Genomic DNA, 55781 nt, shown 5'->3' on the forward strand with positions numbered 1-55781 from the left:
CCGTCAGGGCGCGTTCGGACACGCCAAGACGCGCGCGCGCCGCGCAGATCGCCCGAAACACGTTCCATTTGTGCGCGACTTTTTCCGGCGGGCGCGCTTTTGACGCCGCTTGGCTGGCCACATGGGCGAGCGTCAGCGATCGCCGCCCGAATGCAGTCGTCGGGGGTTGGTGTGTTGTTTCCATTCTATTTGCCCTCGTTCAGGCAAAGAAAACCTGCTCGCCAAAACGGCGCCGACTCTTGACAGCGATGTGGGGAAGCCATAATTTCTGAGTTGCAGACAGAATTTGTGGGGCTTCCGGGACGGAGACGTTTCGGGAGCTTTTTCTTTGCGCGTTTCTCCAGTTGGTTACGGAATCAGTTTGTTGAGCAGTGCCTCCTTCGATGTGACGAAGGCACAGTCCGGCATCGATTGGCGCGAATATGAAATCCGTGCGAAATCGCAGGGTCGTTTAGGATCCTGGCCACGATGTCTCGGCGCCTATTAGCTGGCTCCCTCGCGCTAACAGTAGGAACGCCCTCTTCAATGCCCGTCACGATCATCTTCCCGGTATCGCGCCGGTAGATGGTGATTGGTTTGTCGACACGCTTTGGTGCGCGCTCCTCGGCGCACACGGCTTCTGCCAGCGCCTCAAATTCGTCCTCGCGGGCTATTAGTGGGGCGAGATCGAAGCCGGAGGCGACCTCGACCTTCCATGCCCCGTCCCTGCGCGCGAAACGTTTGTCGTTGGGGCTGTCCCGCCGCGCGATCAATCCGGCGTCGACCAGAACGGCGAGATGGTGCCTGAGTGTCGCCGGCACCATGCCATGAGCGCGCAAGCTGAGTTGCCCGTTCGATGGAAAGACGACCGGGTCCTCGCCGCTGAGCACCGTTCCGGGGTGATAGGTCAGCAGCGCGTCGAGCACGGCCAGAGCGCGCTCGGACACGCAGAAACGCACCCGCGCCGCGCAGATCGCCCGGAATACGGTCCACTTATGCGCGAACCTTTCTGGCGTCCGTGCTTTTGCCGCCACATGGGCAAGCGCCAAGTGCCGCCGCCCAAAGGGCGTCGTCGATTGATGTGGTTCCACTTTCTTTCACCTTACGATTAGGCAAAAGAAATCAGCTCGCCGAAGTTGCGCCAAAAATGCTTGACAGTGATTCGCAGAGATGGGATTCTCAGACTGCTTAGATCAGAGAAAGGCTTCCGCGCGGCAACGTTCGGGGGCTTTTTCTTTTGCTGGCTAGTCTCCTGTTTCCTTACCCACCCTCGTCGCTATGAACGCTCGATAAAGCGAGTCAAGATTCGACGAAATGAAGCGGCCAAACTCGCTCGCGTTTTTTGATTTGAGCAAGAGGCTATAAGTTTTCCCGGTGTTCTGGATGCTCGCGGCGATCAAATTGTCGTCGGCCGCCCAAGACGCAGGTTCCGCTTTGCTTGGTCGCGCCCTTCGATGCAATTTTCGCGACGCGACCAGTCGCGCCAACAGGTAATTGAAACGCTCGGAAGCTTCCTTCGCTATGAATTCCGCGGAGGCGACTTCCTGGCAAGCGAGTTCGGCGTTCGCCGGATGCGCCACCAGCTTTTTCAGTTCCTCCCATCGATCTCGCCCGATGGATTTAGCGGCGCCGAGCGCATCGATTACCGTCAATGGAATTGTTTCGGCTACCGAAAGCATTCGCGACAGCAAGGTATCGTCGATCATAAGCGCGGCTTTGATGGTGTCCTTGCTCTGACCCATGCCCAGCAGCTTCTTGGCGAAGATCGCCTTTTCAATGAACGATAGATTGGCGCGTGCGGCATTTTCCTGCCCTTGCGCAATGATGTGGGCGACATCCTCGATATTCTTGACTACGGCGCGAACTGGTACTCCGAGATCCTTCGCCACCCTCGCACGACGATGACCAAACACGATCATATAGCGCCCGTTGTGGTGCGGATGAGGACGGACCAAAATCGGGGTTGATTGCCCATTCTGCTTGATCGCATCACGCAACAAGAGATAGTCCTCGTCGGTGGTCTCGATGCGATCGGAGACAAAGGAGCCGTCGATTACATCCACATCGAGGTCGACGATGGTTTCTCCAGCAGCCATTTTTTTGGCGTTTTCCGCCATTTCGTCGATAGAGACCAACATCGAGCGCGACGCGCCGCGACGAGCGTAATCTGTCCGAGCTTCGTGATCGCCCTTGGATGGCTCCAGATCAGCAGTGACACTTGATAAAAGATTTTTCCGCGCCATCCTAGGCTCCCTTGATCCACGCCAACACACTGACGAATCTAGGCATTTTCGGCCCATGCACGGCTGTCAAACATCCAATCATTTTCGTCCCCATGCACGGTGAATCAAATCGACAATTTCCTCGTTGACCGCGTTGAGTGCATCGAGTGCGCGATCGTAAGTGCCTCGGGTGAATTGCGATCGCTCGATCTCATAAAGGGTTTGGTTCGTGATCCCCGCGTCGGAAATCGCAGTGGATTTCAACATTGGATTGGTCAGCATTTGCTTGGGGAAAAGCGCCTGCATAAATCCAACCATTTGGGCTTGCGGCCCGTCGGTCGGCTCGTAGCGCGTGACCATGTAGCGGAACCATTTCATACGAACCTCGGCACCCGCTTGGCTAATCGACCGCAAGATGCCGCCGAGCATGAGCAAAAACTGGCTCATGGACATCACATCGAGCATTTGCGGATGAATTGTGATGAGGGCCGAGGTTGAGGCCGTCAGCGCCGTCAGCGTGAGGTAACCAAGCTGGGGCGGACAGTCGATCACCACGACATCGTAACGATCATCGACTTCTCTCAACGCCGCGGTAATGCGAGTGAAGAACATCCGTCCGTCGGCCGAAGCCTTGTTGGTCGCGGCGATCGGCGTGTCATATTCGTATTCCTGAAGTTCCAGGTTCGCCGGGACTATATCCAGACCAGGAAAATTCGTCGGGCGGATCACTTCCGTGATCGGCTTCCTGTCCTTGTCATACCGCAGCGCCTCATAGAGCGACGGATTCTTATCGAGCTCAGGCTGAATGCCGTGAAGGGCGGAAAGAGAAGCTTGCGGATCGAGGTCGATCGCCAGCACGCGGTGACCGGTCAGCGCCAGATGCTGCGCTAGATGCGCGGCGGTAGTGGTTTTGCCGCTCCCCCCTTTGAAATTGACCACGGCGACGACCTGCAGCGATTCCCCGGTACGGCGATGTGGAACATAGTTCTTGAAATCCGCCCGACCGTGTCGATCGAGATATTGACGCAATTCCAGCATCTGCTCGGCTGTATAGGTGCGGCGGCCGGATATCGACGTCGTTGGCACCGGCCCCTTTCCCTCGAGATGAAGCTTTTTGATGTTGGATGGCGTGACGCCTAAAAAATACGCGACTTCAGCCAGCGAAAAAGAGCGCAGCCCTTTTGTCGCGTTCGGCGGATAATGCTCCAGCCGCAGCATATTCAGCTTATCTGAGATCAATTCCCCTTGGCGGAGAATTGCCTCGTGGAAGCTGTCTAAATCGTCAATTGCGGCGGGCATCATCATCTTTACGGGCTCGGAATAACGCTTTTTTGCGCACAAGTTCGTTACAAGCGGGAATTATGCCCGATTCGCCCAGTTCGGCAATGCTTTTTTAGTAAACGATTCGTTAATGATCGCTGCTGAAATGAAAATCACCTTTGACGGAATAAATCGTAGTATACCTGCGTTACCCGACAAGCTGAAAATCTTTCGGATCGACGACACGGAAATTGTCTGTTGTTCGCGACCAGAACTCGCTGAACCGCCTCGGCACTTCCACCTTCAGAAAGAGGAGGAAGGCGTCGGCGTATTCCCTGAACGTCTCGTAGCATTTGTTGCAGCTGACCCAGTGGGGCATCTCGCCCCACAACCGCTCAATTGGGTTGATCCGGGTGCAGTAGTCCGGAACAAAGTGCAAGACGATGCGCCGCCCCGGCCTAGCCAATCCCGCACCAGCTTTGCGTGATGATACGCGGCATTGTAGAGATAGAGGTGAATCCGATGATTGTGTGGATAGGCCCTCTCGATGGCTTCGAGCAAGCTGACGGTGCTCAAGGCATCGACCGACCAGCAACCCCTTGATCACCGTCACACCGGCTCCCAAATCGATCGCGCCGTGGACGTTCATCCTGTTCCGTCCGGAAGCGAAGGGTGATGTTCTCTTGCTTTGGCTCACCAGCGCCCGGCGGGGCGCGACTGGTGGATAGGGTGCACGGCGTCGGCATAGCGCGCCTCGTCCGCTTGGAGATGGTCGCAAAGGCTGTCGTGCGACTCGATGAACTTCTTGTGCTTCTCAACCGTGATCCTGAGTGGAATGGTCTTCGACTACGGCACTCGAATCCCAATCCGTTTATGAGCTTGATGATTGCGGAGCCGGTGTAGTCATGACCGAAGTTCGTGCGGATGAAATGCCGATTTCGCGCGTGGTGCCCGGCAGGGTTTTCGTCGCCCACGCACGAAGCTGCTCGATCTGCTTCGCGGTAAAATAGGATGAGCCGCCTTTGAATACGAAGCCATGAACGGAGTCGACTCCGCCGGTCTTGAACGAGCCATGCCATGAGCGGACTGTATCGTCGCCGAGGAAAAGAACGCTGGCGACTCCGTCGCAACTCATTCCGCGATCAAGCAGCAGCAGGGCGGTGGCATGCCGTGCTGCGGCGATGCTCCTCAAGCCCGTCCCGCGCAATGCGGGTAAGGGCTTTTTCCTTTTTTGTGTCGATGAGGAAACCCGCTCGGATCATGCCGAATCATTCAATGAATCTCCGCCCCCCGTCAAAAAGCGGTTCATCCAAGAATCTGAGCGTATCCTTTTGTTAGTGCGACATGTTTGCGCTGAATGCACGGCTGTCAAAATGTCGTTGAGGCATTCGATGTTGATCTCGGGGCGCGGAAATCGGACTCGCTCGGTGACCCCTTGAGCGGCCGCTCGCCAAGAATACGCGCGTCGCGAGCGGCGTTCTTATAGCTGGTAAGCACCCTGGTCAGTACCGGACCGCTGTTCCTGGATCGAGATCAATCTGGATGCGGCCCGGTTCTTTCCATGTCAGTTTGCATCCTCCGATGTTGCCGTCGGCCTTGCGCAGGGGAATTAACGTGCTCGCTGCGACCCACGCAGTACGGTTAGTGCCCCAGAGGATCTGAAGAAACACGTTTTCCCTTTTCGGCGGCCAAGCGATCGTGACGATTTCGCTTGTCGTGCCGAGTTGTTTTGATGCTGTAGTCGGCTGCGCAAAAACATGAGGAAATACCCTTCTCGTTGTGGGTCAATATCGGACCGCTGTCCCCGGCTCGAGATGAAACTGGATCCTGCCTGGCTCGCGCCAACTTAGCGTACAACCTCCAACGCTACCGTCGGCCTTTCGCAAGGGGACGACGGTCGTTTCAGCCACCCATCCGTCTTGGTTGGTGCCTCTCAGGATTTTCACGAAACCATTAACTGTGACGAGAGGCCACTTGACGTACACGATACCGATCGCCGTTCCCTTCTTCTTGGACGCAGTCGATGGTTGTGCGAATACATGCGGAAAGCCTCTTCCGTAAAACGCGTCCTCTTCGCTTATGTGGAGGCCCACCATGTCAATTTTATAGCATTGATACTTAGACAGGTCCGGCAGAGCGGTTTGGGCGTTTGCGCTGATCGATGTCGTCAAGACGGGAAGGAAGAGAGAGAAAAGCAATTTTTTCATTTGAAAATATCCTCATTTCTGAGCGAGCACGACCTGGCTGGCCGATGACCCGAGTTTAGATGTGATGGTTTGGCGCCATTGCCCAACCGTTGTGTTTAATGAGATGCCATTTGCGGCAAGCTGGGACGGAGTGAGGCTCAAAAGCGATGAAAGGTTTTCCGAATCGCTCGCTTGAGCTACAGCAAGTCCACCTTGCTGACCGAACTGATACAAGGTTCGCGTGTCTAAAGTTGTGGGGTTGCTGATGCCGTTTTTTTGCAGCAAAAGTGCGTCTTGCCGCAACTCATAAGCTGCGGCGTAGGCTTGTGTCGCGGGATCCATTTTGCCGTCAAGCCCAGCGGTGATGTTTGCCGCGATGGACGGATCGAGCGCGATCGCACCGGCGATATCTGCGGTATAGGTCGAGTCGATCATTTGCCAGACGCCGCTGGCCGAACTGCCGCTTCCTCCCGCAGAATTTTTGCACCCGCTCTCCATGATGCAAGTTGCCGCAAGCGCGGACGCGTTTACACCCATGGCGCTCGCGGCGCTGCTCGCCTGAGCACCCCAGGATTGCGCGTTCATAGTGTCCAGCGCGGCGCCGCCAGCATCGGCTCCGCCGCTTCCACCGCCGGTGTCACTTCCGCCACTACCTCCACCAAGCGTCGAACCTCCCGAGAAATTGAACGCTGGCAGTCCTGGTTCGGTATATGTGGGCTTTACTTGCGGTGGGAGCCCCTGCGGAAGGACGATAGATTGTGCCCAGGAAATGCTGACTACGAACATGCCTGAACAGATTGCTATGGCGGACGTCGTTGATCTCCGTCTCGCCCGAATGTCTTTGTGTTGAGTACCCATGACGCCTCCGTTCGATGATGGCGCTATGAGCGTGGGTGTGATTGGCGCGAACACGTAGAGGTTTGTTGAGTCAATAGCCGGGGAGGGCGACCCGTCGATGTTGTCGTAACGATAGGGGATTCCAATAGCGTGCCAAATGAGTTACAGTACGACTATATTTTCAGGTGGGACGTGTGTCGTCGTGATTTTGCGCGGAATGGTCGATGTCCATGACGGAAAGCGATACCTCAAACGAACAAGCCCGAAGTAATACATTCGCAATTAGTCATGCGGGACACCCTAGTCGGTCTGATAGTTGCATTCCGGTTCAGAGACAAATAGTTAAATATGGCATAGAAAGTTTCGAGTATGCACGAAGACGAGACCCCGGCATTTGGTCAATTTGTGTTCGGAGTTTCGCCGTTTATAAGCAGTTGTCTGTCGCAATCGAGTCGTGTGATGACGATGCAACACGAATAGAATCGTTAAAACAAAAGCGTCGGCGAGCGCTCAATTCGTTACAAAAGGCGAGAGCGAAGACCGTATATGGGCTCATACTGAAATATAATATTATCCTTTTGTTTCTTGTGGACAATGCTGAGATTGCCGCCTTAATAAGGTCATGCCTGATCGATTATGATAGGCTATTCGCATCAAATACACAAAGTGAGTTTAGTAACGCAGAACCACGACTTGCGCTGCTTGTTAATAAGGTTTCTGAGGCAGTTAAGCGATTTGAAGTTGAAGCGGAGCGTTATGATCAGTGTGACGAAGACGGTATGGAACCAGAGCGGAGGGTGCTGTTAACAACCATGCGAACGGCGGTTTCCGATGTCGATGGAGCGATATCGTTAGTCGCGGCGCAACCGTCAACAACTCTGCAAGGTCTCAGAGCGAAGCTTTTTTTGTTTGAGACGTTTGATGAAGCATCGTGTGATGGCGTCTCGCTTTTAGCATTGAAACGGTCGATGTGTGGCGATCTCGATAGACTTCTACGACAATTCCGTCGCAAGCCCACGCTATTAGCGTCGGCAAAGACGTGAAATTGTTTTGCCCGCTGCAGCTTGTCTAACTAACTCCTTGCTTCGGTTGAGGGGCAGAGGGCTGTAGTCTCCGCCGGCGTAAGCATGACGCCACCTTCGCGTCTCACGTAACCTGATCGTAATTCTGAATTCGCGCCACTCGAACTTACCGTGCTTCTCGTCATCAGACAGGAGGCATATCAGAATGAAGGTCCACATTCGCGTGGCCGCCTTGGCGAGCGGTCTTATGTTGTCGTGCTCCATTCATGCGCTCGCGGCCGAGCGTTGTGTGGCGGATTTTACAAAACCTATCGATTTTCCAAAGGCGGTGCTCGTTGCGGCGAACGACGACGGCGCTGTGAAGAAGGCGGTCTCGTGGGAGATCGTTGAGCCGAGCACGCCTGTTCTGCCGCCGCCTGCCGCGGGGGCTGGTCCGACTGGACCGATCACCATCGGCGCGGCAGCTTCACCCAACGCGCCCGCGCCGCCGCCGGCCGTGAATTCGCCCGTCATCGAGACGGCAAGTCCCTCCAGTGGCGACGTGCCCGAACAGGCCGGGACGCTTCCTCTGTTCAAAGACGTGAGCAAGTTTCCGGCGCTCAAGCACATTGCCGCGACCGGCGCGACTTTGCTCGATCTTGGCGAGGCGCACGGACTTCGTTCCGTCGCCGCCAAGGTTGGCGATCAGTTCATGATCCTCCAGGTCGCGCCGGATGGTGAGGCGGTCGTCGGCGGTCCCGTTCTCGAATTGTCGAAGGCCCGTCTGCTCGCGATCGGCGGCGCCAGGGTGACGAATATTGGCGAACTGCATGGTCTCACGGGCTTGTTCGTTCGCAATGGCGCCGAGTTTCAGACGCTCTATGTGACGCCTGACAACCAGGCGACGATCGCCGGCGTGATGTGGGACTCGGCTGGCAAGAACCTGACGCGCGATCAGGTGGCGAAAATTGACGGGGCCTTGCCGACGGTGGATGTCGGCGACGTCAAGAAAGTTCTCGCTGACAAGGGTGCGATTGCGGGCTTGGCGACCGTGCAGCAGGCGGCGTTCGGCGCCATCGGCCCGGATGGCGCGCCGGTCGTGTGGATGATCGTCGATCCGGCTTGTTCGTATTCGATTCGAGCGTTCGACGCCTTGAAGCCCTATGCGGAGGCGGGGCGCATACAGCTGAAAATCGTACCGATCTCGATCCTCGATCACGAGGACAACGGGATGAGCACGAAAGCGGCATTATCGCTGTTGAGCGTCCCGACGGAAAGCATGGCGTCGGCCTGGGCGCAGCGTGTTTTCACCGTTCCCGCGACCGGCGCAGCCGAAGCGAAACTGCAAAGCAACGGACAGATCGCCGAAGCGATCAAACTGACGGGCACACCCACCTTCTTCTTCCGAAAGCCCGATGGCCTGGAGGGGCGCCTCGACGGAATGCCCACCGATTTTAAAGCGTTCGTCACTGCGGTCGTGGGGAGGATCTGATGGGCTTGTTTCGTGGTCTCGGCCGCAGGCTGGGCGGCTTGATGAAAATCCCGTTCGTGTTCGTGCCCTGGCGAGAGATCAAGAAGGGCAAGAACGCGATTGAAGAGCAGGCGGCCGAGATCTGGTCGCAAGTGAAGCGCGCCAAAGAGATTGATCAGCAGGTTATTGTTGACGGGGATCGATTGATTGATCTCTCTTCCTTCGCCGAAGAGAAGGGGCTTTCGGATCGGCAGGCGAGGGCGCTTCTTGCGCGGCGACGGCGAGAAACGGCGAGAGCGGCCTACGCTTGTTTCGCGTTGGGCTGGGCTGCGTTCTTTTTCCTGGCCTATCGGATCGCTGGCGAATCGTGGACGTCTGGACCGTTTGTGACCACGATCGAATTCAGTCCCTTTTGCATCCTGTTTTTCCTGATGGCCTTCAAGTTTGCGCTCGACAATTTCAGGCTCCGTACTCTGAGCCATGTGACGGCGAGCGAGTTCTTGCATACGAATGAACCGTTCTGGCCGCACTGAGGTTGTGGTCAATTGTCGAGAGGGCGACGCCCGACGCCTCGGTGGTGTCGACCGCAGATATTCAAACGGCTCATATGATTTAAGGTATCCCTCCGGCGTAGGCCGCCTTCCATCGGGCTGGGACGCATCGTAATTTAGCAGTGCTGCAAGCAGTGGTGTTTGCAGCACTGCAAGAGACAGTGCGATGAGCCAAGTTCAGGTAATCAGCGGAGTTGAGCGTCGTCGCCGTTGGAGTGACGAGCAGAAGCAGGCGATTGTGGCGGCGGCGTTTGCGCCCGGCGCCGTGGTGACGGAGGTCGCCCGGCGAGCGGATGTCAACAGCGGGCAAATCTATCGGTGGCGGCGAGATCTTCGGATGGAGCCGTCAGGATTTGCCGAAGTTGTCGTCTCTTCGGCTGGGCCATCCGACATTTCCGCTTCGGTAATTGACGTCGCGTTGAGCGACGGCACGCGCGTCCAGATCGCAGCCATGACCCCGCCGGAGTTGGCGTCGGCGGTGGTCAAGGCGCTGGTGCACCGATGATCCCGGTTCCGAGCAATGTGCGGGTCTGGCTGGCGGTCGGGCGAACGGATATGCGGCGCGGCATGACCGGTCTGGCGCTTCAGGTTCAAGAGACGCTGCATCGCGATCCCCATGCCGGCGATTTGTTCGTTTTCCGTGGACGGCGCGGCGACATGGTAAAAATTATTTGGCATGACGGGCTCGGAATGTCGCTTTATGCAAAACGTCTTGAGCGTGGCCGATTCATCTGGCCGTCACCGGCGGACGGTATGGTGGCCATTTCCGCCGCTCAACTGGCCTATATGCTCGATGGAATCGACTGGCGGAATCCCCGTTTGACGTTCCGGCCGGAGCGCGCCGGATAAGGTGGCGGATAGCGCATTTTTCTTCGTATTTCCGCCATTTTTTAGGAGTCAAACGGGTCGTTTTATGATTCACTTCTGGGTATGGAATCACGGCCGCGCAACCTCCCCGATGACGTTGATGCGCTGAAAGCAGCGCTGCTGAAGGCTTGGGCTGAGAATGCCATCGCCCGCGCCGTCGAGTCCGACGACAAGGCTCTCATCGCGCATCAGAAGCTCGTCATCGCCAAGTTGCAGCGGCAGCTCTATGGGCCCAAGGCGGAGCGCAGCGCTCGTCTCGTCGACCAGTTGGAGCTCACCTTCGAAGAGCTGGCGGGAAGCGCCACGGAAGATGAGATCGCGGCGGAACGGGCCGCCGCCAAGACGACGGTCAAAGGTTTTACGCGCAAGCGTCCGGATGTCCGCGCGACCTTCCCCGAGCATCTTCCGCGGGAACGGGTGGTGATCGATCCGCCGACGATCTGCGACTGCTGCGGCGGGACGCGCCTTCGTAAAATCGGCGAGGATGTGACCCAGACGCTGGAGTCGATCCCGCGGCAGTGGAAGGTGGTCGAGACCGTCCGGGAGAAGTTTAGCTGCCGGGACTGTGAGAAGATCAGCCAGGCGCCGGCGCCCTACCATGTGATCCCGCGGGGCTGGGCCGGCCCAAGCCTGCTGGCGATGATCCTGTTCGAGAAGTTCGGCCAGCATCAGCCTTTGAACCGCCAGGTGGAGCGATATGCCCGGGAGGGTGTTCCGATCAGCCTATCAACGGCGGCGGACGCCGTCGGGGCCAGTTGCTCGGTGCTTGCGCCCTTGCTGGCCCGGCTGGAAGCCCATGTGATGGCGGCCGAACGCCTGCACGGAGATGACACGACCGTGCCGGTGTTGGCGCAGGGCAAATGCGATGTCGGGCGATGTTGGGTTTATGTGCGCGACGATCGCCCGTTCGGGGGCCAAGCTCCGCCGGCGGCGATGTTCTATTACTCGCGTGATCGCAAGGGCGAGCATCCGCAAGCGCACTTGGCCCGGTACACTGGCATCCTCCAGGCGGACGCCTTCGGTGGCTACACCAAACTCTATGAGCCCACCCGCCAGCCCGGCCCGATCGAGGAAGCGGCCTGCTGGGCGCATGCGCGCCGGCCCTTCTTTGCCATGGCCGATCTTGAGGAGAACGCCCGGCGCAAAGCGGCCGGTAAGAAGGAGATCCCCCTCTCTCCGATGGCCATAGAGATGGTGCATCAAATCGATGCTCTGTTCGAGATCGAACGTGCCATCAATGGCTGCAGCGCCGAGGAACGCAGGGCGTACCGCCAACAGCACAGCGCCCCCCTGGTCAAGGTCCTTGAGGTCTCCATGCGAGACGCCTGCACCAAGCTCTCGCGGAACCATGATCTGTTCAAAGCGATGAACTACATGCTCAAGCGCTGGTCCTCGTTCACCCGGTTCCTGGACGACGGACGGGTCTGCCTCTCCAACAATGCCGCCGAACGGGCGCTGAGAGGAATCGCGCTGGGCCGAAAGTCTTGGCTGTTCTGCGGTTCCGACCGCGGCGGGCAACGCGCGGCGGCCATGTACAGTCTCATCGTCACCGCCAAAATGAATGACGTCGATCCGCAAGCCTGGCTGGCTGACGTCCTGTCACGCATCGCGGCCCATCCGGCCCATCAGCTCGACGAACTGCTCCCATGGAACTGGGTGCCGCGAACCGGCGTCGCCCAAGCGGCCTGATTGAGCACCCAACGCAACAAGGTCCATAGCGTCATGACAATCGCCCGTGTCGCAATCGAGCTCGGCGTGGACGAAGACTGGTTATCGAACATTGCTGGCGAGATGGAGCCCGAAGACGGCTTGATCTGGGTCTATGGACCAGGGGATGACGGCGTCATGGCCTTCTCCGACGATGGCATCGAATGCCTTCAGGACCTCATCGAGATAAACAAGGCGCACCCGGAAACCAATCAGGAATAGGCCGCCTGCGGTCTACGCCGGAGGGATACGAACATCCGGCCCATCGGCTCGATGAACTGCTTCCGTGGAACTGGACGCCGCAAACCGGCGTCGCCGACGCGGCCTGATGAGCACTCAGCGCAACAAGGTCCACAGCGTCACAACAATCGCCCGCGTCGCAATCGACCTTGGCGTGGACGAAGACTGCCTTTGGGATATTGCCAATCAGATGGAGCCTGAAGACGGCTTGATCTGGGTCTATGGACTGGGTGACGACGGCGTCATGGCCTTCTCTGAGGATGCCGTCGAATGCCTTCGGCTGTCCATGAGGGGCTGACGACCGTCTCTGTGGATCCGAAGATCCGCCTATACGCTGTGGCCGTCCTCGACGGCCAGAACCATTAGAGCCTGTCGTCAGGCAGCGGCACGGGCTGCGTTATAACCTAAAAAGCCGTCAACGTGATTTAAGACACTCCGTGCAAATCCAAAGACATCCGAGCAATCCAAGTTCGGCTTCCATCCTGTTGTGAGGACGTATTTGTCTCATGCATAATAATGTCGAGAAGTTTCTCGCAATCGCGGACGACCGTTTTTGCATGGACATTGGTCACGCAAAGAAGAAGTCCCTTTTTGACAACGGCGCCTTGATACCATTGCGAGAGCACAGCGGGGGCGAGCCCATGGGACAGGGCTCTTTGTGCCATTGCCACATCGTCGCTCTCGTCGGGAAGATGGAGACGAATCGAGAGGGCTCCGTCGATCCCCAGCGAGAGGTTTGCCGGAAGATGACGGGCCAGAGTATCGGCGAGCAGGGCCTTGCGCGCGGCGTAAAGGCGTTTCATATGCCGCAAATGGCGCAGGTAATGTCCGCCGGCCATGAAATCCGCCACCGCGATTTGGACCGCCCCGTTGGGGGCGGGGGACAGGTGGTCGGCAATTTCGCCAACAGGGGCGGCCAAGGCTGGCGGGACGACGAGAAAGCCTAATCGCAGGGCGGGGCTGATGGTTTTGCTGAAGGTGCCGATATGAAGGACCCGACCGGATGTGTCCTGAGCGGCCAGGGCCGGCGCGGCGCGTCCGCGCAGTTGCAACTCGCCGACATAATCATCCTCGATAATCCAGGCCCCCCTCTCTTCGGCCCAGGTCAGGAGGTCCCGGCGCCGCTCCAGGGACATGGTCATGCCGAGAGGGGCTTGTTGCCCCGGTGTCACGACCGCCAGGGCGGCGTTTCCTGCCACCATCTTTGCTGCGGCAACGTTCAGGCCCGCCGCGTCGACGGGAATGGGGCGGACGGTCAGTCCTGCCAATTGGAGCGCCGTCAGGGTTTTGGGAAAGCCCGGATCCTCACACCACACCTCCGCGCCGGACAAAGACAGCGCCTGCAAGGCCATCCCCAAGGCGCCGGTAAAACCGCTTGTAACAAAAATCTGATCAACGGAGCAACGCACCCCGCGCGATATCGCTAAATAGGCTGCGATTTCATGGCGGAGACGGGCATTTCCGCAGGGGTCGGGGTAGTTCAGCGGCGACAGCGTTTCGGCTCTCGTGGCACGGATCCGGATGCGAGACCATTGTTTGAAGGGAAAGATATCCTGGGCCGGAACGCCCATTTGAAATATTGCCGGCGGCGCGTCGAAGGGATGGAATAGTCCGGGCGGCGTTTCGGTCATCTCGCTTTCGGAGGCAGGACGTGGGGAAGGACGTGGGGCCGGCGCGTCGGCAACCCAGGTGCCCGCTGCCCCCTTGGATACAATCAATTGGTCGTCGATCAACCGGTCATAGGCCCGTCGGACGGTTCCCCGGGCGACCCCCAATTGAGCCGACAGATCCTGGGTTGAGGGAAGGCGGGTCAATTTGGCCAGTGTTCCGGTGCGGATGGCGTCCCGGACAGCATCATGAATTTGGTCGGTCAGCGAGATCGCGGATCGTCGGTTGAGTGTCAGGGAAAACATGGGGCCCGTCTCCGTCATAGGCCAATGATTTTCACCATTCTTGGGTCTATCCATTGGCCAGATGCAAGACGATAGTGTGGCCCGGAGCAATTCTTCCCGCCGGTGCCGCCAGGCGCCTGTTTTGACAGCCTCAGAGCGAAACCCGGCCGGTTCCCCAATCAAAGGACACAGTCATGTCGACACATCCCCGTCTTGATATCAAGAAGGTCGCCCCGGACTCCTACAAGGCCGTTTTCGCGTTGGAACAGTATGTTCAGAAATGCGGTCTTGAGCCGCGTCTGATTCACCTGATCAAATTGCGGGCCTCTCAGATCAATGGCTGCGCCTTTTGCGTGGATATGCATGTCAAGGAATCCCGCCATGACGGTTTGAGCGAACAATGGATCGCACTGCTCAGCGTCTGGCGGGAATCCCCTCTCTATGATGCCCGCGAGCGGGCTCTTCTCGGCTGGGTCGAGGCAGTGACCAACATCGCCCAGACCGGTATTCCGGACAGCGATTTCGAGACTCTGAAGGCCCATTTCAGCGATGAGGAAATCGCAAAGATCACGGTCGCTATCGGCACCATCAACATCTGGAACCGTCTGGCCGTCGGTCTGCGTTTCCAGCACCCGATCGACGGGCCGAAAGCGGTATAGACGGGCTCAGGGCAAAGCCGTTCGTATGGCCGCCACCACGCATCGGCGTCACGGGGGCCTGCTTGGCTCAAATGGCGCCTTTGGCGGCGTTCAGCAGGCTCGTGGCGGCGGATGTTGCGGTGGTGAGCTTAGCAATCAGATCCGGGATCTGTGCCGATGCTTGCCGGGCATCGACGACAGATTGCTGCGCCGAGACCGCGGCCTGATAGGCGGTCTCGATGCTGTCGCCAGCATTGGTCAGAAGTGACGCCACCGCGCCGTAATAGGCAGCCCTCGCGGCGGCCACGTTTGACAACTCCGGTGGGGTCGTGGCCGGAATCTGGACATGGGTGCCGTCGCTCAACGCGACATCGATCATCGAAGCGGATATATCCGAAGGGCCGACAACCGAAGAGACGACAACTTCGGCAAATCCTGGCGGCGACATCTGAAGATCACGCCGCCACCGATAGATCTGTCCGCTGTTGATATCCGCTCGTCGGGCGACCTCCGCCACCACGGCACCGGGCGCAAACGCCGCCGCGACAATGGCTCGCTTCTGGTCATCGTTCCAACGCCGACGACGCTCAACCCCGCTGATTACCTGAACTTGGCCCATCGCACTGTCTCTAACAGCGCCGCAAACACCACTGCTTGTAGCGCTGTTAATTTACGATGCTGCTCCGGCTTCGGGGAAGGCGGCCCTCACCGGAGGGATACGATTTAAGCCCGGCGCTTGGCGCCGGGCTTTTCCTTTGATGTGGTGGATGAATGGCTGAGTTATCCGTTCCTGATCGAGACGAAAGCGTCAGAACGTGCCGGGCGGACGATTAGCGTCCCTGCCGGCCGCCCCGGTTGCCCAGCCGGCGTGTTCGTAGTCCGGGCGCGTGCCTTGGGAGGCGGGCTCGGCGGGTTTCACGATTGTGCCTTGGCGATCGTAAACCGGCGGTCGCCAAGTGGCATTGGACGAACCATAAGCGGCGAAAGGATCGTAGAAAAAGTTATGGATCGGCGGCGCGGCGGGCGCGCTGTAGCTGTCGGGTTTTTTCAGGTTGGGACTAGCGCAGCCGGTCAGGGCGAGGGCGGCGATGGGCAGGATCAAGAGAGTGGATTTCATGCGATAGGCTCCTCCTGGAGCCTATCGTCGTGGTGAGTGGCGCGAAGACCTAGCGTAGCGCGTTCCAAAGCCTTTTGAACCAAGCCAGCTTCTTCGGTTGGTCGCCGAGACCTTCGAAAAACTCGCCCTTGAGATGCTTGTAGGCGATGTCGAGAGCGAAGTCGCGTAATTCGGCGAATTCGGGTCGATCTGCTTTTCCTACTCTATGCGTGTGAAGCAGGTGGCCTCCGATATCCAAGAATTTGAGCAGCGCGTCGCGTTCACGCGTCACGCTGCTCATTTCGTGCAGTCTGGATTTCAGGGTGGCGACATCCTGTTCCAGATTTTTGGCAAGCGTCCTCCAATCGCGCCCACTGCGAAAGTTATTCGCGGCTGTTGCTTCAGCCTCATTGAGGCGCGCGTAAAGCTCGTCGAGATCACGTCGCGTGATTTCAACGACGTCCTGACCAGTAAACGCCAAGGCGATATTGGACATGATCTTGGTGCTGCGCGCGTCCGATTCTCCGGCGATGTACCCAGCCATGAAAGAAGGATCCGTGCCGATCATTGTTAGAGGTCCGTAGGTTTCTGTGTGTTGCGCATGCCAGTGGTTGCTTGCATGGTACTATCGAGACCGGAGGATGTCGATGTGGGGCCGGTTAACGCTTCAGTGTTTTCGGAGCGGCGCGAGGAATTGCCGCCTGATAAGCGACGCGCGGACGGTGAGAGCGCGCCTTTAGCTTTGTTTGCAACAGTGTCGATTGTTTGGCGCGTTCCTTGGTAAGCGGCGATCTGAGCGAATTCGTTCGTGTCAATGCGGTTGCCGCCCCCGAAGCCAATCAGACGAGGGAGGTGATGCGGGATCAGCGCCACCATGCGGAACGCCATGATCGCAGCGGTCACATTCGTCAAAATGAACACAGACATCAGGGTCAGGAAACCGAGAACGTTCGTGACCAACCAGCCGTTCGCTAGGACGAAACCGGCAGCGATACCGAAGCTCGCTGAGATCAACCAGGCCATCGAGGCGAACACGAAATAGCCGAGGAAGAGGCCGAGCAGCATCAATGTCGGCCGGAACAGAACGTTGAACAGGAGTTCGTAACCCGGCCCCCCCCGCCCGTGCAAACCCTCGCCCTCGAGGGTCATGTGGGCGAGCATCCACAGCGGCACGGCGACGAACGCTTCACAAACGAGGATGAGATAGCCCGCCACGCCGGCCATCCAGATGACCCAGGGAATCATCGGCAGGACGTAGGCGATCATCTGACCTTGAGCCAGGAAGAGGCTTGCGCCGGCGAAGATCGGCGTGGATAGGAAATTGATGACGGAGGATGCTCCTGCGGCGGCGAGCCCGCCCGTGACGCCGCCCGTCGCAACGCCGCCAGCCACGGCCGAAGCCTGTCCGACCGTGGTCGTCAAAGCGGCTGCGGCGCCCAATATGCCAAGCGCTGCGAGCGTCATCTTGTTACCGAGCGCGATCAAGCCGCCGAAAGGATCGTTCCATTGACTGCTGGTGGGCGACAGGCTGTTGACGAGACTGTTGAGAAGCGCCGGAGTAATATTAAGCGCACGGAAAACCTGCTCGATCGTGCTGTTCGGGTCGCCGCCTGAATATTGACCGGTTTGTACGGACGCATAACCGCTCGGCTGCGAAAGAGAGTCCTGGGTCCCGACATAAATTTTGAGCTTTCCAAGCAATGACGTCGAGGACGCAAAGAGCGGAGCAATGTCGGTCGTCAGCGATGATGACAGCCCCTGGAACGACGGTGTGTTGACAACGGGTGTGGCGCTGGCGAGAGATAGCGTCAGGCCGTTGAGACGCGCGAATTCGAGATAATAGGCGCCGGCGGAGGTCCATCCGAGCGCGGAGAGCTGCGTTTGCCCCTGGATCAGGCCAAGATTGCCATTACGGGCGTCTTGGACTTGTTGGGCGCTGCGCAAATCCTGCGTTATCGATTGTGCGGCGGTCGTCAACTGCGTCGTGTAATTCTGAAGCGTACTTGTGTAGAGCGTCTGCAAGCCGCTCAGTGCGGATTGGTTCTTGGTGGTCCAATATTTCTGGGCGATGCTCTGGATCGACGGGCGCAACGCGCTCAGCGTGCTGTCGAGAATATCTTTCTGTCTTTGCGCCATCTGATTGGCGATATTGGTGTAACCGCTGCCGCCCGTGCTCGTCACCGGCTCATTTATTGTTACCGATCCACAAGTCGGGCTGTTCGTGGCGAGACCCGCGCTGAGCTGGTACGCGTAGGTGACGACGCCGCCGGATGAGGATGATCCGACAACGGTTCCGGTCGGCGAAGGCACGATCGTGGATCCGGCGGCCGCATTAACATAGGCGGCGCAAAGTTCGTCCTGCATCAGGTTGAGGATTGTGGTTCCCGCGCCCGGGACGATCGGCTCAGCGACGATCATGGCGTCCGGCCCGACAGCTTGGACGACGTTGGTATAGACAGACCGCGCCATTCCGATTCCCCAACCGGCCGCCTGGATCACAAAAGACTGGCCGACCGAAAAACCGGAGTTCATCGGCAACATCATAATGGCGGCGAAGCCAATCCGCACGACCGCGAGGCTGGTCACGCCGTTGGTTAACAGCGTCGACGTCTCGGAGACGCGGTGAATGTGCATGATGGTGATGTAGCAGAGAAACGCCATGGCGAGGGCCATGACGAAGCCGGTCAACTGGCCAACGATGAGGCCGACGACGTTCGCGGCCGCGCCGGTTGAAGTTGGCGGCGTTCCATTGATCGGAAAGACGCTCTGGATGGTTTTCCAGGCCCAATCGTCGCCCGGATCGAGGGCGCTCCAGCTGACGTCGAAGCTGTTGGTCGTCGATTGAGCGTCGGCGCCGCCAATGATGGCGAAGATGAAGAAAAGGGTGAGAGGGAGCAATCTAAACAGATGTTGCGACATGGCGGCCTCAAGAGGTTGGTGCTTGAGGCTGCCATGCGTTGGCGCGAATTCGAAAAACTCACGGCGAAAGTCCAGGGCTGGCGGAAGGCCCTTGTCGCGAGAATGCGCTGCGGATCGAGTCGACGAGGTCTTTCACCGCCTCTCGCCCCTTGTCGAGCGCCTCGTCGAGGGCGCTCTTGCCAGAGTCCTTTCCCGGGAGTTCGGAACTCGCCTTGACGATTTGCTCATCGAGAGCCTCCAGTCTCGCAAGGATGCCGGCGTTGGCTGTCGGGAGGACCGGTGCGGCGGCCTCGCGATGCTCGGCGTAGGCGTCGAGCGCGCTGGCGGCCTTTTCGTAGGATGCCGAGAAGTTTTCGTCTCGAGCGAGCGTGGCGTTGAATTCCTTGCGGAGATTGTCATAAGCGCCGCCCGGCCTCATTTCAGAGAGCACTTCCTTGATGCCGCCCGGCGATGCTTCCGCCGCCTCACGGATGCGGGAGAGGATGGCGGCGGAATCGGTCTTTTCCAGCGCCTCGAAAGCTCCGACGGCGGCGGTTGCCGCGCGCTCGGCCGTTTGCGCCAAATCGGCGTCGCGACGTGGCTGCATTCGATTTTGATTGAACCGTTCGAACAGGGCGCGGGCGCCGCCTGGTTGGGCCGGCGACGCTGGATCTTGAGCGGGCGCCGTTTTCTGGACCGAGATCGATTCGGAGCGTTCCGGACGAAAATCCGTCAGCAAGTTGCGGAGCGCCAGGCTGCCGCGCATCGGACCGGCGCCGGCCTCATTCGACGCTGGCGGGGTTGTAGGTTGAGACAGTCTGGCTCCGCTCGTCGTCTGTGGCGACGAAGGCTGAGTCGGGGTCGTTTGTGGCCCTTCGGGCTGAGTTGGGCCGCTGCTTGTGCTGACGGCCTGCGTTGTTGAAGGCCAACGAGACTTCAACGCCGGGGCGTCGGGCTGGCCAGGGCTTGGATTTGACTCGCCGAGAGCAGGGGACGCCGCGCGCGGGCTGCGCTGGAACGCGCTCGCGAAAGCAGAGACCAAGGCGGCGCCAGCGGTGATCGGGGGCATCGTTGATTGTTGATGTGGATCTGAATCGCGAGTTCTTTGCTGATCGCTGCGATTTCGCTCCGGTTGCTGTGGCGCGTTTGCCCGTTGGAGGGTTTCAGGCACACGGTCGATTTGTTGATGTGAGGAGGAGGCGGCAGTACGATCGTCAGTAAAGGGATTTTCAGGAGTGTTACTATTTGGTGGTGACGGCTGCGATGCAGTGGTTTGCGGCGATTGCCCGCGTTCAGGCGGACTGTTGCCGACGTTGGGAATGTCGACGGGTTTGTCCGTTGTCTTGGAAGCGGCAGAAGGCGCTTCTGCACTGACGGCGGGCGACGGACCGTCGTCAAACGCCGACATCAGGTCCTTCAGAGGCGGCTGAGCCTTCGGGAGCGACGTTTCCAGCGGGGTTGATAGACTGCTGGTCGAAGAGGATGTCGCCGGTGGAGGAGTTGGCGCTGCTTCATTGCGTTGGGGTTGGGTGGGTTCGGTCGCGGCAGTGTTCGCAGTCTTGGTCGCCGCAGGGGCGGCGTCGTCAAATGCCGATACCAAATTCTTGAGAGATTGGTCGGGTTTTACGGGAGAAGCGTCAGGCGTCGCCGGCGTAACCGTCGTGGAACGGCTCGCGGTCTCGTCTTCGAACGCGGGGCGGGCATGTTCGGCGGCCGCGGCCGAGCCGATGACCTTTTGATAGGTATCGGGAAAGAAATCTTTGGCGTCCTGGTGCGCCGCCGCCAATTCGGTCGGATCGAAGCGTTCCGGAAAGGACACGGCGACGATCGACGCGCGAGCGCCAGACGTTGTCGCTCCATCGGAGACATACTGGCCGTCAGGCTTGCGCCAGGCGGGGTCAATCTTTTCGTTCAGTTCCGGCGCAACGACGAGCCGATGATCGACCGGCGTCTCGAAATGATCAATTCCGGCCCCATGATAGTTCGCGATCTTGACGTACCCCAGGTCTTCATCAGGTTTCTCAAACATTTTGGCGGTGAAGTCGCGGTAAGCGTCGGGATACGCTTTCTGCGCGACCGTGTGCGCGCCCAGGGCATCTTCCGGCTCGAACGCTTTGGGAAAGTTGATGGCGACGACGGACCATTTCTCCGGACCTTCGTACCAGCCATTTGGCTCGCGCCAAGCCGCATCGATTTTTTTGTTCTTGTCGTCGGACAGGTGGAAGCCGGAGCTGTTTTCGGTTTCGTGATAGGTAATGCCCTCGGCTACGGGCAAGTGGTTTGTTGATTTCGTCCAAGGCGCCGCTTCAGTCGCCGCGTCTTTCACGTCGGCTGGATTCTGATCGAAGTTCGGGTCAACCATCGACATGGCTCCATCAATTCGAAAGGTTCGGGGAGGGCATGGCGAAAGCGGGCTGGTAATTGTGCTCGACGGTTTCGGCCAAGTGGGCGGCGGAGGTCGTGGCGTGCATCAAGTTGAGCTTGTAAAGCTGGACGAGCAGGTAATTGGTCTGCGCCAGTTCGGTCGCGATCTCGCGTTGGATCGAGGCGGCAGGCATTGATGCGAGTTGCCCGTGATAGTTGGTGCTCGAAAGTCGGCGGGTTGTGTCGAGCATGAGCGCATGAAGCCACGAGGCCGTCGGTGTCGCAGGCAGCCCCTCGTCCGTCATTTCCTGCTGCTGTTCGGATGTGAGCGTGACCGAAGGCGACTGCACGCCGATGGCGACGCTTGTGACGTCCCGCGCGAGCGACATCCGGGCGTTGTAGGCGCGTCGCCTTGCGATCGCCTCGGCGCCTTGAGTTGACGTGATCTGATCGCCGCGCAAAGTGCCGGGAACGACAGGCTGGATCAGCGACGTCGCATAGTCGTTGGCGCGGGTTACGCCGTCCTGGCCGTCAAGGGTTCCGGAGACAAACAGGGCTGACGCCTGCTGGTCGGCGTTTGGCGTCTGAGAGATCGTGCAAAGCCCGGCCGCCGCTTCGACGTCGTTGCAATAGCGTTGGTAATGCAAATTGTTGTTGGCTTGCGCGGCTTGCGCGGACCCGAAATAACCCGGTTGATTGAGGCCGCCCTCACCACGTTTGTCCGTAACGTCCGTGATCGATTTGGCGACCTGCCAGCTCTTGGACGCGCCTGCGATGACCGCCTGGCCGCCGTCGAGCGCCGCGCAGTGCGTAGATCCGACTATGTGTTCGTCGCGGATCTGCGCGTTGCGGAAGTCGCGTTGAACGCGGGCCATTGCAATATTTTGGCCGTCAATAAGCTGAGAATGCGCGTCGACCTGAGCCTTTTGGTAGTTCGAAATTTGCGTGAAGCCCTGCTGGAGCAGTTGGTTGACGCTGCCGTAGGTGTTGGGGCCGAGCAATTGAGCCAGCGGGCCATTGGCGCCGAGCTGGCCTGTTATCGAATTCAGCGTGTTGTTCATTTGGTTTTGAATGAACTTCATGGCCTGGTCGACAGCGAGGCTTGCATAGTCGATCACTGGCATGGTGGCGTTCGCGGTGGTGGGCGCAAAAAAGGCTGCTCCAAGGACGAGCGCGGCGGCGGTTGAAGTGAGGGATTGAGGCGTTTTCATAACGTGTATCCTTGATCGGGGTCGCGTCTCGGGCGTCAGTACAGTCCGAGGAGGGAGGTGATCGGGTAGCCGGTCGGCGCCACCGCGTTGCCCGACATGTAGAGGCCGCCGCTGTTGTTCGTGCCGGTGCCGATGCGCGCAATCGGCGGGCCGCCTCCGCCGAAGGAAAGTTTGGGGCAAGAGATTCCGCCGCCGGACGTGCTGCCGCCGAGGAAGCCAAGCTTTAGGCCGGTCAAGGTGATGCCGCACTGTGTCGAACCGAGCGTTTGGTTCCAGAGGCTGTTGATCTTGTTGCAGATTTGCGTTTGAATCGATTGCAGCAGATTTTGTGGGTTGAGCAGGTTGGTGACGACGTTCAGACCTGCGCCCTTGAAGAAGTTATCGAGGCACGACAGGCTCTTGACTGAGGTGGGCTGAGTGATGTTCTGGTCGTCGACGGAGATGCGCGTGGCGATGGCATTGCTTGCCGCCTGCGTGATGGCGGCGCATCCGGCGCTGCCGGCGGTTTGAGCGGACGCAGGCGCCGAAAGGGCGAGAGCGGCGGCAAAGATAACGAGTTGGGTGCGTTTCATCAGAACTGTCCTCCGTTGAACGGCGTGGTGGAAGCTGCGGCGCAGGCCCGTTGCATGGCCGCGATGCGAGAGAGGTTGAGAATTCGGGAGAGAAGCGCCTTGTGGGCGAGCGGAGCGGTGGCGTGGTCGGGCAGGGCGGAAGAGGATGGCGCCGTCCCGGCGGCGGTCATGCGGCGCAGAAGGGCCTTCGCACGCGCTGCCGAAAGCGGCCGCGTGACCTTTTCAAATCGGGCGCGGCCGGGATCGACCGAGAGATAATCCGCCAGGGAGGAAACTTGCGGTTCGTTGACGGCGCAAAATTGATCGGCCACGCGGGCGAACGCGGCCTCGGTGTCAACGGGGATCGCTTGGAGTATCGAGGCGTCGTCTGCTTGAGGAAGGTCGAGCCAATCGACGCGGGGTGGCGCTGTGTCTGACATCGAAAAAAGTCTCCGGTTGGTCCCCGGAGAAGGATCGGTGTGATTGGCGCGAAGTTCGAAACGATTAATGATTGTCGGTTGCGCGAATTGTGATGGTCTTGTCGTGAACGACGGTGGAGAGCCCAAGAGGCTTCACCGCGCTGGCGAGCGCCTGCATCCAGGATTTTCCACCCTGCCAATCGACGGGAGTGTTTGGATCGGCGGGTGGCTCCAAAATGATTTCGTAGCCATCGGGGACCATCTGACGAATGGCGAAAGCCAGGGGGACTTGGGCGCCGAAACCGGAAACGAGTGCGACGGTCTTCGGCGCTGGTTTGGATGCCCTGTGCAAGGCGGCAGAGGCATGGTGCTTTGGGCGCGTCAGGGGCTTGCGAGCGGGAGATGGCGTGACTTGTGGCGCAGGTGACGTGTCCGGACTGGCGGGTACTTCAATCTCATTGGAAACAAAAGAGAATTCCGCGACGGCAGGCTGCGCCATCACAACAAGAACGAGGAAGGGGAGGGTGCGCTTCATCAAAGTCTCCTGTCTTTCGGAAACCATGATCCAAAGCGGCGCGAACACCCATGTTCAAAAAATGGCGAAACCGTGGCGATAGGTCTCGAAATGGCTTCCGTTTCTGTGTAAACCGAAGATCGGTTCGCGCTCGGTCCAGCTATGGTTCTTTGGTATTTGCTTTTGTCGTTAGAGGACTTGGGTTGATAAAATGGGAAAGAAAGCTCCTGACCTCACTGATCTGCAGCACGAACGTTTCGATGGGATATTAACGACGCTTGCGCAACGCGTGCGAACGTTACGCAAGGCTAAAGGAATGTCTGGTCGGCAATTTGCGGAAAAAGTCGGAATTAGCCATACGACGGTTGTTATGATCGAAGGTGGCGCAATAAATATTTCTCTTCTTATTGTATTTCTCGTTGCTGAAGCATTGGAAGTTGAGGTTAATGTATTATTGAACGATTTGGCTTCGGAAACCACAACGCAGGCTGATGGCGCCTCGGAACTATCCAGATCAGAATTGAACATCACACTTTCCGATACAAGTCAGGATTGACTCTCTGTTTTACTATTTAGAACGATGTCGACGAAAAAAACTATCCCGCGATTTTGAGGCGTAGGCCGTTAAATGTCAGGCTTTGTCGCTACTGCGCCATCATGCGTGCTGGCGCGATCTTGGGTAGCATACGCGAATTTTTTTTTGATTAGCTCGGCTTTATCAGGCGCCAATAAAAACTAAACCCTTACAGTACCTAGGGTGAGCGAGGTGACGCGACCGGCGCACCGTCGAATCTGATATACCTCAGTGGCCCCATTGCCTGCGTGAATGAGCTGTATCATAGTGAGCCCATTCCAAAGAGGGGCTCTACAATGACTGTTCAACCCTTTGTTTCTATTGCACAACGGCAAACACTCCCATTTACCGGCGCGGAAGCCGCGCCGGAGCTACAGCCCGAGACGCTGACCGATCGTCTGTTTCGTCGTTTGGCCCTGGGCGGTGTCGGCATAGGCCTTCTTTCGGCCGTTTTTGGACTCTCGCCCGAGGCCGTCGAAGAGCGTGCGGCCGCGCTCGATTTGCCGAAACCGCATGATCGGCCCATGCGCAAGCTTGGTCCGCGTGGATGGACCATCGAGGACATGCGTCGGTTTATTACTTTGTGGATTGAGAATGTCTCGACGCGTTGCATCGTGGCGGCGATTGGCCGGTCGAATGGCAGCCTGTATTCCAAACGCAAGCGGCTCGGCCTCGAACCGCGCAGACGCGGCGAACTTCAGGAACGCTCACCGGAAGCCTGCGCGGCTACGCCGGTGTCTTGGTTGCCAAAGCCGCTGATCGATGCGGTGAAGAAGCCGCTTCGCCGTATTGCGGGGATGTTGCAGAACGAACCGAAGGCGAAGCCAGAAGATCGCTGGACTCCAGAGCGGGGTAAATATTGCTCCTATCTGGCTTTTGCGGGATTGAGCAATTCCGCGATCGCGATCCGTCTGACCCAAGAAACTGGTATTTCCTTTTCTCCTAAAGCCGTGGCCGATCAGTTGAGTCGGATGATGGCCTTCCGGGACCGCACCAAGAAAGCCGTCGAGACGCTTCCCGAGGAAGAAATCATACCGCGCGCGGAAAGCTTTATCGCGCTTTGGCTCCTTCAGTGGCGCATCTGCGAAGGCACAGGTCATCATTTTTGGTATTCGCGGGTGCGAGGCGGGCCGCGTAAAACCTGCCGGGAATTCTGGCGGGCGAAATTCGCCAAGAAGCGCCAGGAGCGCGATTGCGCCGCACATTTCGTGGTCGCCTGAGCGAAACTCAAAAAACAGGAGTACGAGTTCGCGCCGACAGCGGGGAAGGTTGATCCATGGACAACCAGAACGCTGCGATCATGCGAAAACTCTCCGATCCCGACTTTCAGGCGGCGCTCGTCAACAAGAGCATTGCCCTTGTGATGGGGCTTTGCGCCTTCCTTATCGCCTTTGTCGTGCACGACATTTATATTTGGGCCAATCCGCCGACGCCCAAGTATTTCATTATAGATGGGAAAAATCCTCCGAAGGAGGTGAAGCCCGTCGACAGTCCGATTATGGACGACACACAGCTGCTCAACTGGACCGTTACGGCGATTCTTGCGCCGTATAACGTCAATTATCACGACTACGCAGAACAACTGAACCGCGCCGGCCGCAAATTCTCGGCAAGCGGGTGGAAGTCGTTCGCGGAGAGTTATATTTCGAGCGGCAATTTCGAAGCAATGAAGAAGGGCATGTTGCTTTGCTATGCGCAGCAACAGCGCGCCGCCATCATTGTCGACACCTCGTTCGTCGATGGAGCCCTGACGTACAAGGTGCAAGTGCCAGTTGCGCAAACCTGTCAGAATTCGCAGGAGGCCAATTCTCAAAAGATGATGCTGACCGCGTCGGTCAAACGCACCAATGCTGAGGACCATACCGAAGGTCTGGTTATCGATCAGCTCGTCGCCAAAGCGCAATAGAGGGGTCGAACATGAAAGCAATTCACGTGTGCGTGGTCGCTTTGGCCGTGTTGTCGTCGTCTGTGACCGCATTTGCACAACAAAACGGCGTGGCGGGCGGCGGAGGACGTCAAGGGAAAGAGGAAGAGAGCATTCCCCTCAACCCTGACATCATCCGAGAAATTGGCAAACGCGTTGGTGAGACTCGCCGCGCGCAGGAGGAAGTGAATACGCAGCGCGCCGCGCCGCAGGCGACGCGCGTGAATGTCGGCTTTGCGCCCGGCGAGACCACGCCGATCGTGCGGCTGGTCAAAGGCTATCCCACCGCGATTTCGTTCTTCGACGACACTGGCCAGCCGTGGCCGATCGAATGGAACACCAATTCCAATCCGGCGGGCGGCGGCGGCTCGACATGCAGTGAAACGCCGGCGGGCGGCGGTGGACCGGGCGTGGCCTCGGTCGGATTTTATGTGTGTACGCCGACTGTTGGCAGCAACGTCCTCCAGATATCGCCGGCGTCCATCGAGCCGCGCGGCGGCCTGGTGGTCAATCTGAAGAACGCGCCGAAGCCGTTGTCGTTCCTGCTGGTAGGCGGCGGCGGCGTCTATGACGCGGATCTGACCGTGCATGTCAGCAAACGCGGACCCAACGCGCGCGGCCCCGTCACCGGCCCGTCCGCCCCCGATACCGCATCGCCGTTCCTGACGGCGATGCTCCAGGGTGTGCCGCCCGCCGACGCCGTGCCGCTCAATGTCAGCGGGGTCAGCCCCGATGATTTTCGGGCGTGGAAGATCGGGGACCGTGTCGTCATTCGCACGATCTACCAACTGGTGTCGCCGGAATGGTTCGCGTCGGAAGCGGCCGAAGGCAATGTGACCGTTTATTCGCTGCCGGCGACGCCGGTCGTTCTCCTCTCCAAGAATGGCGCGACGGTGTCCGCCTCGCTTTCGGAGCCCTGAACCATGACCATCGAACAGCCTGTAATTTCTACAAAAACGGCATCGCGCGGATTCAAGCGCGGGTTCCTCAGCGCGGCCGGCAAGGGCGGTCCCGCGCGCCTCGTTGCGATCGTCGTGTGTCTCGTCTTGATGGTGAGCCTTGTGTTTGTCTTGGCCAAACGGCGTGACAAGGCGAACATGAATTCGCAGGTCGCCAAGATGCACAAGATGAACCTGTTGCCGGGCGGTACGGAAAGCACGCCGGCTCAGGAAGCGCTGCGGATCAAGCATGCCAACGCCGAAGCGGCGAAGGCCGAGAGCAAGGCCCAATCCTACACGCCGGCCATGCCGGGATCGCAGCCTTTGCAGGTTCGTGAAGTGGGCGCCGACGCGCCTCCGCCCGCGAGCGCTGAACCCGCGCCGATCAAGGTGGTGGCGGCGCCGCCCCCGCAATTTACGCCGCCCGAACGCGCGCCGGAACGCGACGCGTTCCAAGCCTTGCCGGTTATGCCTGACGAAACGCCAAAAATCGAAAAGGTGGCGATGACCTCGGAGGACGCCGATCCGGGCGTCACGCCCGAACGCCGCCGGTCTTACGAAAATACGTTGGCGCAGTGGGACATTCATCCGCCGCGGACTGTCGTGGTGATGCCAGACGATGAGAAAGGCCCGCGGGCGTCATCCGGGCAGAGGGCGCGGGAGACGAACACGGGGTCGAGCGCAATCGCTGGCGGATCGGTCTCGACCAAGGGCACGGTGCTGGTTCCCGGCGGTCGCGGTGTTTACGCCCACACGGTTTTGGCCGTGACGACGGATTCGGGCGGACCGATCGTTCTTGAAGCCGACACGAGTCCGCTCGCGGGGGATCGGATGATCGGGTCGTTCCAGAAGTCCGGTACTGACCGAATGGTGGTGCGCGTTTCGAAGGTGATCCACAACAGTGAGGAGGTCAGTGTTTCGGGCCTGGTCATTGCGCCCGATTCGATGGAGACGTCTGTCGCGTCGGATATCGACGAGCACTATCTTGAGCGCTTTGCTTTGCCTGCGGCGGCCGCATTCATTCAGGGCGTCGGGCAAGCTGCGGCCATGAGCAACACGACCACGTCGGTTTCGCCGTATGGCGGCGTGACGCAATCGATTGGCCCCATGAGTCTTTCGCAACAGGGATGGATCGGAGCGGGTGCGGCGGCCCAGGCGATTGGAAAGGAACTCTCGCAAAATACGCCGAAAGGTCCGACGATTCATCTCGACGCCAATGTCGGCGTCGGCGTCATGTTTCTCTCGGACGTCATAGCAAAATAGTTCTGGTCGCAGCACGGCGCACGGAAACCGGCGGTCTTTTTGAGCTATCCGTCATACGGGGTTGATATCGGCCTAAAGTGTAGATTCCTGACGAAGGCGCCCCCCAATTCCTGGATGATGGCGCCCCCCATTACGAGATGATCCCGCCCGGGGGATTTCGTGAAGGACGGGGGCCGCCGCTGGCATGTTCAAAGTCGCTCCTTTGGCAATCCAAGGGAGCAATCGATGCCAGCGGAGCGAATTTCCATGCGCCAGGCGCGCGAAATCATTCGACTGAAATTTTCGTCTGTCTCGGCGCACGAAATCGCCCGGCGGCTCGGCATGGCGCGTTCGAGCGTGCGCGAAACACTGCGAAGAGCAGAAAGCGCGGGGCTGTCCTGGCCGCAAGCAGAGAGCATGGCCGAGGCCGAGTTGGAAGGCGTTCTCTACGCCAATCGCCGCAGCAGGCGGGGACATCGTCGTGTCTCCGAGCCGGATTGGGCGACCATCCATCGCGAGTTGAAGCGCAAGCACGTCACCCTGACGATCCTCTGGGACGAATATATCGCCGCCAATCCGGGCGGTTACAGCTACTCGCGGTTTTGCGACCTCTACCGGGGCTTTGCGAAGACGCTGTCGGTGACAATGCGGCAGACCTATGCCGCCGGCGAGCGGCTGTTTGTCGATTACGCCGGCGACACCGTGCCCGTTGTGATCGATCGGCTGACCGGGGAAATGCGCGAGGCTCAGGTCTTTGTCGCCGTTCTCGGCGCGTCGAGCTTCACCTTCGCCTGCGCCAGCTGGACGCAGGCGCTGCCTGATTGGATCGACGCCCACGTCCGCGCCTTCTCGGCGATTGGCGGCGTCCCGGAACTCCTCGTTCCCGACAACACGAAGACGGCGGTCATTAAAGCCTGTTTTTACGATCCCGACGTCAACCGAACCTACACCGAGATGGCGACCCATTACTCCACCGCCATCCTGCCGACGCGACCCCGCAAGCCGCGCGACAAGGCCAAGGTCGAGCGTGCCGTGCTGATCGTCGAACGCTGGCTGCTCGGACGGCTGCGCCGGCGCACCTTTTACAGCCTGGCGGACCTGAACGCCGCCATCGTCGAAATGCTGAGGCAACTCAATGACGAACGAACGATCCGGCGCCTCGGCTTCACCCGTCGGCAATTGCTGGAGGACATCGACCGGCCGGCGCTCAAGGCCCTGCCGGTCGAACCGTACGAGTTCGCGCAATGGAAAACCTGCCGGGTCGGCGTCGACTACCACGTCGAAGTCTCCAGCCATTATTACTCGGTTCCCCACCGCTTCGCCCGCGCCGAGGTTGAGGCCCGGCTCACCGTCAGGACGGTGGAGATATTCCTCCGTGGCGAGCGGATCGCCGCCCATCTTCGCATGAGCGGCAATCACGGCCACACCACGGTGGCCGACCACATGCCGTCCAGCCATCGCCGCTACAAGACCTGGACGATCGACAAAATCCGCGCCGACGCCAAGCGGATCGGGCCGGCGACTGCGGTCTTGTGCGAGCAGATCATCGAGCGTCGCCCTCATCCAGAGCAGGGCTTCCGCGCCTGCCTGGGCATCGTTCGCCTGGCGAACTCCTATGGCGACGAGCGTGTCGAGGCGGCGGCCGAGCGCGCCATCGCCATCGGAGCGCGCACCTATTCCTCGGTCAAATCCATCCTCGACAAGAAGCTCGATCGCCGGCCCGCCGAAAAGCGCGCCGCGGAGGCGCCGACGATCCTGCACGCCAACATCCGCGGCCCGCGCTATTACAATTAGGAGACTGCTCTTGCTCAAACATCCAACGCTCGACCAACTCCACGCCCTCGGCCTGCACGGCATGGCCAAGGCCTTCGTCGAAGTCGCGGCCTCCAGTGAGGCCGGCGGACTCAGCCATCCGGAATGGCTGGGTCTTCTGCTCGATCGCGAGGCCTCCCTGCGCCAGGACAAGCGAATGGCCGCAAGGCTGCGCGCCGCGAAACTGCGCCAGCAGGCCTGTATCGAAGACATCGACTATCGCAGCCCGCGCGGCCTCGACCGCGCCATGATGCAAAAACTCATCAAGGGCGACTGGATCGACGCCCACGACAATCTGGCCCTGGTCGGGCCAACAGGGGTCGGCAAAAGTTGGCTCGCCTCGGCGCTTGGCCACAAGGCCTGCCGGGATAACCGCTCCGTCCTGTATCAGCGGGTTCCTCGGTTGTTCGAGGAACTCGCCCTCGCGCGCGGCGACGGTCGCCATGCCCGTCTGCTGCGCTCGCTCGGGCGCGCCGATCTCCTGGTGCTGGACGACTGGGGCCTTGAACCGCTCGACGCCGCGGCGCGACACGATCTGCTGGAAATCCTCGAAGAGCGCTATGGGCGCAAATCCACGCTCGTCACGTCTCAGCTTCCGGTGGATCGCTGGCATGAAATTGTCGGCGATCCCACTTACGCGGACGCGATCATGGATCGCCTCGTCCACAACGCCCATCGCATCGAACTGACAGGAGAAAGCCTGCGGCGCGCTCGCGCCAAGAGCGTGATCGCCTCTTGACCAGGCGCCGTTTCAGGCGCCAAGAAACCTAAGCCAGCATGCCCCACGACCCGGGCGCCATCATCCCGTTACCGGGGGGCGGCATCATCCAGGAATCGATGGGCGCCATTATCTCGTAATTGCCGGGCGCCTTCGCAGGAATCGACATAAAGCGTCCCCTGCCTCAAGGCGTCGGTCAGGGTTGATATGTCCACGCCAGACGAGACGACAGCCGTCATCAGGAACTGCATCTCCTCGTCTGATTCGCAACTCATCAGGTCGAAGTTGTACAGGTCGATAATGCGCTTGGCGTCGCCGTATTTGAGCAGGGCTTTGGCCCGGAGCGTCTCGAACGAATAGCCGCGCCCCACACGGTTGATCTCCGAGATAAGCCCGTTCAGCGACTCGGTATAGGCGTTGGTCAGCGGATGCTCGAAATAGCGGAGCATGTAGGGTCGCCAGTTCTTGACTGCCGAGGTGACGACCGTGAACGGCTTGACGAGATCTGGCTGGACTCCGTTCATCCAGTCCGTGAGAGCCTGTTCCGCCTCCGCTCTGGTCGAACAGTCGTAGATGCCGTAAAGCCTCTCTTTCAGCCAGTAGGCTTCCCCCAAGAGAGTGTATAGGAGAAAGAAATCATTGAGCTGCTTGCGTGTTTCCCGCTTGCAGGTCTCCCACCGGGCCAGAAACAGCTTATTCCGGCTCTTGAGCTTTATTCTTTTCCTATTCCCTAAACTCTTGTTGAGGTCGCGCCTGACCATTTCGACGGCTGTATTGGACAGCGCGAGGACGTGAAACTTATCGACGCCCGTCACGGCGCGGCGGAAGTGGCGTTTCGTGAGGGTCAGATTGCCCTTGTACATGTCCTGGTAGATGATCTCGACCGAATCCTTCCCTTCCATCCGGTCGAAATACTGATCGAGGTTCAAGCTCAGGCGGTTCTCCCGGATGTCGAGAAGCTTCCTGTTCTCAACGTCGCCGATCACGAACCGGGGGACTTTGGCGATATACTTCTCATCCATGCCCAAGACGCGAGGCATCCGAACCGTATAGTTCGAGAGTTGCAGCTTGGCGTAGGTAGCAAATAGGCGGCGGACAAGGTTCTCGTCAACGCCGTTCGTTCGCGCCGCGTCGATGACCGTGCGGGCGACGGCCTCCTTTTCAAGATGTTCCTTGAACCTAACTGTCAGGCGAGCGGACGTGTCGAGGTCCGGCAGGTCTTCATAGATCGTCTTCCGTGCTCTTTACAACGGAAACGCTGCCGCGAAATCTCAAGCCAAGTTGGCTGAGACTGAATAGGAAAGTCACGAAACCTGATTGTCTTCGTTCCAGACTTAACCAGTTCGCAGAACAGCCCGCATCTGTGAACGCGAGGAGTTAAGGTCGATGCTTCAACGATAAGGCTTCCGTCTTCTTTGTACGTTGAAGATGCGTATAAATTACTCAGATGAAGAAGGTCGGTCTGGTTTCCTGCCAGAAACTTGCGTTCTTTCACTGGATAGATGCGGCTCTCAGCCGTCCGCGAAGCTCGTCTAAAGTCTGCGCCCGCTCATCGCAAAGCCGGAGAAGATCAATCGCCACGCCCTGCGGCGGGTCATCCGTACCAGCTGCCCAACGGCGCATAGTGCGATCCGCGACATTGAGATCGCGCGCCAGCTCAGATTGCCAACGAGACCCGTATAGGGCCTCGCCAGTGTCGCGCAGTAGCTTGCAGCTCATGTCAGCGACCGTCGTCGATCAGGGTGTAATATTCTTCGTCGCTAAGGTCGGCATCTTCAAATTCCGCGATGATCTGAGCCGAGGTCGGGGCGTTGGTCGCGACGATATGAAAGAAACGTCCGTCAGACAGTTGCTCGGGGAGAAACTCGCGGAACGCGCGGCGCACAGGAGCTTCGTTTCCGTCGCCGGCCCAAGCGATCAGAGCAGCAGCGGCGCGGCTGAACGGTTCGGCGCCAAGGTTGGCGTAATGGGTGATCTTCACTTGGGCGGAAGCATCAGCCTGCGCCACAAGGGCCTTGGCTGAGCGGCTCTCATCAAGATCGTCGTTGAAGATGAGGGCGGTCAGGTAAGATATCGTCTTGGTGGTCATCGGGTCTCTCCCGTTTCCGGCGGGGCTAATCCCCTTCCGTCCGTGTCCTAAAATTAGGACATTCTGGCGCAGATGTCAAGCGCCGATTCTCGGAAATATCAACCCCAAATGACGGAGCGCGTTTTTGCCCCGTCGTTCAGGCGTAAACCTCAGATGACGGATAGCCTCTTTTTGCCCGCCGGTTTTTTTCGCGCCGGTCTTCGCGCAATCGCTTGGCATGCTGGTCGCTCCCATGGAGGAGCATGTCATGAATATGGAAATTAAGGTCGGCCAGCGTCCTGCCGAGAGCGATGGCCACTTGCAAAAGGCGATCGATCAGGACGTCCCGATTGGATTGCCCGGCGAGGGCGCGTCCCAAGCACTGCTCGATGACGATGAGTACGGCCCCGACGATGACGATCACGCCAAAGGCGGGTTGAAGGGGGCGGTCGCGCGGTTCCTGGCCTCGTTCGGCAAGCCGAAGACGGCGCAGGGTGGCGGCGACGCGGGCTCAGTTGAACAAGGCATTGGCGCGGAATCGTCGGCGTCGCTTTCGGAAGCGAGCGAGGGGCGGACGGAAGGCGAGGGGCTCGACGTCACGGACGACGATGTGGCGCAAGCAGCGAAAAACAAGCGGGATCGAAAGATTGTGTTTGTCTCCGCCCTCGCTTTGGTCGCGGTCGCCGCGGCTGGCTTCGTGTTCTGGCCGGGGAGCCAAAAGCGCGTGGTGGTCGCCGAACCGGGGATGAGCCATCCGAGCGTGCTGGCGCCAGCGGCTTCGCTTGCATTAGTGCCGAAGGCTGAGATCCAAACGCCAATGCCGCAGACGCGGGTGAAGGGCGGCGATCCCATGCAGGAGCTCTTGGCTCTTAAGCCCAAGGACCCGGCCGACGCGACCCCGAAGCCCGTCGATAAGATTGAGCCCGGTCCTCAAGCCCTGGTCCAAAACGTCCCGCAAGCACAGCCCGAAAAGTCCAAAGCCGAGGGCGAGGCCGCCAAGCCGGCGCCGAGCGGCGATCGGGCGGCGGCCAAGCCGGACGCCGATGCGGTTGCGGTTGCGGTTGTCAGTGATCCCGGCATGGTCGGCAAAAAAGCGGAAAGGCCGGTTGCCGATGCCCCGATCGTGAGCAAGCCCGCGCAGGACGCCGCGCCAAAGGAAGCGCCGTCGCCCGCGAAAGAGGCGGATCGTTTGGACGCGGTGCGCAAGGAAACCTTGTTGCTCGAACGTCTGACCCAAATGGCGGCGCTCATCACGCACCTGAACGGTCAGGTCAACCGCCTCGAAAGCGATCAGGCGAAACTGACGGCGACGACGGAAGATCGTTACGCCGACTTGCAGCGGCGAATGGCCCTGGCGGAGTCCAACAGGCAGATCGATGCAGCGACGCGCGCCCAGGACCCGAGCCATTCCGGTCCCTTGGCCGTCGTGGCGCCGAAAGATCCGAAGGCGGCGGTCGTCTTGAAGACGGGGCCGGCGGCGGTGGCCCCCGCGGTCGAAACGGCGGGAGAAAAGCGCGCCTATCGTATTCAGGCGGCCTCTCCCAGTCTCGCCATGTTGGGCACGGGTGGCAATGACGCGCCGCTGGAAGTGGTTCCGGGTTCGACCGTTCCCGGCTGGGGCCGCGTCGACAAGATCGAGCAGCGTGGGCAGGCTTGGGTCGTCGTGACGACCGGTGGCGTCATCAAGTAAGGAGGACGCCAATGCAAGGGCTCGTTAATTTCGCCGGCGAGATCGGCAACGCTATCGCCATCATGATCCCCACGTTTTGTTACATCATGGCGATCGCTTCTTTCCTGTTTGCAGGCTGGGGTTTGTGGCTTCAGTCGCAACCCATAAATCCCTTCCAGGGGCGGCCGTGGATACCGTTCGCGTCGCTGGTGATGTCGGGCGCTTTCGCGAGTTTCGATCGCGTGCTGACATTGGCAAACGGAAGCGCGGGGACCTCGATGCAGGTCTCCATCGGCTCACTGACAAGTTACACGCCGCCAACGGCGAGCAACGTGATGGGGAATTCCCCAGGCGACGCCATTGTCAATGTCGTCACCTTATTTTCGGCTTTCTTTCAGAGCTTTGGCGCAATGGCGTGTCTTTGGGCCTTTATCGCGTGGCGCGGGATCATCAACGGCCAGACCAATCGGACGCTGTCCGGTTGCATCGTTCAGTTCACCTTTGGCGTGATGCTGATCAACATTATCCAGGTCACGACCTGGCTCACACAAATTTTTCAGACGACCTGAATTTTTCCGCATCGAGTTCGCGCCGGTCGCTGAGACAGTCAATGGCGAGGGGGACAACTGAGGCTTCCTCGTTTTAAACCCAGGAGTCACACGTGAAGAATCTCGTTTCCAACCGTAAGAACATTGTGTCCGCCGTTTCGCGTCGCCTCGCGCCGGTCGCCTCGGCCGGCGCCGCCCTGGCTCTGTCAGCCCATGGCGCGCTCGCTCAGCAGGCCGGGAACACCATTGGCGGCCAGGTGCAAACGATGGCGCAAGAGTTCTCGACCACCGGCGGCTTCGTCGGCTCCACCGCGATGTACGTTGCCTCGCTCATCTGCTTCGTGTTCGGCGCGTGGGCGTTCTGGCAGTCGCGTCAGGCCGAGAACCGCGACAGCGGCATGATCGCCAAGGGCCTCGCCGGCCTGGTGCTCTGCGGTCTGTTCGTCACCGGCGGCACGTGGATCAACAAGGCGGCGCAGACCTCCACCGGCACCGCCGCCTCGATCAGCAGCACCGCCGGCGTCGTGTCGTTCCAGTAAGCGCGCAGCAGATGGCGCCGCTGGTTCTTTCCGTCCGTCCTTCCACGCCTTCGGGAAGGGTCCGCATTGAGGGAAACAGCGGCGCCTCAGGCTCCTGTCGGTTTTGCGCAACCCCTGCAAAACCACAGGAGCCTTCTTCGTTTCTGGATGCAGACGGCGCGTGTGCGTATTGTCAGCTCGTCAGGCGCCTGGATCGTCCGTCGATCGACAATGAGGCGGTGCTGATCTGGCTTCCGGAACTGACGCAAGCGGCGTTGATCGCTTTGGTTCGCGAGTGTCATGCTCGGCTTCGCCATTGCGGCGTTCAACATTTGACGGAACGAGGATCGACAGCAGTCCTGCATGGGTCGGTTCCGATCGAAGCGCGCGAGGCTTTAGCTGCGATTGCGGCGTTCAGAAGCCGGATCGCGGAAGTGGAAGCGCGGCTTGGATCGTCGTCGCCCAAGGCGCTGGCGCAGGCGATGTCGCGACTCAACGGCAAAGTCTACGCGGATCGCGCGCGCAGACTCCACGGCGTTCGCCTCATGCCCCTCGGCCATCCCTGAGACTGACGCCTCAACATCTTTGATGAGACTTTGGAGGACAAGCCGTGAAAATCATTTCGCGCTTTCTGGCTGGCGTTTCGCTGGCGCTGAAGCAGCCCCTCGCGGGGTTTCTCGATGTCGAGACCACGCATGGCGACGCGCTCGTCACCAAGCAGGGCGACTACCTGAGCTTCCTGCGTATCGGTGGAATGAAGCGCCTGTCGACGCGCAAGGATATCGAGCGTTTGTCCGAGGCGCTTCGCGTTGAACTGTCCGGCACGCTGGAAGGAAAGGGCCATGCCATCGTCGGCTGGTATCTCTCCGATCCGGAAATGGCGGGCGTGGAGATCGAGCGCGTCAGCCTGAACTCCTGCCGCAAGGTCGGCAAGGAGCTTGGCCTCGATCTGAGCGATCTGCTCGATGAGCGCGCGAGACTGTGGTCGAAGACAATGCGCTTTGAATCCGCTTGTCTGATCCTGTGGACGCAAAAGGCCGTCCTCAACAAGGAAGAAGCCAAGCAGATGAAAGAGGAGCGCGCCCAGGCGGCCCGTCAGTGTTCCTCGATCGGAGAGGCGCAGAGATTTTACATGCGCTCCGAGTTGATGGCAGCGCACCACGACGGCTTTGTCGGCCGCGTTATCCAGGCCATGCGGGGAGTCGATGTCAACGTGGACGAGATGACCGCGCGGGACGCTCTGATCCTGGCGCGCGAGGCGATGTATCGGGAGACGGCGGGCTCGGCGTGGGCGCCGACGCTGATCGGCGACAGGGTGATGCCGCGCCTGCCTGAAGAGGATGTGAAGAACCCCTCCAAGGAGGGCTTGCTGTGGCCCTCGATCCGAAGCCAGTTCTTTCACGATGACGCCATCACGATCGGCGGTCAGGTGGTGGAAGTCGGCGCTTATGAATATGCCTCGGTCGATCTCGTGATTGGGCCGGAAGATCCTCGTCCCTTCGTGGAGCTCGCCGCGACCCTTGGTCATGATCGCGCGCCCTGGCGCTGCTGTTTTATTCTGGAAGGCGGCGGGCAGGGCGGTATGGCCATGAAGGAAATCGGGGCGTCTTTCCTTGCGATCTTTCCGCAAAATCGCGACTTGCAGCGCGGGTTCGCCGCGCTCCGGGCGGCGCGGGAGGAAGACAATCATATCTCCGTCAAGCTGCGAGCGTCCTTCGCGACCTGGGCCAAGGTCGGCGAAACGCGCGCCCTTCGCCGCCGGGCCTCGACGCTGGCGCAAAGGGTCGAGGGCTGGGGCGGCTGCAAGGCGACCCGCATGGCCGGCGACCCGCTTGAAGGCGTCATGAGCACTGTGCCGGGAATCGCGCTGGCCTCGACCGCCAATCCGTCCCTGGCGCTGCTCGGCGAAGCGCTGCCGATGCTGCCGTGGAACCATACCGTTTCGCCATGGCGCGAGGGCAGTGTGCTGTTCCGCCTGCCGTCGGGCGCGATCTGGCCTTACGATCCGGCGGGCGGTTCGAAACGGCCGGTGGTGATCGATGTGTTCGTCGCGCCGCCTGGATCGGGCAAGTCGGTGATCGCCAACACCATCAATCTCGGCCTGTGTCTGTCCTCTGCCGTTCTCGGCGGCGCCAATCCGAAGCTGCCGATGATCGGCAAGCTCGACATCGGTCCCTCGGCCGAGGGTTTTGTCCGGTTGGTTCGGGAGAAGCTCGGACCGCGGCGGGAACACGAGGCGATCTATGTGAAAATGCAGTTCGCTCCCGGTTATGAGTTCAATATTTTCGATCTGCAGGTCGGGTGCGAAGATCCCCTGCCGCTTGAACGGGCTTTTCTCGAGACGTTTCTATCACTGCTGACCCTGCCGCCGGACACATCGACGCCGTTTGAGGGCTTGACGCAGATGATCAAGCTCGTCGTCGACGAAGCCTATCGGCGTTGCAAGGACGTGCCGGGCGGCGCGCCGAAGCGCTACGTGGTCGGCGTCGAGCCGCTCGTCGACGAGGCGATCGACCGATACGGGATCGAGATTCATTTGGATTATCCGATCTGGCGCGACGTGGTCTCGGCCCTGTGCGAGCGCGGCCAGTTTCGACTGGCGGAAATCGCGCAGCGCCATGCGGTGCCGGTGCTCGAGGATTTGATCGTCGCCGCCCGTTCCGAGCAGGTCCAGGATATGTTCCAGGCCTTGAAGATCGACATGACCTCTGAAAGCGCTTCGCAATTGTTCGACCGCTACATCCGTGACGCGATCCGCCGGTTTCCGACGCTCAATCAACCGACCAGGCTCGACTTCGGCTCGGCGCGGATCATCGTGCTGGATTTGCAGGAAGTGGCGCCGAAAGGCTCTGCGGCGGCGAAGCGCCAGACCGAAATCATGTACCTGCTTGGCCGGCATATTCTGGCCAGGAACTTCTTTCTTATCCCCGACTATCTGCAATATGTGCCGAAGGCTGTGCAACCCTATCACGCCCGCCGGTTTCAGGAAGTCTACGAGTCGGTCAAGCGGCTCGATTACGACGAGTGGCATCGCACGAAGGGCAGCGATCTGGTTCGCGCGCAAGCCGAGCTCGACGCCCGCGAAGGCCGCAAGCACAATGTCCAGCTCGGGTTTTCGAGCCAGCGGCTTGAAGACATGGGCGATGCGATCATCGCGCAATCGACGGGACGTTTCATCCTGGGTGTCGGCGACGAGAAGGAAGCCGAGCGAGCGATCGAACGCTTCAATCTGTCGGAAGCCGCGGCGCAGGTGGTGCGCCACAGCCTCCATGGGCCGGGGCCGAATGGCGCGCCGTTCCTGTTTGTGCTTTCGGTTGAAGGCGCCAAATACGAGCAATTTCTCGTCAATCAAATCGGGCCGGTTGAACTCTGGGCGCTTTCGACGACGCCGGGCGACAGCGCCTTGCGCAACCGGCTTTATGCCGCCGTGGGCTTCGAGGAAGCGCTGCGGCGTCTGGCGATCGTGTTCCCCAAGGGCTCGGGGTTGAAGGAGATCGAGCGGCGCAAGGCCGACCGGGTCAAGACCGGGGCCTTGGAAGCGGCCGCGGAGGCGGGCGTGGTCGATGACCTCGCCAGCGAAATCATTGATGGGCGCGGGGTCGGGCTGAAACTCCGACCTTACGAAAACGAAGGCGTCGAGCTTCTCGCAGCCGCGCAATAAATCGGGCAGGGGGCGCAATTAGGCGCCCCCTATTTTTTTCAAGATTGCTGTTCGACTTCGCGCCATCGCCGCCAAAGCTGATGGGCGACGAAAGAGGCATGGGTGAACGATGAGGCAAAGGCTTTCAGATTCGATTTCGATTGCAGCGGTGGTCATCGGTCTTTGCGGCTGCTCGACCGTCACGCCGATCCCGACGACGGTGGCGGCGCCCGGCATGCCCAATGCGGAACTCGCGTTGCAGCAGAGTATGGGGGACACCGGCCGCGAAATGGCGCGCATCGGCGACATGCGACCTTCGGCCGCTGCGGCGGCGCGGCCGAAGGTCGTGCCCGGCGAGCTCGATCGCGAAGTTTCGTTCCAATTTAATGGATCGCTCGATGACGCGGTCCGAGAATTGACGCGGCTCGTCGGCTACGAGCTCGTGATCAAGAACGCGTCGATCTTCACGCAGCGACCGCAGGTCGCGATCGATCCCAGGCCGCGCCGCGTCTACGACCTTTTCCGCGAACTCGGCGACCAGGCCGGGCCCAAGGCGCATGTTCGCGTCGATCCCCAGCATCACCTTGTGGAGGTTGTCTATCTTGGCTAAGCGGCATTTTCTCATGAACGCCGCAGCGGCGGCGATTGTTTTGTGCGCAAACAGGGCGATTGCGGCGGACGGCCTGCTCATCTTCAAGGAGCCGCCGCCAGCGCAACCGGTCGCGCCCTTCGCGCCGGCCGCGCCGGCTGCGCCCTACCGTCCCGACGGCGTCATCGTCATGCCCGTTCCGCCCGCCCCCTCGCCGGAGGAGGTCGACCGGCGCGCGCACGAATTGGGCAATCCGGTGAACAAGCCGGTGACGGGCGCTCTCGAGGCGCCCGCTGTCGTCGGCGGCGAGCGCCCGCCGTCCCTTGAATTGCTTCAGGCGGCGCGGCCAGGGACTGTTCTCGGCGTCCCCGGCGCACCGCCGCTGGAGCCAGGGCGCGAGGAGACGTTGCGCGACGCCGGCGCCACCTATGGCGCTAAAGGCGGACTCGCCGCGCGCGCCTTCGCGCTCAACGAAATGCTGCGCCGTTACGAGGACAAACTCGATCGCACCTACGATTTCGACGCCGTTATCCTGCGTCATCCGGGCAGCGCCATTCTCATGGTGCCGCCGATCGTGTCCGAGGCGCAAATGGCCTTCGCGCTCAGCGAACAGGGTCAGGTCGCGCGCGAGACGGCCTGCGTCTACTCGATCACCCGCGCGGCGCGGCTGGCTTCGGCCCCGCCAAACTGGCGAAGCTATCTGGTGCGCGATTGGGGATGGCCGCGCCAGCCCGCCGACGCTGTGCTGCCGCGCACCGACCAGGAGGTCGAATACTGGAACAAGTTTGTCGCCGAAGGCTGGGCGCGCGGCGAAAAGCAGGCTGTCGACATCTTCCTCGCCGATCTCGGCCGTCTCCAGCGCGATATCATGGGCATGGCGCGTTATCGCGTGCTGTTGGGCAAGAACCTCGTCGAAAACCCGCGCATCGTCTTTAACGAGAAAGCCGTCGATGGCGGCGGCGCCGAATTGCGCGGCGGCGATCGCGTGGTGCGGATCACGGCGCAACCGGGCTTGCGCGCCAACGGAAAGCCGTGGTCGGGCGGCTCCCACGATTGCCCGAGGTGACGCGATGTTGAACAGGATCAAACATCCCGACGCGTCCGATGACGTCGATGACTGCGAGTGGAAGGACAACGGCGAGCGCTGGGTGGTTGACAGCCGCAGCCATGCGCCTGGCCTTGACGCGTTCATGAGCCACGCCCACAAAATCGGCGCTGAGCAGGTCCAGTTCGCGACCTTCCAGCCAGCGGCGTTTCGGCGGTATGGGCGCAACTACAAGGTCAAGTCTCGTCATACGCTTGACGAGCGCGACTCGGCCGCGATCGTCAATCACCTCTACGGCGCGGATGGCATGGCGCGGCTGCAAAGCGGCCAGGACATCAATGTGATGTATGTGATCGGCGTGCCGCGCAAGGAAGTGCTGCGCTTTCGCGTCAACATCACGCCCTCGGTTACGAGCCAAGGAACCGGCATCCACGCCGTCATTCGGCCGGTGAAGGATCTTCCTCCGCCGCTGGATAAGCAGAATGTCGAGCCCGGCATTCTCGCGAATTTCCGCATGAACAAGGGCCTGATGATCGTCTCCGGCGCGACGGGTTCGGGCAAATCGACCCTGATCGGCGGGATGACCATGGCGAAGCTGATGGACCCCAACGGCCATCACAACATCATCGAATGCGCTGAGCCGATCGAGTTTCTGCTCGATCGGGTGAAAAGTCCGACGAGCACGATCACGCAGAGCGAAATCCCGCGCAACCTGCCGAGCTTCGACGCTTTCATGGAAGGCGCGATGCGCCGCCAGCCAACGGACATCATCGTCGGCGAGTGTCGCAAGCCCGAGCATATGCGCGCGACCATTCACGCGGCGATCTCGGGTCACGCCACCTCGACCACGCTGCACGCGGAGACGGTGCCGCTCACCATGCAGCGGGTCGCCAGTCTGCTGCCGCCCGATCAAATCAAGGATCAGATGATCGCTCTGGCGCAGGCGCTTCGGCTGGTCATCAATCAACGGCTGGTGCGGACACCGGAAGGGCGCTGGACGCCCTTGCGTGAATTCCTGGTGTGCGACGCCGATTTCCGGCGCCGGCTCGCCACGGCAAGAGCCGACGATTGGGCGCAGATCACCATCGAGAGCCTGGAGCGGACCGGACAACCCTATGCGCGGGCGATCGAGGCCGCGCTCAAGGAGGGTCGGATCGACGAGGAAACCGCCGCCGCCGTGTGGCGCGAGATCGAATAGGAGGGGGTCGCATGTGGCGTGATACTGGAAAGCCGGTCAAGGTGTGGGTGCTCGACGCGCGCGCCTGTCTGCCGGTGCTTGTCTTCGTCGTCTATTGGTCGTGGACGACTTTTTACATCGCGCTGATCGGCGTGATCTCGTTCTCGGTGATCAGTTGGGCCGGCATGACCGTTCCGGTGACGCTGCGGATGATCCGCCGGCTCATTGTCGGCCCGTTTCGCCCGGCCATTCCTGCCTGGAAATGCAGGAGGCTCGCGTGACCGAAGGTCTTAACGTCGCCTATGTGGCGGAGGTCGTGCGCCTGCTCCTGCTCGATTGCGGGCGTGACGTGCTGCTGGAGGATCGGGCAGGGGGCGAGGTCATTATCGTTCCCCCGGATGCGGCGGCGGCGCCCGATGGGCTGCTGCCGGTGTTCCTGGCCTCGGGCGAAGCGCTCGCGCTCGATGCGTTTGGCGAGACCTTCGGTCTGAAGCTCGATCGCGATATCGGCGCGTTCTTCTCCTGGCGGGTGGAGGCGATCGCGGCCGAGACGGTCTCGGAAGTGCTCCTGGCGACCATGGAGGCGATCGCGCAGGCGACGACGGAGCGCGGCATCATGGTGCTGGAGTTTCCTCGGGTGTTCGATGAAGCCGCCGCGAGATACGAAGCCCGAAGGGCCTCAAAATGAGGCGGCGCGCGACGATCCTCGGCGGCGCGGTCGCCTGCGCTATGATGTTTGTCATCGGGAGCGGCGCTCGCGCCGACGAAACCATGGTCGAGGCTTGCCTCAAGGCGGCGGCGAGCGCGCATCAAGTGCCCGCCGGCGTGCTGGTGCTTTTGTTGCAGGTCGAACGCGGGCGCCTGGGCGCCGTGAGCCCCAACAAGAACGACACGGTCGATATCGGTCCGATGCAGGTCAACGATATCTGGGTGGGAAAGCTGGCGCAGCGCTGGAGGACGTCCAAGGATGCGGCCTATCTCGCGTTGAGGGATAATTTTTGCGCCAATGTCGAGGCGGGCGCGTGGATTTTGCGCCAGGCGCTCGACGAAGCGCCGGGCAATTTGTGGGAAGGCGTGGCGATCTATCACTCGCATAATCCCAGCCATAAGAGGGCCTATCTCAAGAGCGTCTATGAACAGGCCATGCGCCTGCGTCGCGAGCAGGGAATCGCCTCGCTTGAAAGGACGGCGAAATGACGCCGGCGCGGGGATACCGGGGCGGCGGGGGCGGCGGCGATTCGACGGCGGTGCTGTTCGTGGTGATCCTGGCCGGCGGCGGTGTGTTGCTGTGGCTGTCATGGCAGTCCTATCACGCGGAAATCAGCACTGTCGCGATGTGGATCGCCCATTGGGAAATGCAGGCGATCGGGGAAATCTCCGACCGATTCCGCATGGCCGACGCCCAGGTCATGCGAGCCAATCCCGTGAACGTAAAGTTCGATCAGCTTGTCCGGCTCTATCGGAATATCGGCGCGTTCTTCATTTATCCGGCGGTCGGGATCACGGCGAGCCTCGCGCTGCTGTGTTTTACGCGCGCTGGAAACCAAAGGTTCTCGCGCCGGCTCGATCTCGAAGGCCTGATGCGTGAGCAAGCCAAGAGTTTTCCATTCATCTCGTGGACGGTCGGCAGGAAGCTCGGGCTCGCCGGCGTGCGCAAGGACCGTCCGCGTCCGGCCGATCCGGCTCTGCGGCCCGAGGAATGGGTGCGGTTTTGGGCGACCGGAGAGGATGGCGGTTTTGACGAATTGATGGCGCGCGAAGCCTTCGCTCGGCAATTGGGCAAACCCTGGCGCGGCCTCAAGAACGCGCCGGCTGCGGTGAAGTGCATGCTGGCGGTGTTCGCCCTCCACGACGCTTGTCGGCGGGACGAGGCGGTCAATCTGCTCGGGCTTTTGTCGGCGTCGCTTCGGCTCGATAGAGACGACGGGCCGGCTGGCCCGGAACAAGCGCTGGCGTTTTCCCGTGAGGTCGTGGAAATGGCGGAGCAGGTCTTGAGCGAACAGGCCATCGCCTTACGCCCGATCGAGGCGATGGGGCGGCACTTCTTTTCGACGACGGGCCTGATGACGGTGTTGTGCGAGGCGCGGGCGCGGGCCGGCGCTCTGGCTCCGGCGCAATTCGCGTTTCTGAAACTCGTTGATCGCGATTTGTGGTGGGCGTTGCATTCCCTTGGCTTTGAAAGCGACGGACGGCGCGCCCATCCTCATCCTTGCCCGCGCGTCGAGGCAGTCGCCGCCCGCAGTCATTGGGAGGCCGAAAGGGGCGTCGGTCGCGCCTTGGCCATCCCCGAATTGGACAGCGCAATCGCTGCTTTGAAAATCGCATTGAAAGGGCAGGGCGCGTTTTGAGTTCGCGCCAATGCCTCCGATCCTCGCATCATCGATCTGGAGGATGATGTCGATGACGCAGGAATTTGAGGCGGCGAACGAACGGATGGTCAAAGTCGAGTTGCACCTTCACTTGTCGGTAGCGGGAGACCCCCGCCCGGATTGGCGGGACTGGCCGGGCGGCCCGAACGCGGCGCCGCAGCTGGAACCGCCGAGGCCCCGACGCTTGCTGGCGAAGTCTTTCACCGTAGTCAGCCTGCTGATTGTCGGTGGAATTGGCGCGAGCTTTGTCCATCGCGTTCTGGAAAACAGCGCCACAAGCCGCGCGGAGTTCGCCACCCCGCCGCTGACGCAACTGCCGTCAATGGCGGACATACCGAGGGAGGTTGTGCCGGCGCCTGCGCCGAATCCAAGACCCGAGGTGAATGCGGGTGAAAACAGCGGGGAACCGTCTCGTCGGGGAACCGGAGCCTTCGGCCTGCGCTGAGGCGCGGCGTTATTTCGGGATCGGGGACAAGTTGGAAGTGAGGCGATGCTGCAACGTGAGATCGTAGGTCCGCAAGAGCGCTTTGAGGTGTCGAGCAGTCGGCTCAGGCGCGACGTGCGGCCCCTGACCACGCGGATGGCCGAATTCCTCCTGAGCGAGGCGTCGGGTCTGGTTCTCTCCCTCGCCGCAGGAGCGATGGTGATTGAACCGGCGCTCGTAAACCTGTTGGCCCCGGCGTCGGTGATCTACGCGATCATGGTCTTGAAGCGGAAGTTGACCCTGCCTCTGCGGCTTCCGATGAGCGCGCGGACCAAGGACTACAATTATCCCTCCCCGGCGGATCGGAGCCCCAGGCGCGCCGCCGGGACCATTTATCTTGGCCGCGATCTCAAGGGCCGGGAGCTGTGGCTGTCATCGGATGACGGGCGACAGCACGCGACTGTGCCGGGCACGACCGGCGCCGGCAAGACAACGGCGCTGGTCGGCTTTCTCACCAATGCGCTGGCGCATGGCAGCGGCTTCGTGTTGGTCGACGGTAAAGCCGACAACAAGCTCTTTGGCGAGATTCTGGCGCTCGCGCGACGGTTCGGGCGGGAAGACGACGTCTTGTGCTTGAACTTCATGACGGCGTCGGGCGAGAAGCAATCGAACACGTTCAATCCGTTCGCTGTGGGCAACGCCGATGCGATCGGTGAAATGTTGTCGAGCCAACTCGGGGAGACGACCTCGGGCGATTCCAATCAGGTGTTCCGCGACCGCGCCGTCGCGCTGGTCGGAACCTTGTCGCCGGTGCTGGTGTGGATGCGCGACAACAAGGGCGTTTCGCTCAACATCGAGACGATCCGCCAGAGCTTTGAACTGCGCTGCATCTGGAAGGTGGCGATCAACAGGGTCTTCGAGCTTCGCGATCCCGCGACCGGCGAGACGCAAGACATCGATGTGTCCGACATTCCGGAGGACGTGATCTATCCGTTGCGCGCCTATCTCGGCGAATTGCCGGCCTACGATATGTCTCTCGCCTGGAATAAGCAGAAGACCGAGGAGCCGTCGAAGCAGCACGGCTTCGCGGTGTTCTATTTTACCCGCACCTTCGAACTCCTGGGCGTCTCGCTCGGCCACATCTTCAAGGTGCAGCAATCCGAAGTGGACATGCGCGACGTCGTGCTCAACCGGCGCATTCTCGTTGTGAACCTCCCCGCGCTCGAAAGCTCGGACGACCGTCTCGCCGCGCTCGGCAAGATCGTCGTCGCCTCTCTGCGCGGCATGATGGCCCAGATGCTTGGCTCGCGCCTGGAGGGCGATCACGACGCGATCGTCGCCAACAAGCCGGGTATGGGCTCCGCGCCGTTTCATGTGGTGCTGGACGAAGTGGCGAGTTACGCGACCTCCGGCATGGACCGGATGCTCGCTATGGGACGCGGCCTGAATTTCATGTTCTGGCTCGGCCTGCAGGAGGTTTCGGGCATTTGGGCGCGGCTGGGGGAGAAAACCGCCTCCCTGCTCGGCAATGCGAATTTGACCGTGGCCATGCGTCTGCAGGACGCCAATCGGACGCGGGAATGGATCGAGGGCACGGCGGGCCGGACGATCGTGTCGCAGGTGTCGAACTTTCAGGCGGACGACTCCGGGGAATTCACGGGTGCGCGGTCGGCGGATTTGCGGGAGACGTCGCGGATCGATTGGCGTGACCTGCAAAGCCTGATCGAAGGTGAGGCGATCATCCTGTTTGGCGGCCGGCGCATCCACGCCAAGCTGTTTCATGCCGATGTGAAGGTGGCCGGACCGATGCGGTTGAACCGCTGTGTCGCGCTGCCGCCGCCCAACATTGCGAAGATCAACGCCGACGCTGCCGAGGTCGATGCGCTCGTGAACCGGATCGAACGCGGGCTTGGAACTGGCGGCCGGCGCGCGGAACGGTCGCCAGCCCTGGATTCGATGATCAAGGGCTTCGCGCGCGCCTCGGCCGACGGGCGCGACGCGCAGGCTTGCGTCGCCGAGGCGCTTCGGGCCGCTGGCGCACAGGCGCAAGACATGCCGGCGCCAGAGCACTCGGTCGAAGCTTTGGTCGCCACCATGCTGGAGCGGGCGTCGGCCGGGCGGAGCCGTGAGCCGGCGCCGGCGAGCGGCGATGACCTGATCGAACCGGCCGATCTCGAAACGATCAACAAATTGCTCGCGGTTGAGGAAGCCGCCGGCGGCGATGTCGGGGTGAGCCGAGAGGCGGTGCGCCGGCTTGTGGGCGTGGCCAAAGCTGGCGGTCACATTGCGCCAGGCGCGGCGATTTCGGCGGACCAATTCGCGAGAATCCGCAGTGAGATCGGGGCGCTCACGCAAGAAATGGATGCGGCGCGTGGCAAGCTGCAAGAACCGCGTCCGGTCCAAACCGCCAGCATGAGCATGTAAGTAAGGAGCCCTCCCATGGTCGATCAGTTGATGTCCGCGAGCGTCGTAGTTCTCGTGGTCGGGGTGATTATTCTCGGCCTCTCTGAGGTCGTCGCTTTTGCGCGTGGCGGACGTCGCAACGGATTCTCGCTCTGGAGTGAGAAGGCGCGTTATTGCCGCGGGCGATTTCTGAGCCGCAATGAAAAGGAATTCCTGAGCAAACTCGACCGTGTTGTCAGCGCCCGCTATCGCGTGTTCGCCCAGGTGCGGTTGGCCGACCTGGTTGACGTAGAAGGCTCGAAAGGCGCCCGGTTCGACATGATGCGGCCTGTCTTCGGCAAGAGCGTCGATTTTGTGGTCTGCGATCGGGCGACGCTCGATCCGGTGATGGTCCTTGAAGTCGATGATCGGACCCACGACGCCAGCGACCGTCGGGGGCGCGATGCGCTGGTCAATCGGGTCTGCGCCGAGGCCGGTTTGCGGCTCGTGCGTGTCAGAGCTCGGTTTGCCTATAGCGAGATTGGGTTGGGGCAGCTTCTGCAAGCCAATGGGCTGGCGCTTGCTTCCTTCCCGCCAAATGTGGCCAAGCAAGGCCCTGTGATCCCTGGTTTGATTGTGTCATCCAACAAATAGGGGCGTGTCATGGGAAAGAAAACCCTGCAACTTAATGATGCGCAGCAGACTACACTTGATGGCGTATTAAATACATTGGCTGAGCGCGTATATAATTTGCGCAAGGCTCGGTCCCTGTCTGGCCGCGCTTTGGCGGCGAAGGCGGGTATAGCGCATCCGACAGTCGTCGCAATCGAAGGTGGCGCAATCAACGTATCCATCGCAATCCTTGTTCTGCTCGCCCAGGCGCTGGAGGTTGATATTAGCGTATTTTTTGATGTTGGGTTCAATATCAAATCGTCGGATGAGGCGTTTACTAGGGGCGTTACGACGAGACGTTATTAGAAATTGATTTTACCAAACTGCTTTGACGCTTGAAGCAGCAAGCCAAAGGAACCGAGAAATGCGCCTTTCGACGCTTCTGTTGTTCGCAATCGCAGTCGCCTATCTGATCGATCCGGGGGCGACCAAGGCAACGCTGTTGTCCATTTGGCGGGAGCTCGAGGGGCTCGTGGACGCCCTGGCGTCGCAGCGCAACTGGTGAAATAGCCGCGACGCAGAGTCAGCTCGCGAGGGCCAAAGGCGGCGGATAGCGAAAGCGCCGGAAAATGTGCGCTCGAGAGCCGAAGCGGTCGGTCGCTGGACTTGATAGACGGATTTCCATAAATACCGGCCATTCTTGATATCATTGGGCAGGAGCCAAAATGATCGGATATGTCACGCTTGGCACAAATGATTTGGCGCGCGGCGCAGTGTTCTATGATGCCTTGGCTCGGGAAATGGGCGTCGGGCGGATGATGGAGACCGAACGCTTTATCGCCTGGGGCGCGCCGGGCGGCGGAGCAGGGGTCGGTCTGACCAAACCATTTGACGGCGATCGGGCGACCGTTGGCAACGGTGTGGTGGTGGCGCTTGAGGCAAAGGACCGAGCGCAGGTCGAGCGCCTTTACGCGATAGCGCTTCAACACGGCGGCACGGATGAAGGAAAACCGGGTGAACGGTTCCCTGGCTTTTATGCGGCCTATTTTCGGGACCTCGACGGCAACAAGCTGAATGCCTTTGTGATGGAAGCGGTTCCGGGTTAGCTGATCGCTGCGAGGAGCGGGACCCGGCCCGGTTAGGCCGGGAGTGTCGCCTTCGACAACCACTCCTTCAGCCTCGTCCAGCGCCTGTTCGTCCGCACGTTCCTGATGGCGATGGCAAGAGCCCGCTTCTGCCCGACGATTACAACCAGCCGCTTGCCTCGGGTGACCGCCGTGTAGACGAGGTTCCGCGCCAGCATCGTGTAGTGCTGGGTCGCCAGCGTGACGACGACGGCGGGATATTCGGACCCCTGCGACTTGTGGATCGTGGTCGCATAGGCGGGAACCACGGCGTCCAGTTCCCCGAACGCATAGGTCACCTCGCGGCCGTCGAAACTGGCGAGCAGGGCGCCTTCCTCCCGGTCGATGCGGACGACGCGTCCGAGGTCGCCATTGAAGACTTCGCGATCGTAGTCGTTCTCGGTCTGCATGATCTTGTCGCCGGGCGCGAACACCGAGCCAAACCGCTCGATCCGGTCGGCGGGATTGGGGTTCAACGCCTTTTGCAGGTCGGCGTTGAGCGCCCGCGCGCCGAGCGCGCCCCGTTGCATCGGGCAGAGCACCTGTACGTCGCCGACCGCATCCAGCCCGAACCGGCGCGGGATGCGGTCGCGCACGATCTCCACCACCTTGGCGGCGCCTTCTTCCGGTGACGCCGCCTCGACGAAGAAGAAGTCGGCGTCCTCGCCCCGCCTCGGCCATTCGGGCATCCTGCCCTCGTTGACCCGGTGGGCGCCGACCACGATCCGGCTTTCCGCCGCCTGCCGGAACACTTCGGTGAGGCGCGCGACGGGCAGAGCGCCGGAGTCGATGATGTCGGCGAGAATTCTCCCAGGGCCGACAGAGGGAAGCTGGTCGACGTCGCCGACCAGCATCAGCCCCGACTTCGTCGGCAGCGCCTTCAGCAGGGCGAACATCAGGGGCGCGTCGATCATGCTGGCCTCATCGACGACCAGCAGGTCGCAGTCGAGCGGGTTGTCGGCGCTGCGCTTAAAACCGCCTTCCTTCGGATCGGTTTCCAACAGCCGATGAATGGTCTTCGACTCCATGCCGGTCTGGTCGGTCATGCGCTTGGCGGCGCGGCCCGTCGGCGCGGCGAGCAGGATTTTCGTGCTCTTCGCGGTCAGGATTTTCAGGATGGCGTCCAGCAGCGTGGTCTTGCCGACGCCGGGGCCGCCGGTCACGACCAAGACCTTCGACTTCAGCGCCATGGCGACGGCTTCGCGCTGCGACGCCGCGAGCGTCTTCCCCGTCTTCTTCTCGACCCACGCCACGGCGACCGGGGCGTCGATCTCCGGCCACGGCGTCGCGCCGGCGCGCAGGGAGAGCAACCGGTCGGCGACGCCTCGTTCCGCGATGTGCAGGCCCCGCAGGAAAATGCAGTCGGTTCCCTCAATGACGTCCGCGATCACCTCGCCAGCGCCCAGTTCATCGGCTAGCGCGGTCTCGATCGGGCGGGCGGGAACATCGAGGAGGTCGGCCGCCAACCGGAGCAGTTCGTTCCTGGGAAATCCGCAATGGCCATCGTCGGTCGCTTCCTGCAAGGCGAAGGAGACACCGGCGCGCAGCCGCTGCGGCGACTCTTTGGTCAGGCCGAGCCGCATGGCGATGGCGTCGGCGCTGCGAAAGCCGATGCCCCGGATGTCGCGCGCCAGGCGGTAGGGGTTTTCCGTCATCACCTGGATGGCGTCATGGCCGTAGGTTTTAAAAATCCGGACCGCGCGCGAGGTCCCCACGCCATTGGCGTGCAGAAACAACATGATGTCGCGCACCGCCTTCTGCTCGGCCCAGCCGGCGGCGATCCGCGCCGCTCGCATTTCCCCGATGCCGGAGACATCGCGCAGTCGCACGGGTTCGGCCTCGATGATCTCGAAGGTCGCCACGCCGAAGGCGGCGACGATCCTCTGGGCTAGCTTGGGGCCGATGCCTCGCACCATGCCGGAGCCGAGGTATTTCTCGATCCCCTCTGCCGTGGTCGGCGGCGTGGTCTTCAGAAAGTCGGCTTTGAATTGCAGCCCGTGCGTCCGATCGGTGATCCAGACGCCGACGGCGTGGATGAACTCGCCGGCAGAGATCGACGCCGCGTGGCCGATGAGGGGAACGAGATCGCGGTGACCACGCGCCTTGACCTTCAGGACGGCGAAGCCGCTGTCCTCGTTGTGAAAGGTCACGCGCTCGACTGAGCCGACCAGCGTCTCTCTGTGTGGTGTTTCCGGCGCGCTGGTCAAATTTGCCGAACCTCTCGTCACGGCCGCCCTAGCCTGAAGCCGTAATCGCCTTGCCAAAGGCGGAGAGCTTTCCTGATCGCCTTGTTCGTGGCGTCGAGATCGAAGCGCTCGGGGTCGAATTTCCGCCCGGCCCAGCGCCGCATCGCCCTGTGCTCGTCATGCGCGGGATCAAGCCAGGCTTCAAGGAAGTCGAAGTATCCCGTCGTTCCGCCGACATCCTCTGGAGGGCTGGATCGTTTGCCGGCGACACATCGGGGATATTTTACCCCAGCTTGCGCGGGGATGCGTCGCAACACCAGCTCGTGCCGCCAATTGTCGCCAAAGTCATACACGTAAAGAATTCTGAGGCTGTCGTCTTCGTCGCGCGGAAACTCGAGGTCTCGCAACCAGACTTCGGTGGCTTCGAAGGTTTGACGCCTGGACCACCCGTCATCGCTGGATTCCGGCGCGCCGACGATCAGTCCGCCGACATTGAACTCGTGAAGATGGCTGTCCGTCCAACCAAAAGCCGCCTGAAGCACCTCGTGGAGTTGCGCGAAATTGAGATCGACGGGAAGCTCAAGGGCGCGACTGACCCTCGGCTCGACTTCGAGGATGTGGACATCGGCGGCGATAACGAAGTCGTCAGGATGGGAAAGACTGGCCATGGCGCAAGACTATGGCGTGAGCGTCGCCAGAGGGCAATGTCGTGTAGGGACAATGATTGTCGAGGCGGACGCGAGGGCGTCGACGGCGCACAGACCCAGCTCGCGGTCGTGAACCGACGGCGAAGGGATCGCGGCGAAAGTGAGCCTTGTGGACACGACATGAAAGCGTAACTTGGCCGGACGGACCAGTTCTCGGAGGATGTTTGGCATGACGCCGATATTGACGATGGTTCTCAAGTCCGACAGGCGTTTTGCCGACGTTGAAGGGCCACGCGCCTATCTCGACGAAATCCAAAATGTTCAGCCGGCGCTCTTGCCATACCGATACGCGCTCATCGATGTCTGGGAGCAATTCGGTGGCGACAAGCGGATTGAGATTTTTGAGCGGCCCGAAACCGGCGACGATCGCGTCCTGATGCTATGGCTTCCGGATAGCCGGCGGGCCGCCATCAAAATCTATGATCGCGGTGACTGCCAATGGACGGATGCTGCCGACCCTCCGGCCGCTTGGCGACATTTTCGTGAGGGCGCAATGCAGGGACCGCAACCTTGAGACGCTGAGAAAAGCCGCTAATGCGCCAAGCTGGCGCCCTTGCACAACGATATCATCATCTTTATGTTGATGGCATCGCCATCAGTTATCGATGAACGCCATCATGCCCGCCGTCACCATCCGCAACCTCTCCGACGAAACGCATCGCGCCCTAAAAGTCCGCGCGGCGCAGCACGGCCGCAGCACAGAAGCGGAAATGCGCGACATCCTGGAAGCCGCGGTGCTCCCGGCCAATCGCCTTCGCCTCGGCAGCGCCCTAGCGGAAATGAGCCGCTCGATCGGCCTGGCCAACGGCGACGTGGAGGCCCTCGAACGGGCTTGCGAACATAAGCCCGCAGAGCCGCTGCGCTTCGAATGATCCTGCTCGACACCAATGTCGTCTCCGAGGCAATGAAGCCTGAACCGGCGCCGGCAGTCCGCCGATGGCTGGATGAACAGGCCGCGGAGACGCTTTTTCTCTCGAGCGTAACGATCGCGGAGTTGATGTTCGGCATCGGCGCGCTTCCCGCAGGCAAGCGCAAGGATAAGCTGGCAGCCGCCCTCGAAGGGGTGCTTGACTTCTTCGTGGACCGTATCCTGCCGTTCGATACGAATGCGGCGCGCCGCTACTCCGGCATGGCTGTGAAGGCGCGCGCCGCCGGGAAAGGCTTCCCCACAGCGGACGGCTACATCGCCGCCATAGCCGCTTCACACGGTTTTGCCGTCGCATCCCGCGATGCCAGCGCATTCGCAGCCGCCGGCCTAATCGTGATCGACCCCTGGATCGCTGGCGCCTGACCATGGCAATGGTTGACAAGCCGCCCTCGGCGGACAGCTGACGGTCCCGAGCGGCGCCAGCAAGGGCAGGTTCGAGCCATAGACCCTATGTTCGCCCGGTAAAAGCGATGGCGGCCCGCCCCACAGCATGTCCCTAATCGAGGATTGCGCCGGGCTGGCCGGCGCCGAGCCTCAGACATGGGGGACGGGCCTGATGAATAATATCGTTTTCGTTGGACTGGATGTCCATAAGGCGACTGTTGCGGTCGCCGTCGCAGAGGGCGCTCGGGGCGGCGAGGTCCGCGAACTCGGCAATTTTATCAATCACCCTGATCACATCAAGAAATTGGTGGAGCGCCTGGCGAAGGGCGGACGTTCCCTGTCTTTCTGTTACGAAGCAGGGCCTTGCGGATATGGCCTTTATCGTCAGCTGATCGGCCTTGGTCATGAATGCGTGGTGGTGGCGCCGTCGCTCATTCCGATGAAGCCAGGCGACCGGGTCAAGACCGACCGGCGTGACGCCGTGATGTTGGCCAAACTCCACCGGGCCGGAGAGCTGACAGCGGTGTGGGTTCCCGATGACGCCCATGAGGCCATGCGCGATCTTATTCGCGCGCGCTCGACCGCCGTGCGGGTGTTGGTCAAGGCGCGGCAACATCTGCAAGGTTTTCTCCTTCGGCATGGGCGCATCTATTCCGGCAAGACGGGATGGACGCTGGCCTATCGCCGCTGGCTGACGACGGTCCGGTTCGACCATTCCGCGCAGCAAGTGGTGCTTCAGGATTACATCAATGCGGTCACAGCCGGTGAAGAGAGAGTTGAGCGCCTCACCCAGCAAATCGCGGACTTGGCGCAAAACTGGTCGCAAGCTCCGGTGGTCGCCGCATTGCAGGCCATGCGGGGCGTGGCTTTCGTCGTCGCGGTGACAGTTGTCGCCGAAGTCGGCGATTTCACGCGTTTCGCCAATCCCAGACAATTGATGGCCTATCTCGGCCTGGTTCCCTCCGAGCACTCCAGCGGCAGCACTGTCCGCCGGGCCGGCATCACCAAGGCCGGCAACGCCTTGGCGCGACGGGCATTGATTGAAGGCGCCTGGACCTATCGCATGCAGGCGCGCGTCAGCCGCAAGCTGCACGACCGGATCGACGGCTTGCCGCAAACCGTGCGCGACATCGCCTGGAAGGCGCAGGTCCGGCTTTGCGCCCGCTATCGCCGCCTCGCCGCGGCGGGAAAGCCCAAGGTCGTGGTCACCACCGCCATCGCCCGCGAGATGCTCGGGTTTATCTGGGCGATCGCCCAATCCGTCCAGGCTCCTCGCGCGATTTAACATCGGCTCAAACAATGCCCACGGCCGGAGACGGGCGCGGTTCGGGAATCCTCGCGCGCTGTTATGAGCCGGCTTTGCCGACGCTCGCCCTTAGACCGAGGCAGCCCAAGACGAAACCACGGTCATGCGGTATCCAACCCGCGCATGAGAGCTTGCTCAACCGTCGTCTCAGGCCCCGTCTCCGGCCGTGGGCATTCTAAAAATCAGCGCCTGGGCCGAACCAGTGCGATCTTCTGTGCTCAAAACGGTTGACTGCGAACATGAGAACAGCCCGTTGACGAAGTCTCCCTTGGCTGATTCCCTCACATAATCGGGAATCGGGCTGGATTATTTCGATGGCGATGAAGCGGGACGGCGGGGTTCAGAATGACCTTATCGCCACATGGGCGGATATGCCTCGCTCTTCCGGCCACGCCTTTTATGACCGGTTGAACAAGGTCTTGAACGACGCCGGCTTCGACGCCTTCGTCGAGGATGTGTGCAAGCCGTTTTACGCGGCGACAATGGGCGCGCCCTCGCTGCCGCCAGGGCGGTATTTTCGCATGCACATGGTCGGATATTTCGAGGGCATCGACAGCTGCGCGGACGCGAATACGTCCACAAGCGCTACCTGATCCATGCCGCGGGGTTCAACTTGGGCCTGCTGCTGCGAGCGTTGTTCGGCGCCGGGGTGCCAAGGCAGGCAGCCGACGCCAAAAACGCACTGCTATTCGCGTATCAGGCCGATGAGACCTTCGTTTTCGCCATCATCGCCATTGTCGAGGGCCAATGGGCGTATTGGTTCACCATCATCCCGCCCGAACCAGATTGAACGGAGAATACGACTTCAGCCACGGCCTGATAAGCGGACGTTCGTGGTTGGATGACCGGCCTCGCGGGTTATATCGATTGTGGTTTTTCAGCGTATCACGGGATGGTCAGCGATTCCGCCGAAGATTGCGCTTTTGATGAGTCCCTTTGGCCGCCCCCCCGGCAATGGCGGCGTTGACGTGGGCGCTGCGGCAATTCCAAATG

General features: G+C 60.8%; 62 protein-coding genes. 40 read left to right on the forward strand and 22 right to left on the reverse strand.

Annotation, left to right across the window (positions count from 1 at the left end):
- The 7 genes from CCR94_RS02185 to CCR94_RS02215 form a co-directional block, all read right to left on the reverse strand.
- The coding region (locus tag CCR94_RS02185) for a helix-turn-helix domain-containing protein (protein WP_275112799.1) at nt 1–184 on the reverse strand (184 nt) is incomplete at its 3' end.
- A gap of 172 nt (nt 185–356) precedes the next feature.
- Nucleotides 357–1070 carry a plasmid replication protein RepC gene (gene repC / locus CCR94_RS02190; protein ID WP_104506249.1) on the reverse strand — a complete coding sequence of 238 codons (714 nt, stop codon included), beginning with the start codon at nt 1068–1070 and terminating at the stop codon, nt 357–359.
- A 153-nt stretch (nt 1071–1223) separates the two neighbouring features.
- Nucleotides 1224–2222 carry a plasmid partitioning protein RepB gene (gene repB / locus CCR94_RS02195; RefSeq protein WP_104506250.1) on the reverse strand — a complete coding sequence of 333 codons (999 nt, stop codon included), beginning with the start codon at nt 2220–2222 and terminating at the stop codon, nt 1224–1226.
- A gap of 78 nt (nt 2223–2300) precedes the next feature.
- The gene (gene repA / locus CCR94_RS02200; protein WP_104506251.1) at nt 2301–3506 is read right to left on the reverse strand and encodes a plasmid partitioning protein RepA; all 1206 of its coding nucleotides are present in this window, start codon (nt 3504–3506) and stop codon (nt 2301–2303) included.
- Between the two features lie 163 nt (nt 3507–3669).
- Complete coding sequence (locus CCR94_RS24355) at nt 3670–4110, reverse strand: hypothetical protein (RefSeq protein WP_146089812.1); 441 nt, start codon at nt 4108–4110, stop codon at nt 3670–3672.
- Nucleotides 4111–4332: 222 nt separating this feature from the next.
- On the reverse strand, nt 4333–4653 hold the full coding sequence (locus tag CCR94_RS24360) for a COG3415 family protein (RefSeq protein ID WP_146089813.1): 321 nt from the start codon (nt 4651–4653) through the stop codon (nt 4333–4335).
- 1027 nt (nt 4654–5680) lie between these two features.
- The gene (locus CCR94_RS02215; protein ID WP_146089814.1) at nt 5681–6082 is read right to left on the reverse strand and encodes a hypothetical protein; all 402 of its coding nucleotides are present in this window, start codon (nt 6080–6082) and stop codon (nt 5681–5683) included.
- Between the two features lie 626 nt (nt 6083–6708).
- Between CCR94_RS02215 and CCR94_RS24365 the strand changes: the two genes are divergently transcribed.
- From CCR94_RS24365 to CCR94_RS02250, 8 genes are all read left to right on the forward strand, one after another.
- Nucleotides 6709–7527 (forward strand): hypothetical protein, encoded by an 819-nt coding sequence (locus tag CCR94_RS24365; RefSeq protein ID WP_146089815.1) that lies wholly within the window; start codon nt 6709–6711, stop codon nt 7525–7527.
- 202 nt (nt 7528–7729) lie between these two features.
- Nucleotides 7730–8977 carry a hypothetical protein gene (locus CCR94_RS02220; RefSeq protein WP_146089816.1) on the forward strand — a complete coding sequence of 416 codons (1248 nt, stop codon included), beginning with the start codon at nt 7730–7732 and terminating at the stop codon, nt 8975–8977.
- Nucleotides 8977–9489 carry a hypothetical protein gene (locus CCR94_RS02225; protein WP_104506256.1) on the forward strand — a complete coding sequence of 171 codons (513 nt, stop codon included), beginning with the start codon at nt 8977–8979 and terminating at the stop codon, nt 9487–9489. Before CCR94_RS02220 ends, CCR94_RS02225 begins: the two co-directional genes overlap by 1 nt.
- Before the next feature lie 184 nt (nt 9490–9673).
- Nucleotides 9674–10012 carry an IS66-like element accessory protein TnpA gene (gene tnpA / locus CCR94_RS02230; protein WP_244593901.1) on the forward strand — a complete coding sequence of 113 codons (339 nt, stop codon included), beginning with the start codon at nt 9674–9676 and terminating at the stop codon, nt 10010–10012.
- The gene (tnpB, locus tag CCR94_RS02235) at nt 10009–10356 is read left to right on the forward strand and encodes an IS66 family insertion sequence element accessory protein TnpB (protein WP_104506257.1); all 348 of its coding nucleotides are present in this window, start codon (nt 10009–10011) and stop codon (nt 10354–10356) included. The genes tnpA and tnpB overlap by 4 nt, the downstream gene beginning before the upstream one ends.
- Before the next feature lie 81 nt (nt 10357–10437).
- A complete protein-coding gene (gene tnpC, locus CCR94_RS02240) occupies nt 10438–12063 on the forward strand; it encodes an IS66 family transposase (protein ID WP_104506258.1) in 1626 nt (541 codons plus the stop codon).
- Nucleotides 12064–12303 carry a hypothetical protein gene (locus tag CCR94_RS02245; protein ID WP_244593902.1) on the forward strand — a complete coding sequence of 80 codons (240 nt, stop codon included), beginning with the start codon at nt 12064–12066 and terminating at the stop codon, nt 12301–12303.
- Between the two features lie 64 nt (nt 12304–12367).
- The gene (locus CCR94_RS02250; RefSeq protein ID WP_425332304.1) at nt 12368–12619 is read left to right on the forward strand and encodes a hypothetical protein; all 252 of its coding nucleotides are present in this window, start codon (nt 12368–12370) and stop codon (nt 12617–12619) included.
- 127 nt (nt 12620–12746) lie between these two features.
- Here CCR94_RS02250 and pdxR read toward each other — a convergent pair whose 3' ends face one another.
- Complete coding sequence (pdxR, locus tag CCR94_RS02255) at nt 12747–14234, reverse strand: MocR-like pyridoxine biosynthesis transcription factor PdxR (protein ID WP_206605755.1); 1488 nt, start codon at nt 14232–14234, stop codon at nt 12747–12749.
- Nucleotides 14235–14407: 173 nt separating this feature from the next.
- Here pdxR and CCR94_RS02260 point away from each other — a divergent pair, with 173 nt between their 5' ends.
- On the forward strand, nt 14408–14872 hold the full coding sequence (locus tag CCR94_RS02260; protein ID WP_104506261.1) for a carboxymuconolactone decarboxylase family protein: 465 nt from the start codon (nt 14408–14410) through the stop codon (nt 14870–14872).
- A gap of 67 nt (nt 14873–14939) precedes the next feature.
- On the opposite strand, the gene CCR94_RS02265 is transcribed toward CCR94_RS02260, so the two are convergent.
- The 9 genes from CCR94_RS02265 to CCR94_RS02310 all read right to left on the reverse strand — a co-directional run bounded on the left by CCR94_RS02265 (nt 14940) and on the right by CCR94_RS02310 (nt 23925).
- Nucleotides 14940–15470 carry a transposase gene (locus CCR94_RS02265; RefSeq protein WP_104506262.1) on the reverse strand — a complete coding sequence of 177 codons (531 nt, stop codon included), beginning with the start codon at nt 15468–15470 and terminating at the stop codon, nt 14940–14942.
- Between the two features lie 189 nt (nt 15471–15659).
- On the reverse strand, nt 15660–15968 hold the full coding sequence (locus CCR94_RS02270; RefSeq protein ID WP_104506263.1) for a hypothetical protein: 309 nt from the start codon (nt 15966–15968) through the stop codon (nt 15660–15662).
- A gap of 49 nt (nt 15969–16017) precedes the next feature.
- Nucleotides 16018–16515, reverse strand: a complete 498-nt coding sequence (locus CCR94_RS02275; protein WP_104506264.1) for a hypothetical protein — start codon at nt 16513–16515, stop codon at nt 16018–16020.
- A gap of 2 nt (nt 16516–16517) precedes the next feature.
- Nucleotides 16518–18866 carry a DotA/TraY family protein gene (locus CCR94_RS02280; protein WP_104506265.1) on the reverse strand — a complete coding sequence of 783 codons (2349 nt, stop codon included), beginning with the start codon at nt 18864–18866 and terminating at the stop codon, nt 16518–16520.
- Between the two features lie 58 nt (nt 18867–18924).
- Nucleotides 18925–21213: a DUF7007 domain-containing protein gene (locus tag CCR94_RS24370; protein ID WP_146089817.1), complete on the reverse strand. Its 2289-nt coding sequence runs from the start codon at nt 21211–21213 to the stop codon at nt 18925–18927.
- A gap of 7 nt (nt 21214–21220) precedes the next feature.
- Nucleotides 21221–22333, reverse strand: a complete 1113-nt coding sequence (locus CCR94_RS02295; protein ID WP_244593903.1) for a hypothetical protein — start codon at nt 22331–22333, stop codon at nt 21221–21223.
- Nucleotides 22334–22455: 122 nt separating this feature from the next.
- The gene (locus tag CCR94_RS02300) at nt 22456–22992 is read right to left on the reverse strand and encodes a hypothetical protein (RefSeq protein WP_104506269.1); all 537 of its coding nucleotides are present in this window, start codon (nt 22990–22992) and stop codon (nt 22456–22458) included.
- Entirely contained in the window at nt 22992–23411 is a 420-nt protein-coding gene (locus CCR94_RS02305; protein ID WP_104506270.1) for a hypothetical protein, read from the reverse strand. The genes CCR94_RS02300 and CCR94_RS02305 overlap by 1 nt, the downstream gene beginning before the upstream one ends.
- Before the next feature lie 64 nt (nt 23412–23475).
- Nucleotides 23476–23925 (reverse strand): hypothetical protein, encoded by a 450-nt coding sequence (locus tag CCR94_RS02310; RefSeq protein ID WP_146089818.1) that lies wholly within the window; start codon nt 23923–23925, stop codon nt 23476–23478.
- A 190-nt stretch (nt 23926–24115) separates the two neighbouring features.
- On the opposite strand from CCR94_RS02310, the gene CCR94_RS02315 reads away from it, so the two are divergent.
- The 7 genes from CCR94_RS02315 (at nt 24116) to istB (ending at nt 31133) form a co-directional block, all read left to right on the forward strand.
- The gene (locus tag CCR94_RS02315) at nt 24116–24460 is read left to right on the forward strand and encodes a helix-turn-helix domain-containing protein (RefSeq protein WP_104506272.1); all 345 of its coding nucleotides are present in this window, start codon (nt 24116–24118) and stop codon (nt 24458–24460) included.
- A 314-nt stretch (nt 24461–24774) separates the two neighbouring features.
- Complete coding sequence (locus CCR94_RS02320) at nt 24775–25698, forward strand: hypothetical protein (protein WP_146089819.1); 924 nt, start codon at nt 24775–24777, stop codon at nt 25696–25698.
- A 56-nt stretch (nt 25699–25754) separates the two neighbouring features.
- A complete protein-coding gene (locus CCR94_RS02325) occupies nt 25755–26384 on the forward strand; it encodes a DotI/IcmL/TraM family protein (protein WP_104506274.1) in 630 nt (209 codons plus the stop codon).
- A 26-nt stretch (nt 26385–26410) separates the two neighbouring features.
- Complete coding sequence (locus CCR94_RS02330; protein ID WP_244593904.1) at nt 26411–27322, forward strand: DotH/IcmK family type IV secretion protein; 912 nt, start codon at nt 26411–26413, stop codon at nt 27320–27322.
- Between the two features lie 177 nt (nt 27323–27499).
- Complete coding sequence (locus CCR94_RS02335) at nt 27500–28603, forward strand: DotG/IcmE/VirB10 family type IV secretion system protein (RefSeq protein WP_158254580.1); 1104 nt, start codon at nt 27500–27502, stop codon at nt 28601–28603.
- A gap of 246 nt (nt 28604–28849) precedes the next feature.
- Entirely contained in the window at nt 28850–30376 is a 1527-nt protein-coding gene (gene istA / locus CCR94_RS02340; protein WP_170068924.1) for an IS21 family transposase, read from the forward strand.
- A gap of 10 nt (nt 30377–30386) precedes the next feature.
- Nucleotides 30387–31133 carry an IS21-like element helper ATPase IstB gene (gene istB / locus CCR94_RS02345; RefSeq protein WP_104506278.1) on the forward strand — a complete coding sequence of 249 codons (747 nt, stop codon included), beginning with the start codon at nt 30387–30389 and terminating at the stop codon, nt 31131–31133.
- A gap of 68 nt (nt 31134–31201) precedes the next feature.
- On the opposite strand, the gene CCR94_RS02350 is transcribed toward istB, so the two are convergent.
- The 3 genes from CCR94_RS02350 to CCR94_RS02365 all read right to left on the reverse strand — a co-directional run bounded on the left by CCR94_RS02350 (nt 31202) and on the right by CCR94_RS02365 (nt 33201).
- The gene (locus tag CCR94_RS02350) at nt 31202–32341 is read right to left on the reverse strand and encodes an ISL3 family transposase (RefSeq protein WP_146089820.1); all 1140 of its coding nucleotides are present in this window, start codon (nt 32339–32341) and stop codon (nt 31202–31204) included.
- The gene (locus tag CCR94_RS26525; RefSeq protein ID WP_158254581.1) at nt 32299–32607 is read right to left on the reverse strand and encodes a transposase family protein; all 309 of its coding nucleotides are present in this window, start codon (nt 32605–32607) and stop codon (nt 32299–32301) included. The genes CCR94_RS02350 and CCR94_RS26525 overlap by 43 nt, the downstream gene beginning before the upstream one ends.
- Nucleotides 32608–32832: 225 nt before the next feature.
- On the reverse strand, nt 32833–33201 hold the full coding sequence (locus tag CCR94_RS02365) for a hypothetical protein (RefSeq protein WP_104506282.1): 369 nt from the start codon (nt 33199–33201) through the stop codon (nt 32833–32835).
- A gap of 232 nt (nt 33202–33433) precedes the next feature.
- Here CCR94_RS02365 and CCR94_RS02370 point away from each other — a divergent pair, with 232 nt between their 5' ends.
- From CCR94_RS02370 to CCR94_RS02450, 18 genes are all read left to right on the forward strand, one after another.
- A complete protein-coding gene (locus tag CCR94_RS02370) occupies nt 33434–34870 on the forward strand; it encodes a hypothetical protein (protein WP_146089821.1) in 1437 nt (478 codons plus the stop codon).
- Between the two features lie 11 nt (nt 34871–34881).
- Nucleotides 34882–35418 carry a hypothetical protein gene (locus CCR94_RS02375; RefSeq protein ID WP_104506284.1) on the forward strand — a complete coding sequence of 179 codons (537 nt, stop codon included), beginning with the start codon at nt 34882–34884 and terminating at the stop codon, nt 35416–35418.
- Nucleotides 35419–35510: 92 nt separating this feature from the next.
- Nucleotides 35511–35936 (forward strand): hypothetical protein, encoded by a 426-nt coding sequence (locus CCR94_RS02380; protein WP_206605756.1) that lies wholly within the window; start codon nt 35511–35513, stop codon nt 35934–35936.
- Nucleotides 35937–35947: 11 nt separating this feature from the next.
- Entirely contained in the window at nt 35948–36481 is a 534-nt protein-coding gene (locus tag CCR94_RS24375; protein ID WP_146089822.1) for a hypothetical protein, read from the forward strand.
- 44 nt (nt 36482–36525) lie between these two features.
- A complete protein-coding gene (locus CCR94_RS02390) occupies nt 36526–39576 on the forward strand; it encodes a secretion protein (RefSeq protein ID WP_104506286.1) in 3051 nt (1016 codons plus the stop codon).
- Nucleotides 39577–39790: 214 nt separating this feature from the next.
- Entirely contained in the window at nt 39791–40165 is a 375-nt protein-coding gene (locus CCR94_RS02395) for a DotD/TraH family lipoprotein (RefSeq protein ID WP_158254582.1), read from the forward strand.
- Nucleotides 40166–40178: 13 nt separating this feature from the next.
- Nucleotides 40179–41210, forward strand: coding sequence for a type IV secretory system conjugative DNA transfer family protein (locus tag CCR94_RS02400; protein ID WP_206605757.1), 1032 nt, complete (start codon nt 40179–40181; stop codon nt 41208–41210).
- Nucleotides 41211–41214: 4 nt separating this feature from the next.
- Complete coding sequence (locus CCR94_RS02405; protein ID WP_104506288.1) at nt 41215–42387, forward strand: type IV pilus twitching motility protein PilT; 1173 nt, start codon at nt 41215–41217, stop codon at nt 42385–42387.
- Between the two features lie 11 nt (nt 42388–42398).
- Nucleotides 42399–42647: an IcmT/TraK family protein gene (gene icmT / locus CCR94_RS02410; RefSeq protein ID WP_104506289.1), complete on the forward strand. Its 249-nt coding sequence runs from the start codon at nt 42399–42401 to the stop codon at nt 42645–42647.
- A complete protein-coding gene (locus CCR94_RS02415) occupies nt 42644–43054 on the forward strand; it encodes a hypothetical protein (protein WP_104506290.1) in 411 nt (136 codons plus the stop codon). Before icmT ends, CCR94_RS02415 begins: the two co-directional genes overlap by 4 nt.
- Entirely contained in the window at nt 43051–43563 is a 513-nt protein-coding gene (locus CCR94_RS02420; RefSeq protein ID WP_104506291.1) for a lytic transglycosylase domain-containing protein, read from the forward strand. Before CCR94_RS02415 ends, CCR94_RS02420 begins: the two co-directional genes overlap by 4 nt.
- On the forward strand, nt 43560–44714 hold the full coding sequence (locus CCR94_RS02425; RefSeq protein WP_104506292.1) for a secretion/conjugation apparatus DotM-related subunit: 1155 nt from the start codon (nt 43560–43562) through the stop codon (nt 44712–44714). The genes CCR94_RS02420 and CCR94_RS02425 overlap by 4 nt, the downstream gene beginning before the upstream one ends.
- A 52-nt stretch (nt 44715–44766) precedes the next feature.
- Nucleotides 44767–45180, forward strand: a complete 414-nt coding sequence (locus CCR94_RS02430) for a hypothetical protein (RefSeq protein WP_146089823.1) — start codon at nt 44767–44769, stop codon at nt 45178–45180.
- 45 nt (nt 45181–45225) lie between these two features.
- The gene (locus CCR94_RS02435; RefSeq protein ID WP_104506294.1) at nt 45226–47583 is read left to right on the forward strand and encodes a type IV secretory system conjugative DNA transfer family protein; all 2358 of its coding nucleotides are present in this window, start codon (nt 45226–45228) and stop codon (nt 47581–47583) included.
- 15 nt (nt 47584–47598) lie between these two features.
- Nucleotides 47599–48195, forward strand: a complete 597-nt coding sequence (locus tag CCR94_RS02440) for a DUF2726 domain-containing protein (RefSeq protein ID WP_104506295.1) — start codon at nt 47599–47601, stop codon at nt 48193–48195.
- Between the two features lie 9 nt (nt 48196–48204).
- Nucleotides 48205–48519, forward strand: coding sequence for a helix-turn-helix domain-containing protein (locus tag CCR94_RS02445; protein ID WP_104506296.1), 315 nt, complete (start codon nt 48205–48207; stop codon nt 48517–48519).
- Between the two features lie 58 nt (nt 48520–48577).
- Nucleotides 48578–48718: a hypothetical protein gene (locus tag CCR94_RS24910; protein ID WP_158254583.1), complete on the forward strand. Its 141-nt coding sequence runs from the start codon at nt 48578–48580 to the stop codon at nt 48716–48718.
- Between the two features lie 160 nt (nt 48719–48878).
- Nucleotides 48879–49259, forward strand: coding sequence for a VOC family protein (locus CCR94_RS02450; protein WP_104506297.1), 381 nt, complete (start codon nt 48879–48881; stop codon nt 49257–49259).
- 32 nt (nt 49260–49291) lie between these two features.
- Here the strand turns inward: CCR94_RS02450 and recD2 are convergent, their stop codons facing one another.
- A complete protein-coding gene (recD2, locus tag CCR94_RS02455; protein WP_104506298.1) occupies nt 49292–51484 on the reverse strand; it encodes an SF1B family DNA helicase RecD2 in 2193 nt (730 codons plus the stop codon).
- A 17-nt stretch (nt 51485–51501) separates the two neighbouring features.
- Nucleotides 51502–52131 carry a plasmid pRiA4b ORF-3 family protein gene (locus tag CCR94_RS02460; protein WP_104506299.1) on the reverse strand — a complete coding sequence of 210 codons (630 nt, stop codon included), beginning with the start codon at nt 52129–52131 and terminating at the stop codon, nt 51502–51504.
- 208 nt (nt 52132–52339) lie between these two features.
- Between CCR94_RS02460 and CCR94_RS02465 the strand changes: the two genes are divergently transcribed.
- The 6 genes from CCR94_RS02465 to CCR94_RS24915 all read left to right on the forward strand — a co-directional run bounded on the left by CCR94_RS02465 (nt 52340) and on the right by CCR94_RS24915 (nt 55578).
- On the forward strand, nt 52340–52684 hold the full coding sequence (locus CCR94_RS02465; protein WP_146089824.1) for a hypothetical protein: 345 nt from the start codon (nt 52340–52342) through the stop codon (nt 52682–52684).
- A gap of 103 nt (nt 52685–52787) precedes the next feature.
- On the forward strand, nt 52788–53042 hold the full coding sequence (locus tag CCR94_RS02470) for a FitA-like ribbon-helix-helix domain-containing protein (RefSeq protein ID WP_104506307.1): 255 nt from the start codon (nt 52788–52790) through the stop codon (nt 53040–53042).
- Nucleotides 53039–53461 (forward strand): type II toxin-antitoxin system VapC family toxin, encoded by a 423-nt coding sequence (locus CCR94_RS02475; protein ID WP_104506301.1) that lies wholly within the window; start codon nt 53039–53041, stop codon nt 53459–53461. Before CCR94_RS02470 ends, CCR94_RS02475 begins: the two co-directional genes overlap by 4 nt.
- A 193-nt stretch (nt 53462–53654) precedes the next feature.
- The gene (locus CCR94_RS02480) at nt 53655–54767 is read left to right on the forward strand and encodes an IS110 family RNA-guided transposase (protein WP_104506308.1); all 1113 of its coding nucleotides are present in this window, start codon (nt 53655–53657) and stop codon (nt 54765–54767) included.
- 392 nt (nt 54768–55159) lie between these two features.
- Nucleotides 55160–55381 (forward strand): transposase, encoded by a 222-nt coding sequence (locus CCR94_RS02485; RefSeq protein ID WP_184421770.1) that lies wholly within the window; start codon nt 55160–55162, stop codon nt 55379–55381.
- Nucleotides 55382–55401: 20 nt separating this feature from the next.
- On the forward strand, nt 55402–55578 hold the full coding sequence (locus CCR94_RS24915; protein WP_158254584.1) for a hypothetical protein: 177 nt from the start codon (nt 55402–55404) through the stop codon (nt 55576–55578).
- Nucleotides 55579–55781 lie beyond the last annotated feature (203 nt).

Source organism: Rhodoblastus sphagnicola (assembly GCF_002937075.1).
GTDB classification, from domain to species: domain Bacteria; phylum Pseudomonadota; class Alphaproteobacteria; order Rhizobiales; family Beijerinckiaceae; genus Rhodoblastus; species Rhodoblastus sphagnicola.

Excerpts from the sequence above, each read along its gene's own strand:
- repB (WP_104506250.1), bottom strand. The coding sequence starts at position 2,222 with ATGGCGCGGAAAAATCTTTTATCAAGTGTCACTGCTGATCTGGAGCCA.
- repA (WP_104506251.1), bottom strand. The coding sequence starts at position 3,506 with ATGATGATGCCCGCCGCAATTGACGATTTAGACAGCTTCCACGAGGCA.
- CCR94_RS24355 (WP_146089812.1), bottom strand. The coding sequence starts at position 4,110 with ATGAACGTCCACGGCGCGATCGATTTGGGAGCCGGTGTGACGGTGATC.
- CCR94_RS02215 (WP_146089814.1), bottom strand. The coding sequence starts at position 6,082 with ATGATCGACTCGACCTATACCGCAGATATCGCCGGTGCGATCGCGCTC.
- CCR94_RS24365 (WP_146089815.1), top strand. The coding sequence starts at position 6,709 with ATGTCCATGACGGAAAGCGATACCTCAAACGAACAAGCCCGAAGTAAT.
- CCR94_RS02225 (WP_104506256.1), top strand. The coding sequence starts at position 8,977 with ATGGGCTTGTTTCGTGGTCTCGGCCGCAGGCTGGGCGGCTTGATGAAA.
- tnpA (WP_244593901.1), top strand. The coding sequence starts at position 9,674 with ATGAGCCAAGTTCAGGTAATCAGCGGAGTTGAGCGTCGTCGCCGTTGG.
- tnpB (WP_104506257.1), top strand. The coding sequence starts at position 10,009 with ATGATCCCGGTTCCGAGCAATGTGCGGGTCTGGCTGGCGGTCGGGCGA.
- tnpC (WP_104506258.1), top strand. The coding sequence starts at position 10,438 with ATGGAATCACGGCCGCGCAACCTCCCCGATGACGTTGATGCGCTGAAA.
- pdxR (WP_206605755.1), bottom strand. The coding sequence starts at position 14,234 with ATGTTTTCCCTGACACTCAACCGACGATCCGCGATCTCGCTGACCGAC.
- CCR94_RS02260 (WP_104506261.1), top strand. The coding sequence starts at position 14,408 with ATGTCGACACATCCCCGTCTTGATATCAAGAAGGTCGCCCCGGACTCC.
- CCR94_RS02265 (WP_104506262.1), bottom strand. The coding sequence starts at position 15,470 with ATGGGCCAAGTTCAGGTAATCAGCGGGGTTGAGCGTCGTCGGCGTTGG.
- CCR94_RS02270 (WP_104506263.1), bottom strand. The coding sequence starts at position 15,968 with ATGAAATCCACTCTCTTGATCCTGCCCATCGCCGCCCTCGCCCTGACC.
- CCR94_RS02275 (WP_104506264.1), bottom strand. The coding sequence starts at position 16,515 with ATGATCGGCACGGATCCTTCTTTCATGGCTGGGTACATCGCCGGAGAA.
- CCR94_RS02280 (WP_104506265.1), bottom strand. The coding sequence starts at position 18,866 with ATGTCGCAACATCTGTTTAGATTGCTCCCTCTCACCCTTTTCTTCATC.
- CCR94_RS24370 (WP_146089817.1), bottom strand. The coding sequence starts at position 21,213 with ATGTCGATGGTTGACCCGAACTTCGATCAGAATCCAGCCGACGTGAAA.
- CCR94_RS02295 (WP_244593903.1), bottom strand. The coding sequence starts at position 22,333 with ATGCCAGTGATCGACTATGCAAGCCTCGCTGTCGACCAGGCCATGAAG.
- CCR94_RS02300 (WP_104506269.1), bottom strand. The coding sequence starts at position 22,992 with ATGAAACGCACCCAACTCGTTATCTTTGCCGCCGCTCTCGCCCTTTCG.
- CCR94_RS02305 (WP_104506270.1), bottom strand. The coding sequence starts at position 23,411 with ATGTCAGACACAGCGCCACCCCGCGTCGATTGGCTCGACCTTCCTCAA.
- CCR94_RS02310 (WP_146089818.1), bottom strand. The coding sequence starts at position 23,925 with ATGAAGCGCACCCTCCCCTTCCTCGTTCTTGTTGTGATGGCGCAGCCT.
- CCR94_RS02315 (WP_104506272.1), top strand. The coding sequence starts at position 24,116 with ATGGGAAAGAAAGCTCCTGACCTCACTGATCTGCAGCACGAACGTTTC.
- CCR94_RS02320 (WP_146089819.1), top strand. The coding sequence starts at position 24,775 with ATGACTGTTCAACCCTTTGTTTCTATTGCACAACGGCAAACACTCCCA.
- CCR94_RS02325 (WP_104506274.1), top strand. The coding sequence starts at position 25,755 with ATGGACAACCAGAACGCTGCGATCATGCGAAAACTCTCCGATCCCGAC.
- CCR94_RS02335 (WP_158254580.1), top strand. The coding sequence starts at position 27,500 with ATGAATTCGCAGGTCGCCAAGATGCACAAGATGAACCTGTTGCCGGGC.
- istA (WP_170068924.1), top strand. The coding sequence starts at position 28,850 with ATGCGCCAGGCGCGCGAAATCATTCGACTGAAATTTTCGTCTGTCTCG.
- CCR94_RS02365 (WP_104506282.1), bottom strand. The coding sequence starts at position 33,201 with ATGACCACCAAGACGATATCTTACCTGACCGCCCTCATCTTCAACGAC.
- CCR94_RS02370 (WP_146089821.1), top strand. The coding sequence starts at position 33,434 with ATGGAGGAGCATGTCATGAATATGGAAATTAAGGTCGGCCAGCGTCCT.
- CCR94_RS02375 (WP_104506284.1), top strand. The coding sequence starts at position 34,882 with ATGCAAGGGCTCGTTAATTTCGCCGGCGAGATCGGCAACGCTATCGCC.
- CCR94_RS24375 (WP_146089822.1), top strand. The coding sequence starts at position 35,948 with ATGGCGCCGCTGGTTCTTTCCGTCCGTCCTTCCACGCCTTCGGGAAGG.
- CCR94_RS02395 (WP_158254582.1), top strand. The coding sequence starts at position 39,791 with ATGCCCAATGCGGAACTCGCGTTGCAGCAGAGTATGGGGGACACCGGC.
- CCR94_RS02400 (WP_206605757.1), top strand. The coding sequence starts at position 40,179 with ATGAACGCCGCAGCGGCGGCGATTGTTTTGTGCGCAAACAGGGCGATT.
- CCR94_RS02405 (WP_104506288.1), top strand. The coding sequence starts at position 41,215 with ATGTTGAACAGGATCAAACATCCCGACGCGTCCGATGACGTCGATGAC.
- icmT (WP_104506289.1), top strand. The coding sequence starts at position 42,399 with ATGTGGCGTGATACTGGAAAGCCGGTCAAGGTGTGGGTGCTCGACGCG.
- CCR94_RS02420 (WP_104506291.1), top strand. The coding sequence starts at position 43,051 with ATGAGGCGGCGCGCGACGATCCTCGGCGGCGCGGTCGCCTGCGCTATG.
- CCR94_RS02425 (WP_104506292.1), top strand. The coding sequence starts at position 43,560 with ATGACGCCGGCGCGGGGATACCGGGGCGGCGGGGGCGGCGGCGATTCG.
- CCR94_RS02430 (WP_146089823.1), top strand. The coding sequence starts at position 44,767 with ATGACGCAGGAATTTGAGGCGGCGAACGAACGGATGGTCAAAGTCGAG.
- CCR94_RS02435 (WP_104506294.1), top strand. The coding sequence starts at position 45,226 with ATGCTGCAACGTGAGATCGTAGGTCCGCAAGAGCGCTTTGAGGTGTCG.
- CCR94_RS02440 (WP_104506295.1), top strand. The coding sequence starts at position 47,599 with ATGGTCGATCAGTTGATGTCCGCGAGCGTCGTAGTTCTCGTGGTCGGG.
- CCR94_RS02445 (WP_104506296.1), top strand. The coding sequence starts at position 48,205 with ATGGGAAAGAAAACCCTGCAACTTAATGATGCGCAGCAGACTACACTT.
- CCR94_RS24910 (WP_158254583.1), top strand. The coding sequence starts at position 48,578 with ATGCGCCTTTCGACGCTTCTGTTGTTCGCAATCGCAGTCGCCTATCTG.
- CCR94_RS02450 (WP_104506297.1), top strand. The coding sequence starts at position 48,879 with ATGATCGGATATGTCACGCTTGGCACAAATGATTTGGCGCGCGGCGCA.
- CCR94_RS02460 (WP_104506299.1), bottom strand. The coding sequence starts at position 52,131 with ATGGCCAGTCTTTCCCATCCTGACGACTTCGTTATCGCCGCCGATGTC.
- CCR94_RS02465 (WP_146089824.1), top strand. The coding sequence starts at position 52,340 with ATGACGCCGATATTGACGATGGTTCTCAAGTCCGACAGGCGTTTTGCC.
- CCR94_RS02470 (WP_104506307.1), top strand. The coding sequence starts at position 52,788 with ATGCCCGCCGTCACCATCCGCAACCTCTCCGACGAAACGCATCGCGCC.
- CCR94_RS02475 (WP_104506301.1), top strand. The coding sequence starts at position 53,039 with ATGATCCTGCTCGACACCAATGTCGTCTCCGAGGCAATGAAGCCTGAA.
- CCR94_RS02480 (WP_104506308.1), top strand. The coding sequence starts at position 53,655 with ATGAATAATATCGTTTTCGTTGGACTGGATGTCCATAAGGCGACTGTT.
- CCR94_RS02485 (WP_184421770.1), top strand. The coding sequence starts at position 55,160 with ATGCCTCGCTCTTCCGGCCACGCCTTTTATGACCGGTTGAACAAGGTC.